The following is a 48966-nucleotide window of genomic DNA, read 5'->3' as shown; positions in this document are numbered from 1 at the left end:
GTCACGAGCGGAATCGTGCATCTGTTCGAGTTCTTGTTTCTTCTGTGGAGATAGCGTTACTTTCATAGTGGCGTAGCATGATCCTATTTTTACGGAAAATCAAGCACCTTCAATGATCACGGGTATAGCAAAGTTATGGCCAGTGATTCGATCGTAAGCTTGAGAGGCGCCTGTTGCGCCTAAGCATACAGCTAGCACTAAGCTTTTAAATAGTGGAGTTGGTTTCATAATTTTTTGCCCTTTTTATTTATCACTATAAAAAGCAATTAAAGATCAGGCAATGGCTTTGCGTTCGAGCGCGAAAAATCGCGATTGACTTCTAAAATAAGAAAAATAGCGGCTAACTTACCTAAAATCACTCCAATTTAATAAATAGCAGAACCATTTAAGCACTGCTGTGCAACTGTCGATGCTTCGCCGTGAGAGTGCCTATCCTCTTCTACAAACTGATCAACAAGAGGATCAACCAGGTTTTCTTGCTTTATGGTATCGAGGGCGTGTTGCAGCTTAGTGACCACCTCTGGCGATGTGTTTTTGTTAAGTGCCAAGTAATTACCCACTAAAGCAGGGTGCTTTAACTCAAATACCGGCGTTACTTGGTCTGGGCTCATACCTACATTCATCAATTGTGATGAAAGAGTGAGAGAGGAGCCAATAAGCAAATCATGCTTGCCTTGCTTAAACATTTTAAGCTCTTCGAACTTTTTTGAGTAAGTTAAAAATTGCTGGCCTTCAGTAAGGTTAAAATCAGCAAGAACGGTTTGATAAACATCACCACGAGATACGCCAATGGTGTAGTTTTGCAACGACTGTGTACTCGTTACTTTTATGTCGTTGCGGTTATTTAAACGGTATAAACATGAATGCCCAGATACCAAAGGGCCAACCCAGTAAAATTGAGTTTCTCGCTTTGCGGTGCGTGAAGTAGAAAAAATTCCAGCATTGGGTTGGGCGAGTGTTAGTGACATTGCGCGCTTCCAAGGCAATACACTAAACGTACAGCTCAACTTGGCTCTTTCGCACAAAGATTCCATGATTTTGGTGTTAATACCGGTGAGTTGATTGTGCTGCACAAAGTTATAGGGAGGGAATACTTCGGTGTATAAAGTCAATTGTTCAGCACTCGCCATGGCAGTGCTGGCAGTGAATAAACTCACTATTGTTAAATGCTTAAACATCGCTCTTAACTCCAGTTGTTGCAGGTTATTCTGGTTTAACAATTCGACTTAACTGCTTTTGCAGTGTATTTAAACAAAAAGGCTTAATGATAAAACCGTTCACTTTTGCTGTGATCATCTCGCTTACCGTTTGTTTACTGTCTTCGCAGGTTACCATCAATACAGGTAAATCACTTAGGACTGAGTTTTCGCGAATATGATTAAGCAAACATTTGCCATCCATTTTCGGCATATGCAAATCAGTAATCACCAGATCAAAGCTGTGTTTTTCGAGTAAATCAAACGCTTGAGCGCCATCAGTCGCCTCCGTTATATCCTTATATTCAAGCCTACGCAACATGTTTATCAACACATGGCGCATAAGTGGCATATCGTCAACGACCAGTATTTTCATCTAGATTACTATTAAGTTTTACAGTATTTAAAGCTTAGTTTGCTAACTCAATAACGCAATAAACCAGAAACTAAGAAAAAATATCGGCAACAAGCTGGCTAAGTCGTGCTATTTTAATATTGCTTAGCTGGCGGTAGTCAAAATAGGGGCAGACAATCACTTTATCTGATTTACTAATGGCAAATTCATCATCGAGCCAAGTTAATTGGCAATGTAAAAGCCCGTCATTTATAAGCTGTTTAGCATGGGTTCGCCCTGCAATTATATGTAACTGCTCTGGTTTGCCTAATATCGGTGGGCTAAACAGTAATGCGGTTTGGCTATGAGCTTGCAGCAGTTGATCATCGCGATAGCTCTGCCAATCAGGTGCTCTTTTAGCAAAATCATAATATTCACTTGGTAGTGCAAACAGCACTTTGCCATACACATTAAAAACTTTGCGCCAACCATTTCCACATGCTTGGTTTATTTCGTTGATCTGGCTGGGTTGCATTGCGTGCAAATGGTCAAGCTGTTGCCAAGCAGGCATCGGCGGGCGCTTTTCTATATAAACAGCGACTTTAAACGCCTCATCGCCAAAACCTTGCAGTGGCGCACTATTAACGACACTCATGATTTTTTAGCGAGGATTCGATCTAGGTTATTTGCAAAGTTTTGGCGGTCAGCTTGGCTTAACGGCGGTGGGCCACCGGCCATTTCAACGCCACTTGAGCGCATAGTTTCCATAAAATCACGAACATTTAAACGTGAGCGAATGTTTTCAGTCGTATACAACTCACCGCGTGGATTAAGCGCTTGTGCGCCTTTTTCGATAACTTCAGCAGCTAAAGGAATATCACCGGTGATCACCAAATCATTTGGCTCGATGCGCTTAACAATTTCGTTATCGGCAATATCAAACCCAGAAGATACCTGCAAACGGCTAATATACTTTGAAGGGGGTACTCGCATCGCATGGTTCGCCACTAATGTGGTGAAGGTTTGTGTGCGCTCTGCGGCACGAAATAATATTTCTTTAATAACGACGGGGCAGGCGTCTGCATCAACCCAAATCTTCATGCTGTTCTCAATAATTGATTTAAACCTTTAATAGTTTACCGTAATTGAACTTAATTAGTGCTATTAACGTATTAATTTATTTAATTTTAAAGGAGCAAAAGCGTGCAAACATCATTAAAGTTACTCGGGATTTTGTGCATCACTACCATTTTGTCTGCATGTACTGGCATGCCAGACGACATCAAACCCGTCGATAATTTTGAGTTAAACAAATACACAGGAACCTGGTACGAAATTGCACGTTTAGATCATTCATTTGAACGCGGACTTGAGGGGATTACCGCTGAATACTCAATTAACCCTGATGGCAGTGTAAAAGTTATCAATAAAGGTTACAGCGCCGAAGATAAAGAATGGCAGCAAGCTGAAGGTAAAGCGAAGTTTGCAGAGCAAAAAGACATAGGCCACTTAGAAGTTTCATTCTTTGGACCATTTTACAGCTCTTACGTGGTATTTGAATTAGATAAGCAAAATTATCAATACGCTTATATCACAGGTTATAACAAAGAGTATTTATGGTTTTTGTCGCGCACACCGACCGTGACAGAACAGCAAATGCAGGACTTTATAAACACAGCAAAAGAATATGGTTTTAAAACAGACGAGCTTATTTATGTTGACCATAATAGCTTGTAAAGGGGCTTTACAACTGTCTTTAAACTATCACTAATGTGCAACACAACTGTAATGGATGCTAGGCAAACTTAGCGTCGTTAAATTGAAGCAACATGTGATCCCCCAATTTAATCCCCTGCTTGGGTAGGCATTGCCTACCCATTTTTTTAAACAATTTGCTCCATTAAGCATTATTGCAAATTGGTATCAGATCAGTTTTTTACTAACTAAGCTAGAAAATCATCACCGAAAAGCCACTCAATAGCAAAACAGACATAGTTAATACGCTGACATGCTTTACCCATGAAACAGTAAAACTGTATAAAATCATGAGCATAAGTACACTTAAAGCCATATAACCGCAAAACAGCAATGCGCCGTACCCAGCATCTGACAGCACGCAAAGCACTAAACTTAGTAAAATACTGATCCAGCCGCTTAATAAAAAGCTATTTCGCTGTTTTTCGGTTAATTTCTTTTTGAATACATCACGGAAATGATTGAATTTTGCAAGTGCAAAACAATTAAACCCTAAAAAGCAGAGACTAAATTGCAGTAACTCCATCATCCTTGTTGCTCCTTTAACAGCCTGTTTTTATTTAATTTAGTCTTATTTGTAGCGGTTTTATGGCTAGGTATTTTTTTGCTTTGTAGTAAAAACAGCAGCCCAGCACAAATAAACGCACTATCAATACCGAATAAGGCCCACTGCTGAGTTAGTAAATACGTGATCCAATTACCATCTGTTGTCAACGCATTTACCACAGGTACTAATAAGCAAGCAGCTGCGTTAAGCCAAGCACTATAGCGCCAGTGGCGTTTTTCTCGGCCGATCACAGCGACAACTAACATCGCCAGCCAAGCTAAGAAAAACACGAGTATTTCTTTATCGGCACGCCCAGCTAACTCTAAAGGTAATAAACGATTGGCAATGAAGAACGCTGCGGTTGCAAGGGGTAAGCCCATCAGTGTGGCTAAATTTAGTGTCTCAACGAGCTTAAGTCCAAAGCTTGGTTTTTGGCCTGCTTTGAGTCTCTCGCGTAAGCGCTTAGCCCACATGATGCAGCCTGTAGCTATCATGGCACAGCCAGCTACGCCACAGAAAAAATACAACCAACGTAGCAGCGGCTCGGCTAAACGACCACTATGTAATGCTGTCATTGAGTCATAAAACTGCGCCGAAGCGCTCCAATCTTCGCCTGAACTCGCTTCAAGCTCACCTGTTACACCATTGAATAAGTAGCGTGGTCCGTTATCTACAACCTCTTTGCCGGTTGCCAAATAAACCACAATTTGTGAGGTCGCTGTATTGGCATTTCTTACAAACACATAGCTAATGTCAGCATTCGGTGACTTAGTATAAATCTGATCTAACACTTCTTTGATTGCCACCATAGGGCGCTGCTCTTCACTAGGCTTGGCACGTTTGTTAATAGGCAAAGCCTCATCAAACATTTGCCTTAAGCCATTTTCATATACGGTTTCGGCAGGGTAGGGGAACAGCATAAATATCAACGTGATAATTCCCGTGTAGGTGATCATGATATGAAATGGCAGTGCCAGCACTGACGAAACATTGTGTGCATCAAGCCAACTTCGGCTACCTTTGTTTGCTCTAAAGCTAAACATATCTTTAAAAATACGTTTGTGAATCACGATGCCAGTTATAAGCGCAACCAACATAAATAATGAAGCTAAACAAACAATTATCCGCGCAGTAAATACATCTATGTAATGTAAATCAAAGTGCAAACGATAGAAAAAATTCCCCCCCTTAGTATCCCGAGGCTCGGGCAATTGTTCTAAGGTATTAGGGTCTAGATACGTATAGTTGAAAGGCGCACGGCGCTGGCCGGGCTGTTTAGGCTCAGCAAACCCATAGCTTAATATAGGGTTACGCGGCTCAGGTAAGTTTATTCGCCAAGATAATGAATTAGGTGCCTGTTGCTGTAATTGCGCAAGCACATAATTAATTTGTTCGGCTTGAGACTGAACACGTTGCACTTGGTGCTTTACATGATGCGTTTCTGGCTCAGCCCAAATAGTAATTTCATCTTTGAAAAAGCTGATAGTGCCTGCAAAAAATATCAAGAATAATAACCAGCATACCAATAAGCCCACCCAGGTATGAAGCCATGTCATGGAGCGGAAAAAACTCTCTTTCATAGCCATCCCTTAATAAATGAAAGGGCCAGCAATTGCCCACTAGTAGTTAGTAAAATAGTGATCCAAACAGTCTTCAAAGACTTAACGGCAAACACCCAAATAAACACGCAACAGTAAAAAAATACCGAAAGAGTCGTGGTCAACAGCACGCTGTCGAGTTTATTAAGAGGTAGTAACACAGCTAATAATGAAATAAGTACACTGGTAAAAGCGTAACCCCCCATGATGGCTGCAACAAAACGCAAAAACACAGCGACACGATAAGAGAGGCTCACAGAGCGCTTTTTAGCTGTATTTTTAGGGCGATTGCCTGCCATTGCATCTAATGATTGAGAATGCATGATAATCCCTTAGAAAATAACACAAGAAGAAAAACCCGTATTATATCGCCAGCAAACAGAAAAGATAGTAGTTATCATTTGCATAAACGTATTAAATAATGAAACAGAACCAACTAAGTCGTTATGTTAGTAAAATAATGATCTGCTAGCTTTGTTCTGTGCAATATCATATGGTGTTAAGTAAATACAAAGGGAGTTGCAATGAAAACGATAGGCTTAATCGGAGGCATGAGTTGGGAGTCTACACAAAGTTACTACCAGCTTTTAAATCAAGGCATTAAAAATAAACTGGGGGGGCTGCACAGTGCCAAGATAGTGCTTGTCAGTCTCGATTTTGCCAGCATAGCAGCGCTACAACAGCAACAAGATTGGCCACAAATGGCCGAGATACTCATTAAAGCAGCCAAACAAGTTGAAGCTGCGGGCGCGGATTATTTATTAATTTGTACCAATACAATGCATAAACTAGCTGAGCAAGTACAAGCAGCCGTTGCAATTCCTTTGTTACACATCGCCGATGCAGTTGGTGAAAACCTGATCCAACATAACTTCAAAAAAGTGGCTTTGTTGGGTACCCAGTTCACTATGGAACAAGACTTTTACAAACAGCGTTTAGCAGATAAATTCGCAATAGACGTGTTAATCCCTGATGTTCAGGGGCGTGAAACAGTGCACCGCATCATTTATGATGAACTATGTAAAGGCATAATCAAGCCAGAATCCAAAGCTGAGTATTTAACTATTATTGATAAGCTAACTCAGCAAGGTGCAGAAGCGGTTATTCTTGGCTGCACAGAAATAGGATTACTAGTACAACAATCCGATACCTCAATACCATTACTTGATAGTACAGCAGTTCATTGCGCTATGGCGCTTGAGAATAGTTTAAAATAGGAGCAGATTATGTCGAATCACCATAGCTTAAATTATGTTGAATTTGCCGCCAAAGATTTAGCTGCAACAAAAGCATTTTTTCATCAGGTTTTTAAATGGCAATTTACCGATTATGGCTCTGAGTACACGGCTTTTAGCGCTGGATCAGCGGGTCTTGATGGCGGTTTTTATCAAGCGCCATTAACTAGCTTAACCAGTAATGGTGGCGCGCTACTAGTGCTTTATTCAAATAATATTAAAGACACTCAAGCGCAGGTAGAAAAACACGGCGGCACAATTATTAAGCCCTTGTTTGATTTTCCTGGAGGCTGTCGTTTTCACTTCATAGAGCCAAGTGGTAATGAGTTAGCTGTTTGGTCAAAACAAGCATAGATCATATTTTTACTAACTGATGAGTACTCAATCGTTATTACAACAAGTTAGTAAATGCGTGATCTGTGAACCGCATTTACCACTTGGGGCACGCCCTGTTATTCAATTTAACCCACAAGCTCGCATTTTAATTGCCGGTCAAGCCCCGGGGATTAAAGTACATGAAAGTGGCAAACCATTCGATGATGCAAGTGGCCAAAGGCTTCGCTCTTGGCTTGGTGTAACGAGCGATGAGTTTTACGATGACTGCAATTTTGCTATTTTACCGATGAGCTTTTGCTACCCAGGCAAAGGCAAGTCTGGCGATTTACCGCCAAGAAAAGAGTGCGCTGTAGCATGGCGCGAAAAACTTTTAGCGCAGCTCAATAATATTGAGCTCACCATTATCTTAGGTAAATACGCGCAGGCATATCATTTGCCTCACACTAAGCAGCTACCCTTAACTGAGTTAGTAAAATCGTGGCGTGAATATTGGCCAAGTTACTTGCCACTGCCCCACCCAAGCCCTCGCAATAATATCTGGCTGAAGAAAAATCCGTGGTTTGAGCAACAAGTATTGCCTGAGCTTGGTAATAAAATACGTACAATTTTAGCAAGGTAAAAAATGAAAAATACCTTTTTTGCTGAACACGGCTATTACCATGTAAAGGGCCTTTACACAGAGAGTGAGCTTAGCAAGGTAAGACCTATTCTCGATAAATTTCATCATCATTGGTTGCAAGAAAACCAAGGCTTTTATCAATCGAAAGGGATTATTAGCTCAGGATTGACTGGCGCCGCATGTTTAAGTACTGAGGAAAAGTGTACTCTTTTTGAATTTATCTGTGCCGATACATTATTAGAACAGGTTAAAGGCATTGTTGCTGTTCCTCAGTTTATGAATACTCAATTATTCTTTAATCCTTACAACCCCAAACAAGCAAACTATTGGCATCGCGATATGCAATATCACTTAGAGCTTGAAGCGCAAAAGGCCGCACTTTGCGGTCCTGAAGTATTGCATTGCCGCGTTGCTTTTGAAGATGAACTGGGCATAGAGCTAATACCGGCTAGTCATAAAAATTGGGATTCAGATGAAGAGTTAGCAGTTAGATTAGAGCAGCAGGGTGCTCGCAATAGTGACTCATTGACTCGCGGTAAACGTGTAGAACTCAAAAAAGGTGACTTACTTATATTTTCGGCAAATATGATCCATCGTGGCTTATATGGCATGAATCGTTTTGCCCTTGATATTATTTACTTTGAGCGGCACCCAAGTCTTAATGAGTTTGTACAAACTGGATTTTTACCAACTGCAGAACAAAAGCAGCAATTAAAAAACGCGATGGTATTTGAGTAAGCAAAAAAAAGCGGCTACTTAGCCGCTTTCTTTATTTTATTGTGCTGTTACTGCAACATTGCAAACAATTCTTTTAACTGCGGCATGTATTGCTTAACTAAGTTAACGTTACTTTCGCTTACATCCACTGTTGCAGTACTTGCTTTAACACCTTCTAAAGCACCCACCATTGAGCGAGTCCCCGCATCTGATGATGATGCCGTTAAGCTCTGTAAACCACTCATTGCTTGATTAACACGTTGCTTGTTCTCTTCTGACATTCCTGCTTTAAGGTTTTCTAAATACGCCATTGATACCTCTGAGCCAACAGTAACTAACTGTTCTGGCGTAAACCCGTATTGCTTGGTTAAAGCTTCAAACTCCGTATAAAGGTCATGCTCTTTAATGTGACCTAACGCATTCATAACTGACGAACTATCTGCATTTCCTAGCATACCACTTAGGTCAACAGTATTCAGTTCTGGCTGGTTTTGTGACCAGTTAACTACAGCAGGTAATGCTTTAATGTAACGCTGTAATTGGTTCTCAGTTATATCTTCAGCGAGACTTGAAAAACTCATTGCAAGTAAACTGATTGAAAAAAGTAGGGCTTTCATGTGGATCTCCTTTCGTTCATATTTGTCGCAACTAGCATGAATCAAAGGGCAATTATACTCAGCTAATTACAAATGTTACACTTGCATTTTTATCACAGCTAACTGAACCTGATGTTAATTATTTCTAATACTGTCACTATCGATGAATGGGAGCTCGACTTTAGCGCAATTCGCTCACAGGGTGCGGGCGGACAAAATGTCAATAAAGTTGCCAGTGCTATTCATTTACGGTTTGATATAAAACGCTCTAAGTTACCTGACTTTTATAAACAACGTTTACTTAATTTAAATGACTCTCGAATCACCAAAGAAGGCGTTATAGTCATTAAGTCGCAAACACATCGAACTCAAGAATTAAATAAAGAAGACGCACTTAATCGATTAAAAGAATTGATCATCAGTGCTACTCAAGTACAAAAAAAGCGAAGGGCTACAAAACCCACCAAAAGTTCTCAGCGGAAACGCATGGATAGCAAAACAAAAAGGGGACAAACAAAAGCATTAAGGAAAAACATCGATATATAACTTTATTGTTAACAAACCGCTCAAAAAGCAAACAAAACTGTAAAGAAGTGTAACGTGTTAACAAAGTTAATTGATGGTTAACTCCACTAATACTATAATATTCATACTATCTCACTTATTTGCAAGGAGCCGCTGATGGGTCTCAAAACACACATTGTTGCGTCGTTAATGATAACGCTGTCAGCGCTGCCAATCACCAGCCACGCTGTTGATTCTTGGCAAGCCGGAAGCGCTTACCCGCAAGGAAGTGAAACTTGCTACAATGAAATTCTTTACAAAGCTAGATGGTGGGCAACGCCAGGTGAAGAACCAGGTAGTTCACAATGGGGGGCATGGGTCGCTGATGTCGCTTCAAAAACATGTGTAGAGAGCGTCGTTAACAAACAAGAAAACCTACTAAAATCGTTACCGACTATTATTGAAAATAATCAGAAAAAAGAGAGCTCAAATTAGCTCTCTTTTTTAATGATTTACTAGTCAAATGTATGGTGACGAGTTACTTCAAAACGATTAAGTAAGTGATGCATTACATAGACCGCACAAAGACTTACTAAAATTGCCACTGACACCGACGAAAATCGATATAACGCGCTGTATACCAGATCTTGGCCCGGCCCTAATGATTGACCAAACAAAATGCCAAATGTGGTGATAATACCAAAACCAACACCCGGAATACCGCCAGCAATAATGTGATAACGACTAAAAATAAAAGTCAAAATCCATAAAATTAACGCCGGAAATATCAAAATATCGGTATGGTTATACAAAAATAACTGTGCCACTAACGCTAAGTTACATCCAATCAATGTACCTATCGCACGTTGCCATGCAGCCATACCTGCCGCTTTCCAGCATAACGAAAACAAAATCAGTACCGACGCTGCTTGAGCTGAGATTGAATCTTGTAAGTCAAATACCTGAAATACAACAAATGACAAGGTTGCTACGGTTGAACAAAGTAATACTTCATGACGCACACTTTCTTTTGCTTTTTCTGGCATAACCCGACCTTGGCGTGGTGCAACATCAGGAAATAAACCATGCATTAGCATCGAGAACACCACAGTAACCACAACAGCAACGGCATTGCTAATGATCAACGGATAAATACTTACCCCACCACCGGTGTAGGTCGAAAAATGCAATTGAATAGACAAACTCACCACCGTTGTGGCACCAAATAAAAAGTTAGCACCACGGCTCATTTGATAAAACAAAAAAGCAAATGCGATAAAGCTCATCATCGTCATAACAACAGGCAGGTGTGCAAATAGACCTTGCACAACTAGAACAAACAGTGCACTAAACACCGCGCCTGCGTAAAACTGACGAATAATATGCATGTTAAGCACAGGCACTAAGCCGAGCAATAACATAGGGTAAACTGTAAAAAAGATGCCATTAGGCCAGTTCATCAATTTTGCCAGTGCAAACCCTAATGCTGAGCCCGTGGCAATGCGAAGCGCTTGGCGCAAACCATTACCATCGAGTTGCAATACTGACATAACTTACCCTGCCTTAGTAAATAAAGTGCAGAACACTGATGAAGCGAATTTGCATGCTCGCAAACCAGCTGCCTATGCTTGAGTCAGGCAAAAGCTGAACAGTTGCACGCGCACCACTTGGAAATTTAGCTAACATCTGGTGTTCATCTAGTTGGATATGAATACGTTGGCGCTGTGCATCACGTACCCAACGATTACTACTTTCAGTAGCACTGAGCAAACCGTTTGCATTAAGCTGACCATCACTCACACCTGCTTCAAAGCTAATAATTTTGCCCGTAAACACTTTGCCCGGTAGCGCATCAAAGCTTACTTTTGCAGTGCTACCAATTTCTACATGAACCAAAGACTTTTCACGAAAATCTGCCACTAAATCAGCTTTATTAGCAACAATCGCCATTAGCGGCTGGCCCTTATTTGCATAGGTACCCGGTGTTACTTGTAGGTTGGCTGTTTTACCGTCGGTATCGGCTGTCACTGTAGTATACGACAGGTTTAGTTTCGCTTGCTCAAGCTGGTTTTGAGCATGGCGAAGCGCTAAATTGTCATCACCTATTTTACCGCGTGCTAATTTGGCCTCGCTAAGCTGGGCTTCAATTGCAGCTACATTGGCTTTGCTTGATTGATAGTTCGCATTGATTGTTTCGTACTCTTGCTCTGAAATAGAGCGCTTTTTCAATAACGACTCACCGCGCTCAAATAAAAGCGTTTGTTCATGCAGTTTTGCCTGTGCAGCCGCAAGCTGAGCTTCTATTGCCTTGACACTGCTATCTAAACGTTGGTTTTGTAGTTTCGCATCATCATAAGCGAGTTCTGCCTGCTGAACGGCAAGCTTAAAAGGCTCGTCGTTAATCTTAAACAAGGCTTGCTGCTTTTCAACTGCTTGATTGTTGGTGACTAATACGTCAGTCACGCGCCCACTTACTTGCGGGGTCACTTGCACAACAGGGTGATAAACACGGGCCTGCGGTGTGACAGGCATGTACAGATCAGCAATCACAAAATATAAAAATAAAACAATAAAACCCGCTAAAGAGATTTTTACGTAACGGGCAAATTTTTGGTCCGGTGTCATAAGGTTACTTATCTCCTGAATAATGACGGATACACTGACGAGCATTTTGCTCCATCTGAATTAAACCATGCGCCATCGTATCGAGTTGCTCTGTGGTTAAGTCAGCATAAAGGTGCTCTTTCACATCAGCGATAATCACCTGTAATGTGTCTAACAATTGTAGACCTTGCTGTGTGAAGTACAGACGTTTACTGCGTTTATCGTCTGCATCAGCTTTACGAGCAATAATCTCTTGTTGCTCAAGCTGCTTAATAGTGCGAGTTAACGATGGCATTTCAATGCCCAAGCTATTTGCCAACTCTTGTTGGGTGCAACCTTGGTTTAGATGAAACAGGTGCATCATCGCGGTCCAACGAGATTGAGTAAGCCCCAAAGGCTCGACCGCCAAGGTGACAGCATCGCGACATAAACGATGCACACGGCCCATACTGCCGCACAGTGTTAAATCAAGAGTTTCGTGAAAAGGGGGAGTGGAAGACATAATGTGCTCCATTTACTTAGCATGCTAACTATTTTAATGTAGTTAGCATGCTAAGTAAATGTTGATGCAATTAATAAAACAGATAGCTATGTTCGATAAAAGCGAACAGCCGTAAAAGTTATGCGAAGAACAATACTATTTTGCAATTAACTCTTTGATATGGCTTTCATAGAGGTCTAATTTATCAGCTACAAACCCTGTGTGTTGGAACCGTACTAAGCCCTCTTTATCGATTAAAAAGCTGCTCGGCATCCCTTTAAGTTGGTATTGTCTGCCAATAACAGCATCAGGGTCGTAAATAATAGTAAAGTTCACTGCAAACTCAGCTAAAAACGCATCGGCATCACTGCGCTCAACATCAATATTTACAGCAACTACTTTAAGCCCTTGCTGTTGATACTTGTTCTGCATCGCTATAAACCAGGGAAACGACCGTCGACATGGACTACACCAAGATGCCCAAAAATCGAGTAACACAACTTTCCCTTTATATTGGCTCAGTAGTTTAGACAATTGCTGCTGACTTGCAGTTAAAGGAGCAGTAGAAGATTGCTCTGCCATAGCAGCAGAGCCCGTTAATAAAAGAAGTGCAATTAAGATGTGTTTGATCATTGATAATTTAACAAGTTCGCAGGTGAATATTGGTCAGTGAGTACCTTGGTATCCGCGGGCCAATCTTGATTACCCTTAGTATAAAACAAATGTTCACGCAGTAACTGCAAATCAACATCGTAAGGGGTTAACTTATTTGCGAGTTTATTGGCGCGCTCGGCTAATTGTTGCTGGCTAGGCATAGTCTCGAAGCCTGCCAAAATAATGCGATTAGAGTTTTCATCGGTCACAACATTAACAAAGTCACCAAACACATCAAAGTAAGTTGCCGACTCATGCTGGTACAATTTACTCGATGAAAAAGTATTTGCTGCAACAATGCCGCCATCAGCCAGTATACTTTTTACTTCTGCAAAAAATTCCTTAGTGAGAAGGTGCTCAGGGATATAATCGCCATTAAAGGCATCAAGAATTATCCAATCGTACTTTTGCTTTTTCAGTGCAGCGCGTTTGATAAAAATACGCCCATCTTGCACTTTAGATGTCACATTATCGGTTTCTACAAAACTAAAATAATCACGGGCGACTTTTATTACTGCAGGGTCAATTTCGACATTTTCGATACTCGCTTCAGGATAAAGCTCATGTATAGTATTAGAGAGTGAGCCACCTCCCAAACCAATGATCAATACATTTTGCGGGTTATCAATAAATAGTAGGCTTGCAAAGGTCATTTTGGTGTAATTAAACACCAGCTTTTTAGGCTTACTTTCATACATACAACTTTGCGTACTTTTACGAGTTTTTTCGTTGAATTTTAAACACAGTAAGTCGCCAGACTTCTCAACTAAGATATTGCGATAAAGCGAGCGCTCTTTATGGATTACTTCAGCCAACCCGCTAAAGGGCAGCGCTATGAGCAAACAAGGTATTAAGACTCTAAACATACAGTACGCTCCTTTGTTTTTATTTGACTAACAGCTATTGCAAGCAAACCAAGCGCGCCTAATACCGCTGCAAAGGTTTTAATAATGTCGTTAACATCAAAAGCTAGCACCATATAAAAAGAGGTAATAATCGTGCCAAGAGCGCTTCCTAGGGTGCTCACAAAATACAAACCACCGGCAACCTGACCACTTTTTTCATGATCGGTAACCAATAATCGCACTGAATAAGGAGAGATCATGCCCAATATTGTTGTAGGGATAAAAAACAACGCCGTTGATGCCAGTAACGAGCCATAACGGCTGTCTTCAACATGAGTGAAAATAAAGGTCATAATTGGCTCAGAAAACAGTACAATTGGCACCACCATAATGCTCGCAACAAAGAAAATAAGACCGTATTTAGTTAACGAAGGATTGCGAGTAGAGAGCTTGCCGCCAAGCAAATAACCAATTGATAAGCTCAGCATAAATACAGTGATAATACTGCCCCATATATGCACACTGCTACCAAAGTAAGGCGCTAAAATTCGCCCACCTAAAAGCTCAATTCCCATAATACAAAAGCCGCTACTAAAGGCTAGAAAGTAGATAAGCGCATTGATTTTATTCATTAAACACCCGCTGATTTTGTTGTTATTTTACCCATCTTAACCTGATGCTGATAAGGATGCCATGACTGTTTTTTAAGCTGTAAAGGCCGTTTACAAAATGATAGCTAACGAAATAAATAGTAAAAAAGGCTAGGTTAAAGCACATATGCTCTGGTATTTTAACGGGAACAAATAAGCAAGGATAAATGCAATGGATCAGCAAGTAACACACATCAATATCGACAACCCTACGACCTTATTTGGCCTCAAAGTTCGCACTAGCAATATAAACGAATTGAGTGGCGAAGGTGCCAAAATTGCAGGCTTATGGCAGCAGTTTTACACAGACATAGCGCCCAAATTAGCGCCATCTAGCCAAGTTTATGGCGTGTACACTCATTATGAATCAGATGTCACAGGGGAGTTTGATGTATTTGCCTGTACTGACCTGCAAGTCACTTTGCCAGAGATAGAACAAACGACACTCGCCACAGGTAACTACCTTCACTTTAGCGGCAAAGGTGCAATGCCACAAACCGTTATCGATGTTTGGGGTCAAGTTTGGCAGTACTTTAGTAATGAACAGTGCCCGCATATTCGAGCATATAAAACTGACTTTGAGTTTTATAAAAGCAGTGAAGAAGTTGAAGTATTCATTTCGGTTGAATAACACTAAACACTATTTTTAGTGTAAAGCCCCATTACAAAATAAAGCCGCTTATTGCGGCTTTGTTGTTTGCTTAATTGGCGTATCTCAGCGCTAATTGTTCTGCTTTAGCATAAGCATTAGTCAAAGACCGTTGGTGTCTTTGGTCGTTAAATTCTTGATACTCACAGGCTATTTCATCAATATACTGAACCCCTAAATACTTACTCAAGGTTTTAATGTGCGGCACTAAGTGGCTCATACTCTCGCGTATACCACCGGCCTCAAAGCCAAACTCACCCGTTGAGGTAATAACCAGCAAACGTTTACCAGTTAACAGGGGTTGCAAAGGGAAATCCCCCCGCTGCAAGTCAAAATCAAACGTTTTATTGATCCTAACGATTTGATCAAACCATGCTTTTAATTGCGCAGGCATGCCATAGTTATACATAGGCGTTGATATCACTATGGTGTCAGCCTTAACCAACTCATTTATCAATTCATCAGATTCGGCCAGTACTTCTTTTTGCTCTAGCGTTAACTTGTTGGCTGGCGTAAACACAGCAGCAATCCAGGATTGGTTAATAAATGAAGGTGGATTAATCCCAACATCACGGTAAATATACTCAGCTATAGCATTGTTTTGCTGTAAATGATTTACAAATTGCTTAGCAATATTTTTAGAGATTGAGTCGTGGTTAGGATTTGCATTTTTAGCTGAACGCACACTAGCATCAATGTGTAGCAGAGTAGTCATAGTAAATACCTCATTAGTTAATGTGTTGGTATCATCATTAAATGAGGGCCATTTAACAAACGAGTTATAATTCACTATAAGTAAGTTATACTCATCTATAAATTTAGACGGGTTCAACTATGCATATATCATTACAAGCTTTAAAAGCCTTTGAGTCAGCTGCACGATTAGGTAGCTTTAAAGCAGCCGCCGCTGAACTTGCGATTACGCCTACAGCGGTATCGCACCACATTGCTAATCTAGAAAGTCGCTTGAATACTGATTTATTTCATCGCGAAGTGAGAAAGATTACCTTAACTGCATCAGGCGAGTACCTAAGCCAAAACACAACTAGCGGCTTTAAGCTTATTTTTGCGGCAATTGAACAATTGAGCCAAGCACATAACCAAGTACGCATCACCACAACATCATCTCTAGCAGCCCTAAGATTAATACCCGCTTTAGAAGAGCTAAATAACGAAAAACCGCATTTACAGCTTGATATATCAACCAGTGAAACTTTAGATAAGCAACTGCATACCTTGCCTGTTAGGCTAGGAAATAGTGAGGAAGTAAACAAAGCAGATATCATCAAATATGAGCGCTTTGATATGTTTGCGGCAAACGCGCAACAAAGCGCCCCTTGGCTTGATAAGCAGGTTACTTTATACACCAGCCAATGGAAAAATAATGCCCTACCAGCCCCACCATTAATGCAATGGCTCAAAGTAAATAACCTAAGTGATTCATGTTTCAAGGTAAACACATTCGATCAAGAACTGTTTGGTATAAATCAGGTGCTCGCCAATAAAGGCGTGGTTTTTTGCTCAAAAACCTTAGTGCAACCTTACCTAGATGCAGGGTTACTAACATCGTTTAATAGCCAAGATGTTGAATCAAAACTGTGTTACTACATTCCCGAAAAATCTCGCTTCGAAACAGCAACACATAACGTTGTGATTGAATGGCTTGAGCGGTTACTGAATTAATGATGTACAAATAACCATCATTTAAGTTACTGTGGTTTTGTAACTTTTAGTCACCAATAAGGATGTTGTTGTGTATAAATTACTCTTATCTACCTGCTTATCTCTCGCTGTTTTTTCTACTAGCGCAGCGAAAATTATCGACAATGAACGCGTCACAAAAGAAACAGACTGCTTCACAGGCATCTTTGCTGACTATGATTCGTGGCACCAATTTATAGCGCAAAAGAATAAACGCAAAGCTAAAAACGAAGAAGCATACTTAAAGCGCATAAAAGCCTTTGAAGAAATCTTTCCACGAAGTATGTTCGATAACTTTAAAGCGAATTTAACCTGCCATATTTTTAAATATCAGGTCGATAATGTTGAGGTGCTTGGATATATCATCAAACCTAAAGTCACCAAGAATAAGCTCCCAGTAATAATTTATAACCGCGGCGGTAACGGTAATTTTGGCAATGTTTATTTTGCTGCAATGATGCGCAATTTATTTCCTTTAGCGGAGCAAGGCTTTGTGGTTATCGGCAGCCAATACCGCGGTACATTAACTAAAAATGATGATTTAGATGAGTTTGGTGGCAAAGATGTTAATGACGTACTTGCGCTTATTGATTTTATTACGCACATAGCAAGTGCAGATGAAAACCGTATTGGCATGCTAGGAGCGAGCCGAGGCGGCATGCAAACCCACCTTGCGATGCAACACACCAACAAGATTAAAGCCATTGCAACCATTGCGGGGCCGACCGATTTAGTCAAAGAGCTTACGTTTAGACCTAACATGGAAAAAAACGTGTATGTGCGTCGTATCCCCAATTATAAAGAGAACAAACAAGCAGAGCTTGAAGCACGCTCTGTTATGAACTGGGTTGATAAGCTATCGCCTAAAGTGCCCATATTACTTATTCATGGCAGTGACGATAAACGAGTATCGGTCGAGAACTCAATTCAATTTGCCAAAGCGCTAGAAGCGCATCATATACCCCATAAACTCGTGGTGTATGACGGTGACAACCACTTTTTAATGAACCATAAAGAACAACTGGAAACAGAGCTAGTTGATTGGTTTAACAGCTATTTGTAACTTTGTTTTGAAACTAAAAAGGGCCAAACAAGGCCCTTTTCATTACACACTTCGCTCGATAATCCAATAGCTCGCAGCCGCCATTGCCAGCACAGATAATGTAATTCGAATAGCACTATAAAAATAAGTTCTGGCAAGCATTGCTAGCACGGGTACAACGCAAATAACGATCAGCAACTGCACAGTTTCAATACCCAGATTAAATGCCACCAATGCGACGATAATGGCCTGAGTATCAAACCCCATATGGCTCATTTCAATCGCGAATGCTTGACCATGGATAAGCCCAAAAATAAATGCTATCCACATAGCTGACTGCGAAAAAATCGGCCTAATTGCATTTAACGCCGAAACTAAAATAGACGCCGCAACCAAAATCTCAATTGGCTTTGCAGGAAATGAAATATACCCAAGCGTCGTCAGGGCTAGCGTTAATGAGTGTCCGAGTGTAAAGAAGGTGACAATTTTAGCTACCGACATAACACATTGGCGCACAGGTGCCACTGATTGCCAGCGCTTATTGGCACTAACTAGAGGAGCGGGCAAAATTAAACAAAGTAAAAATAGCAAGTGATCTATACCGGCTGCAATATGGCTCATACCATTTACAAACATCAGCTTAAACTGAGACCATGCAGTGATTTTTTCAGGCTCTATAAATAAGGTTTCGCGCTGATAGCGGATCAGCCCTATGGTTGCTATGTCTTGACTTGCTTTAAGTACTTCATGCATATCGTTGCGATACGAAACATAAATTTTGTGAGTAACAACTCGGTGTAAAATGGCATTGTAATGCAAAGAAAAACCACTGGTATCAAAATTATCTGGTTTGATAAATTGCATCTTCATTACCATAAACAGTACGTTATCAAATTCATGGATAGCAAAATCATCAACCTTTTGTGCTGTTAACGGCTGAGAATTTTGTGTTGTGATACTTACATGTGTTTGCATGTAGTCTTGTAAAGCCGAGAAATTAACCTGCTTTAGGTCATCACTTTGTGAAGGAAATAGGCTTTCATCAGCTAAACGTAATTGATCGAGGGGTAAATAAATTTCGAGTTCAATCTGTGGTTTATGCGTATCAATAAACACAGAACTCGTTGAAGCAGAATGGGCAAAGGCTTTGGTACAGAAGAGGCTGACCAAAAAGGTCAGCCCAAATAGGAGATTAATTACTGCTTTCATGGCTTATAAATTATTACCATAATCCCAGCTCTTATCCCTGAACATTGTATGGTAGTGAGTTTCATCACTGATAATAATCCCATTTTGACACGCCACCTCAATCCAAAGGTTAGGGCCATCAATACGCATATAAGTCCCGGCAACATCCACATCAACACCAGCCGATTCAGTGCCAGCCCAGGCAATGTAGGTATCTGCATAAGCAGAACTCGTTACATAGCTTAGCGTTAAGTTTTCAACCACTTCTTCAGGGTAGTCGTTGATCCACTGCTCGATTGCTGCGGTAACCAGTGCTTGTTGATCCTGCGTTAAACTTGAAACAAGGATCCCTTTGCGATTATCCCCTGTAGGGTAATCAGTTGGTAACGTACCACTCCCGTTATCTGGGCCTACTAATACATCTGAATAGCTTTCACCGCTTAAGTAAGCCTCAGCAAGCTCAGATTCACTTAACGAATCAAACATAGCAACGAGGGCATCACCTTCATCCGCAAGCGGGGCATAGCTTGCCGAGTCTAGTTCAAAGCTGACTTTAGGTTCAGTACCAATATGGTTTGGCACAGGGTAACCATCGCCATTTAAGTAAGTAATGTTATAAGCTAAGTGGTGACCACCTAACTGCAACATCCAGTCGCCGCTCACATCTGGGTCGCCAAAAAACGCTAGATAATATTTACCAGATGAGTAAGCAGAACCACCACCTAGCTCATTCAAATAGTCATCCGCAGCAATAACACCTAAGAAATCTTGGTAGCCATCATCACTCAGCGCCGCTTTCGCAACCATCATCGCTGCTTCAAGTGATTCATCGTCTAATGCCCCAAGTTCAATACCATTACGACTTACATTGCCCGTCGGTAAGTTTGACCACACAGTCCTTGCTTCAGAGTCTGAATAATCAAGCTGTAAATCAGCAAGTTCATCTTCATCTAATGTGTCGATTAATGCATTTGCAGCACACACGAGTGACTCTAGGCTGGTATCGAGCTCACAGTCACCTAGACTGATATCGCTGAAGTCACTGACACTAATTGAACCTGAGCTACTTGAAGAGCCACTGTTGTCAGTACCGCTGTTATCAGTACCACTGCTATCGCTAGTCGATGAATCTGTATCTGATGACGACGATGAGTCACTGTCACCACAGGCCGCTAAGTTTGCCAATAACGCAAGCACTGCCAGTGATTGCCATACCTTTTTACTTAATTTCATAACCAAATTCCCTACATGAATTATTGCTTAAAAAATTACCATAGAGGCAAGGTTGAAAAGTGTAGAAAATATGTAGATCACCAAATGAATTATGGAATTTTATTCACGAAACAAGCCTATTTAGTGAAGGTCAAAAAGTAACTTCGCACTTTAAAATTAGGTATACGTCATCAGCAATTTCGGTTATCTGCTTAGCTTTATCACTCTGAGCTACTCACCCAATTTATAATTAACAACAGCGCTAAGACAGCAGAAACAAGTTGCCAAAAGAGCACGGGATTACGTTCAAGTAGTGGCAGCTTTCTATTATATGCTGGATTTGGGTTATGCATATCAAACAAAAACTCAGATAAACTTAGATAGCGTTTTTGCATATCAGGTTTACAGGCTTTGTTGATTGCGGCATCAACCCATACTGGGATCTGTAAATTATTATGCAGCAAAGATTTATATTGGAGTCGATGTAGCTCTTTCAGATTAGACACTTTAGCAACTGAAGTATCATAAGGATAGGTTCCGCTGAGTGCATGATAAGTCATCACAGCTAATGCAAACATATCACTGCTCAGTTCGGGCCAATACCCCAAAAAGTATTCTGGTGCGCTATATAACATGTCGCCCGGTATGTGCAAAACATCATCACTTTTACTAAATTGCTGACCATGTAAACTGGCTGAGCCTAAATCCAATAAGGTTAAATTGTCGTGTTGATCAATCATGATATTTTCGGGCCGAATATCTTGATGCAAAATACCTTTGCTATGCAATGCGCCTAACGCTGAGACAAGTTGCGTTAGCCATGCTCTTACTTGCTGTAAATTTGCATTACCATTATCGTTTAACCATTGCCTTAACGTTATTCCTTGCACTCGCTCTGTCAGTGTGTAAAAGACATGCCGTGTAGTCTCAGAGTGCCCTCTTTTAACAACGCGAGGGTGGTCAACTTTGGCAATTAACCACTCTTCTTTTGCTAGCTCATCTAAGTAATACAGCTCAGTTTGCAAGGATAAAGAGGGAACTTTCATCACCGCAGTGGCACCAGTGATCGTGTTGTGAACTTCAAATAAAGAACTTCTGTCGCTTTTGTGAAGCTGATTAATAAGTTTAAAATTATCAACGACATCACCGACACTCAAGGCATCAGGCAAAGGTAAAAAACCATCAGAAGTGTATTCAACCGTTTCTCTGGGATCGGCGGCACGTTGTTTAATCGCGACAATACTCAGGTTGTCATCGCTTGCGTTAGCCAAAGCAAGTTCAGCAGCCTTTTGACATGCATGTTGCAATTGCTGTTCACTCTCACAATTGGCAAATAAGCCCAATAATTGCTCAGTTGATACAAACTCAGTAATACCATCCGTAGCCAAAATAAAGCAATCACCTATGACTAGGTCGATTTGCTGAACATCTAACTGTAAGTTTGAACGTATACCCAATGCATTACTTAAATATTGCTGCCCATATTCATCAGCTGCGCGATGCTGTTGGCTAAAATGGCAAATCTTACTGTTTCTAATTCTGAATATACTTGAATCGCCACAATTAAATAAATTGGCTTTCTTATTGGCTAAAATTACCCCTGCGAAAGTGCAGACAAACCCTTGATCAAAGTTATCTTGATATTGGCTATGTTGGGTTTTTGCCAGTAATTGAAGGTTAATCACTTCAAGTACTTTTGTGCCAGCTCTGGCTGCAGACCATACATCACTGGTACGTAAATATTCATCACAGAAAAGCATCACAGCCAAGTCACTTGCATGCTGACTGACTTGGCTGCTACTTATGCCGTCTGCAACAGCAGCTACAGCCCCTTTTGAGCGAGACTCTGTTAATGCGGGGATAGTGCATTTAACACTATCCTGATTAACCGCTTTGTTCCCGCGAGATGTATAAAACCCTGCTATTACATCGGCTGTCATAGTTAATGCGTCTTTGTTGTTTTTGTACATTGATTGCATTAATTACTTAGCAATTACATTGTCACCAATAGGTGCTGCAGTTGTCGCTAACTTGCGCTTTGGTTTTGTACGATAGTGCGTTGTGTACAAAGTAAGCCCAGTAAATGCTAGACCACCTACCAAGTTTCCAAGCGCAGTTGGAATTTCATTCCAAATTAAATAATCAACAACAGAGAAATCACCACCCATGATCAAGCTAAATGGGAACAAAAACATGTTTACAACCGAATGTTCAAACGCCATAAAAAAGAACAGCATAATAGGCATCCACATAGCAATCACTTTACCGCTAACATGTGTTGACACCATAGCACCCACAACACCCATAGATACCATCCAGTTACATAGCATGCCACGGATGAAAATGGTCATCCATCCTTCAAAACCGTATTTAGCATAACCTAATGTACGCGCTTCACCGATACTAGCAACCTTAGCTGCAATAGCCCCACCATCGGTATTAAAGCCCATGGTAAATACAAACGCCATCATGACAGCAACAGTCAGAGCGCCAGCAAAGTTGCCAACAAAAACTAATCCCCAGTTTCGCAAAATTTGTGGCCAAGTAACGCCTGGCCGACGAGCAAGCCAAGCTAATGGTGTTAACATGAACACACCGGTTAATAGATCAAACCCCATTAAATAAAGCATACAAAAGCCTACAGGGAACAGTACCGCGCCGAGCAGAAATACACCGGTTTGCACTGCAACTGTGATCGCAAATACAGCAGCTAAGGCTAAAATAGCTCCAGCCATATAAGCACGAATTAGCGTATCTCGCGTGGACATATATATTTTTGATTCGCCCGCATCCACCATTTTTGTAACGAAGTCACTTGGTAATAAATAAGCCATGTTATTCACCTTTCATTGTTAATCTTTAATCTGTTTCACAGTTAAAATGACCATCTTTCAGGCAAAAAAAAACGCCCGCACCGACTCTTACTTTTAAGAGCAGGTTGCGGACGCCATTGTCCTTTGCATTTCCAATTGTCACAGCCTATTCAACTGTTCATAATTTATTAAACAAGTTATATGCCAAAAATAACCAAAAAATAAAACTAAATCCTTTCAATAGTTTAACTTTTTCACTTTTGCTTTCACCAAATCAAAAATTAACATTTGCTTTACTTTGGCGCATTGCACGCATCACTTTGGGGCGAAACCCCGAACTAATAAAAAAGGGCAGAACTAATTTGAGCAATAAATCATGATTTCGCTTTTGTTAAAAATTTCTGTAAACCCCATTTACAGTGGCACAACGCAGATAATATTCGAGCAAAACTGATTTTACCTTGCTTAAAAATGACTATTAATTTTTAGGGAATAATAATTGCTTGATGGTATCTATTCAATATTAGTAATAAGAACCTATGCCGACATCTTCAACCTGTACCAAACGCTTTTTACTCGCAGCAAAATATGCCGAGCTGAATAGCCTAAAGGCGTTAGCTTCAAACTGTAAAATAGTTATAGCTGCGACACAGATGATCCATCAGCTGCAAAGAGAGCGCGGAACAACGAATGTTTATCTAGGGTCAAAAGGTGTCGCCTATAAAACAAATTTACCTGTGCAATTTAAGAATAGCTCAGAGGCAGAGGAGCAACTGCTCGATTTACTTATTTCAAAGTTCTTAAATAGTGATTCAATTCACACCCAAACAAGACTATTAACGTCAATTACTTTAGCTTCTCAAGGGCTTGAGCAATTACCAAAATTAAGAAAGCAGATTCAGAAACTACAGGTTACACCACTTAAATCGACCGATGCCTATTGCCGATTAATCGGAAAAATAATAAATCTAATTTTTGAAGCCGCCGATGTATCAAGTGATGCGTCAATAACCAAACTTTTAGTTGCACTGTTTAACTTCATTCAAGGTAAAGAGCTTGCAGGGCAGGAGCGTGCTTTAGGAGCCATTGGGTTTTCGCAACAAAAACACGAGCCTAATATATTATCGAAAATGCATGAACTTGAAAGCGCACAACACGACGTATTTGAGCGGTTTTTAGAGTTTTCGGTTAGCCAAGAACAAGCAGCCTGGCAAGCGATACAACTCTCTGAACTAACTAATGACATTAATAAACTCAGAGCTATGTTCAAAGCGGTGTCTGATCTTCCCTCAAATAGTTACACACCCGAGCTTGGTGAAGTCTGGTATGAAGTTGCAACTAAACGAATAGATGCCCTTCAAAATATCGAAACTATGCTGACCACTAGGCTAATGGAGCAAGTTCAAGTAAGGATTAAAGAAGCTGAAGCGAAAATATCTAATCACAACCTATTGATGGAAAAAATCAGCGATGACAATGCAACTGACCCGGGTTTTAACATGCTCTTTGATCGTCGCTTCTCAGGGCTGCATGGCGTAGAAATAAATGCTGATGAGCAGCAACATGATGTTCAGTCTGTACATAAATCGTTTTACGATTTAATTTGTGAGCAAGCAAACCATATTAACCAAATGAGTGCAGAACTAGAAAATGTAAAACGCGCATTGCATGAGCAAAAGGTGATAGGCAGAGCAAAAATGTTATTAATGCAAAGCTCTAATGTGGGTGAGCATCAAGCACATCAACTGCTCCAAAAAGCGGCAATGTCACAAAACCAATCATTAATAGACGTTGCAAACAGCATTGTTGCCAAAGTTTCAAAAGCTTAGCAACAAATAGTCGCACTAAAAAGATAGCAAGCGTTTAATTATCCTCAGATGCTATTAATTAACTTAACCATTTAGATAAGCAAATTAACTAAAGCCAAAGAACGAACAAAGGGGTAGTTCAAACTCGTTTTTGGACAGAAATGAGTTAGATTCGACAGACGACTCTATGCCAAAAGCGGACGGTGGTAACGCCGCCATAAACGGTGCGAGCTTGCGAGCGTCCGGCGACCGAAGGGAGCGAAATTAATGGCCTTGTTAGGCGTACTACCTACCCCAGTCATGCAAGCTTCCACCAGAATCTATCCAGACTCCATCGCCCAAATAAGCAGGACCTCCACTCCCATCCGAACACGCATCGTATATATCTAACATTTCATTCCTAGAAGCTTTCCTTTCCTTGGCTTTTTGCTTCAATTCTTCCGTTCTTTTGTCCGTAGAACCCTGAGAGACAAAATAACGATCTAAGTCTTCTTCGTTGTTTTGAAAACTATTCGCGAAACGAAGCACACCTTCTAATAAATTAAAGGTGGTGTGAGCCAGAGAATGTCGCACTACTCTTCCATCACCGAGGGAACCTTCATAATAGCTATATGGTTTTACTGGGTTCTCATCAACTTTGGGAATTATCTGAATATCTATGCCATTTTTTCTTGTGAAAATATACGAAATGCTGTTTTTATTAACACAAGCAAGAACCGCTCTATACATTTTTTGGCGAGATTTTATTGGAACCCAGCCCGAAGCTTTCAGCGATTTAGTAAATGCGTCTTGTGTTGATGTACCTACGTGCAGCGGGGAGCCTTTAGGAAGGTTAATATTTCCCGCCTCATCTAGTGAAGCTTCTTCTCTTCTGCATTCTATTCTTCCATTACAATCCCAGTTCAAGTATTGAAGTTGAGAAATAGCAGCTATTCTTAATTTGCCATCTGTTCTCCGCACCACAACCTCATCACCGACGCTCAAATCTGTACGAAAACACTGAACAGGGAAATCCTTTCCAGATTCAGAATAGGAAACAAATGCGATTATATAGCTCATATCATTACCCCATTATTCCTACGGTGGCTCGTCATTACGCCTAACGCCCGGCTCACCGAGCAAATTTTTGGTGGCGGCTCTTTGCATAAAAGGTGACAGCTGAATTTGTCCGGTGCAGCCGTTTGTTAGGGCTAACCTCGTTTCACCCCAGTTATCACGACATCCTCCGCTTCGTCCTTACCTGATACTTGTTGCCTAGATCGAGAGAGCAAAGACTCTGCATCAGTTTCGGAAAGGCTTACATGTGGCGGATGTGTGTGCTTTATCTGAAATACATACTTAAGATAAAGCGCAAAGAAAAAGAGCGATATCACCAAAGTGATTGCTCCAACTATGGATGAACTGATTGAGATCTTCCCGGCCATTTCAGCTTCGACAGTTGTACTGAGAGAGGCTATATCACCAACAGACAAGGCGTAGTGAAGCTGCATGAATGAGAATATGATGCCGCACACGACCAATGCTAAAACCACAAACGTAATTATCCAATTAGCCAGTATTTGCTGGCCAAATACCCGCTTCGGGTACTGAAAACGCCACTTCAAGTGCGCAATATATGCTTGCTCTAGCTGTTGCCACTCGGGCGTTTGGAGCTCTTCCTCTTTTTTGGTCTTTCGTAGTTCTGTCCATTCTTTGAGAAGCTCCAAGGCAGCCGCAGATCCAGGTACTGCTGTTTCTATTATTATACTCATCTTTCTCCCTTCGATGCCCTAACGCCTAAATCAGGTGCGCTGTAGGCGTTACCTGAATTTACTTGTTATATCATTGCCTAAATAGATTTATCCCAACCTTTGTATACAAGTCGGTTTCGGCAATATTGTTCGCAAAAGCTTGTTTTATGGAATCATGCTCATGAATATCAAATCTATCTTCTACATAGGTAGGATTTAACGCAATATTCTCTACATGATTGAAAATCATGTTTGATAGCCCAACTTTTATATGATCTATATCGCCTTCGAACAGCTTTACAATTGCACTCTTGAATTCGGAATTGTTCTTTGAAAAAGAAAATACTACATGAGTACATCCATTCTCAGGAAAAATATTTAGCGAAACGCTTTTTGATTCAGCAATGGCTTGAGTTTCGTTATTAGCTAGCCTGATTATTACTTTCTGATCTAGGATTTGATTGCCATCATGATCGAAATACGGGATAAAGTTGGAGCAACAAGCTATAGGATATTCTGAACTGAATTGATAATATCTGTGTTCAATCTCGGGATCACATTCTTTTTGTATTACGCTCTTTAAATGATTGGATAGAAGACGAAGCTCTGAAATATTCAGCTCTACACTTTTTAGTCTGATTCTCAATTGTTCATTCTTATAGCCTTCAATCATTCCTTCTTTAATGAAGTCAGGAACAACTGTTTTTCCCTCAAGGATAGCTGGGAGAATTGCCTGAAAATGTGGGGGGAAATCATTTTCTTTCAATTTATCACCCAGCAAGTTTTTCATTAGCTGACAAGATTCAAGATTGGCATGAAGTTCTTTTGTGACCGCTCGATAGGCATAAATATTCATCTGCTCATCTGTACCATCAAAAGGTTTATCTTCAATAGGCTGAAATATTTTCTTGTCATGTTCACCACAGAACCCGCTAAATGTACTAAACTTCTTAATTCCCTCTTTTTTGAAAACTGGTTCTAATCCTGTCATATCATCACTTGGTTCTAGCCCCAAATAATAGACACGTCCAGACTCAGCAATGGAAGATAAAATTTTTCCACGCTGGATAGAATGTGCAGCAATAATTTTATTAGAACATTCGCTATTTCCATCATCTCCCCATAGGCATAACTTTACCGCAGCTTCTTTCCTATTCTTAGTCAGAGTTTTATTAAACTCGATCTGGTCTTTATTCATTAATTCTTACTCGATATTTGATATAACAATTTAATATCGACTCAACGGGTCGTTTTTCTACCATTGGCTGGGTCGTTTATCTGATTGAACCAGTTTTATCATACATCTTAACCTATTGCTAAGTAATCATTTTTAGCAATACAACCAATCTGTGTATATACAAAGTTAAAATTTCAAAGGTATGATGATGAAAACACGCTCTCCATTTTTAAGCTCAATCGTAGATTACATGCAAACCAAACAATACTCTTTGCGGTCTGTTGACACCTACTTAAAATGAATTGCTGGGTTTGTTAATTATCACGACAAGCGGCACCCTACATCTATGGGGATAACGAGGTTCAGAAATATTTAGACTATTTGGCTTTGAAGAAAAATGTATCTCCTAAAACCCAAGCTACGACTGGGTCTAGTGTTAGTGAACGTCTGCTATGGGGAAAGGGGGCTTTAGTAAAATACTAAGCGCGAGTGTCCGTAAATTGCTCTTTTAAGGCGTTCACCTAAACACGCTTTGGGGCATAAACGAGTTCACCCTTAATGAATGATAAACTCGTAGATACAAAGGTCAGGTTCGTTTGCTATTTAACTCTAACGTGAACCTCACAGAAGGCGCTAACATCACTATGAATGAGCCTATTAACCCTGTTATAAAAGGCTTACGCGCCTTTTATTTTTAAACAGCTGGGTGATTGTGTTTCTTCGACAAAGTAATTCGCTTGTAACAATGTTAAATCTACACGCTGACGGTAGTTAACAACATCACCCACAATCACTAAAGCAGGGCCAACAAAGTCCTTTAAGTCTCGCTCAGCATCAATACTTGCTAAGGTTCGGCAACAGAGTTGTTGATCAGTTAAGCTACCTTTATCTACCACAGCAATTGGCAAATCAGGGCTCATTTTATGTTTAATCAATTGTTTAGCAATACTATCAACACGGGTTAAGCCCATATAAAATACTAATGTTTGTTTTGATGCGACTAGCTGTGACCAATTTGCTTGTTGCGCGTCATCTTTACAATGCGCAGTCACGAATTGCACAGCTTGTGAACATCGTCTGTCGGTCAGTGGGATCCCCGTATAAGCAGCGCAAGCACTCGCAGCTGTCACGCCTGGGACTATTGCAAAGGGAATATCATGCTCTGCTAATGCGTGAGTTTCTTCCGACAATCGACCAAAAATAGATGGGTCGCCCCCTTTTAAGCGAACAACTGTTTTATTTTCAAGTGCTTTAGCCACCAAAAGTTGGCAAATTTGCGCTTGTGACATGCTATGGCAGCCTTGTCTCTTGCCAACAAAAATAACCTCTACATGAGCAGGAAAATACTGCTGAATTTCGCTATTTACTAACCAATCAACTAATACCACATCTGCGTGTTGCAGAATTCTATGCGCCTTGAGTGTCAGTAGTTCAGGGTCGCCAGAACCTGCACCTATTAAATAAACTTGACCATTTTTCGAAGCACTGCGTTTAAATGGTTTGGTGTGCGTATTTGAAATAGCTAATTTCAATTTATGCAGCCATTCATTTTGTACATTTAATACAGTTTTAAATGCAGTATTGGTGAAGTTAACCATTTGAGAAACCATCATTATTCTCCTAGATGCATCGAAACGTTGATTACAACAACACTTCAATTTTACTGCCATTAATACGTGCGTCGTAAACAGGTAAGGTGATCGTGTCATCGTCTAAACAACGACCATCATTCAGCACATATCGCTGTTTATAGAGAGGCGATGCAACAAAAATTTGCTCATCTGCGCAGCCAATTAAGCCCCGATACAACACATTAGCTTTTCCTATTGGATCAAAGTTTCCTAGCGCATAGACCTGCTTTTTCTCGTTTGCTTCTTGAACGTAGAACAGTGCGATTTGTTGCTCTTGTTTGTGTGTATCACTCACCAATGCACACACACCTGAATCCAATACAAGGTCAGTTACTTCACAGATAGTTTGCCAGTTTTGATTACTATTACTCATATCGTTTTCCTATACCGTTTCAAGTTTTTCTTCAGCTCTCGCAGGGCGGATCTGACCCCGTTCTTCAACAAATTGAATGTTGATATCCTGTTTGTCACTATTCACAAATTGACGGAAGCGTTTTAAAGATGCAGGATTCTCGAGGGTTGTTTTCCACTCACATTGATACGTATCAACAACGCGTGCCATCTGCTCTTCTAGCTCATCAGCAATGGCTAACTCATCCGCTATGACCACTTTTTTAAGGTAGTCTAAGCCACCTTCCATATTTTCCATCCACACTGAGGTACGTTGCAGACGATCTGCTGTTTTAACGTAAAACATTAATATGCGATCGATGTATTTAACCAAAGTCGTACTGTCTAAATCGGTAGCAAACAAATCAGCATGACGAGGCTTCATCCCTCCATTACCACAAACATAAAGATTCCAGCCCTTTTCTGTTGCGATAACACCAATGTCTTTACTTTGTGCTTCAGCACATTCGCGGGTACAGCCTGAAACGGCAAATTTGATTTTATGTGGGGCTCGAAGGCCTTTATAGCGATTTTCTAAGTCGATAGCCATGGTTACACTATCTTGTTGACCATAACGACACCAGGTGCTGCCAACACACGATTTAACGGTTCTGAGGGATTTACCATAGGCATGCCCAGTTTCAAGGCCCGCATCGATAAGTTGCTGCCAAATGAGTGGTAGCTGATCAACACGCGCGCCAAATAAATCAATGCGTTGACCACCTGTTATCTTTGTATATAGACCAAATTGTTTAGCGACTTGACCAATCGCAATAAGCTTATCAGCGGTAATTTCACCTCCTGGAACCCTTGGAACAACAGAGTAAGTGCCGTCTTTTTGCATATTGGCAAGGAAGGTGTCATTGGTGTCTTGAAGCGCGACATGCTGCGGGTTAAGCACATATTCGTTCCAAACTGAGGCCAAAATAGAACCGACAGCTGGCTTACAAATTTCACAGCCTTTCCCTTTTCCGTACTGCGCTAATAACTCAGTAAAGCTTTTAATTTCTTGAACCTTAATAATATCGAAAAGCGCTTGGCGGCTATAAGCAAAGTGTTCGCAAATATCCGTGTTGATTACCACTCCACGCGCAGCAAGCTCACTATCTACAACATTCTTTAATAAGCTTGCGCAGCCACCACAACCAGAAGCTGCTTTAGTGCATGATTTAACAGCTGAAACAGTTGTTGAACCGGTGTCGATTGCGGCAATAATATCGCCCTTGGTCACATTCAAGCATGAGCAAATAGTTGCGGTTTCGGGAAGGGCATCAGCGCCTAAACTTGGTTTCTCTCCTGCAGAAGGAAGAATAAGTGATTCAGGGCTTTTTGGCAGCTCAATGCCATTAAGCATATATTGCAACAAGCTATCGTAGTCAGATGTATCGCCAATGAGTACAGCGCCCAACAATTTAGATTCATCATGACTAACCACCATTTTTTTATACATACCAAGCGGCTGATTTTCATATGTGTAAGTTAAACAGCCAGAAGTTCGACCATGGGCATCACCAATAGACCCCACATCCACTCCCATTAACTTCAACTTTGTGCTCATATCTGCGCCAGTGAATCGCTCTGAAGACTCATCGCCCGCAATTATATGGTTCGCCACAACCCGAGCCATAGTGTAACCAGGCGCAACAAGACCGAAGATGAAATTGTTCCAAAGTGCGCACTCACCAATTGCATAGATATTTTCACCGCTTGTTTGGCATAGGTCATTAACAACAATGCCTCCGCGTTCACCAACCTCTAAGCCAAACTCTTTGGCTAAATTATCGTATGGGCGAATACCTGCGGAGAATAGAATAAGATCGGTTTCAAGCACTTCGCCATCACTAAAACAAAGCTGATATCGACACTCTTTTCCCGCTTTTATTTCTTGTGTTGCTTTTGATGTATGAACCTGAACCCCAAGCTGTTCAATTTTATCTTTCAGTAATTTTCCGCCGCCAGCATCAATTTGCACCGCCATCAACTGAGGGGCAAACTCAACCACATGCGTTTCTAAGCCAAGCTGCTTTAAGGCATTAGCAGCTTCGAGACCAAGTAACCCGCCACCAATTACAACCCCCACTTTACTCACCTTCGCCGAGGCTGAAATGGCATCTAAGTCATCGATGGTACGATAAACAAGACTATGCTCTTGATCTTTACCCGGAATAGGGGGAACAAAAGGATATGAGCCTGTTGCCAGCACTAATTTGTCATAGTTATAAACAACACCGGCGGCAGTTGTAACGGTTTGCAGTTCGCGATTAATATGAGTGACTTTTGCATCTAAAAAGAAATTAATCCCCCATTGCTGATAAACCATTTCGCTGGTCATGGCTAAATCATCTGCAGTTTTTCCTGCAAAATACTCAGATAAATGGACACGGTCATAAGCAAGTCGGCTTTCACCACTAAGAACGGTTATTTCAACGGCCTTAGCTTCACTATTTAGGTTGTGTAATTGCTCAACAAAGTGATGCCCAACCATCCCGTTACCAACAACAACTATTTTTTTCGGTGTAGACATAAAATTTTCCTCAATCATTTAGCGTGCAAAACGTTAAAATTTTGCACCCACCCATACCCAAAGCTTATTTGTATCGACTTTCGCAAACGCCTCATCACCAGCCATATAAGCGGCATACTTCACTCCAAGGCTGTATTGTTTATTAAATGATTTGCTATAAACGACATCGAATTCAGAACCTAAATCATCATCTCCTGCGAGAGATTCATCCGCAGAGTATGTGTGGTAAACAAGGCTCCATTTACCGCTGAATGCGTTACCCGATAGGCTGGCATAAAGATCTTGCAAACCCGCAGCGGGTGTCGCTAAAAACTGATCGGCCCAGCCATTAAATTTGTGTAAGGTTGCCAGAGGAGTTTGAAAGGCTTGCTCACCCTTATCAGAGCCTAGCGATTCGTAACCAAGCTTGTAGGTGATATCACGATAAGTAACACTGCTCTCAAGGAGTAAATACTGGGTATCGTAGCTATTTGCACCACTGTCATTACTTTGTAGCGCATACTCTGCAGAATACGAAACGGGCAGCTCAGCAACGTTTTTTTTGCCAACTAAGCGAACACCATAGGTATCTAAGGAGTTATCAGTGTTATTGTCGACCTCGAGTAAGTAGCCATAAGCTATTAACTTACCGAAATCGGTTTTTAATGATGCATTGAAAAGATGATCTTTAGAGTCGAGATCTTTTTCATCTGCGAAGATTCTATTGCGTTTGTTTATATATGCATAACTGGCATTAATAGCGTCTTTTTCATAGCGCGCACTAAAGGCATCAAAGGTTTGTTTATCTTGACGCCAGCCAACATGCCCAACAAAACGATGGTTGTCGAGAGTAATGACTTGTCGGCCTAACTTGGCTGAAAATTGCTCGGTATTATAGGCAAGGTAAAGTTGGTCAATTTCCGTTGATTCAGGATCGGCTACTACAGAATACTCTGTGCCATCACCAATTCCATTATTATAATCATCGATAACAGCCAGCGTATTCTCAAGTTCAATGAAAGCAGAAACCCCTGCGAACGTTTTAGTTTTGAAATTCCCTAAACTGCGAAGTGTTAGTGCTGATGCATCTTTCAATGCATTGTCTTGATCAACCGACTCATAGCGTAAGCGAAAGTCAGCATTCAAAGTACCTAACTCAGTTTCAACAGCTGCAAAAGCTTGATTTGCAGCGATAAGGGTTAAAATTGACAACGTAACTCTAGTTAATTTCATGGTTTATTACTCTTATTATTCCTAGTTGATTTGCAAGCCGTCACATCAGACGCCACCTTAAATTTCCCAAACAATATTGAATTGCTCGCCATTCATGCCATGCAGAAATTTCGAGCAAAAAAAAACCCACTCGATAACAGAATGCACGTTCTGTCATCGAGTGGGCTTCTTTGCCGTAGTGCTATTTAGGTAAAACTAAACAGCCGGATTTTGTAGTTGCAGTTATCTAATACACATTATGTGCCAAAAATTTTCCTCATTAAAAATCAGCAACATAAAAAACATTAGCTTTTTATTAGCCACTTTTTTCACCATAACAGTGCATACAGCTCACAAAAATAGGGCGCAACCGATTTCTTGTATCAGGCTGTATTTTACTTGTAACGGGGGTTTACAGTTTGCATAAAAAAACCGCAGCTTAACGTCTAAGCTGCGGTTTTTAACTAAAGCATATTTACTTATTGAGTAGATGCTTTTCGAAGAAGTTAGCCATCATAGTGTGATAGTGCAGGGTAGTGCCATCACCTTCACGTAGACTGTGAGAACGGTTCGGGTAAGAGAAAAACTCGAACTGTTTATTGTGCTTAACTAATTCGTTAATTAAACGCTCTGAACCTTGGTAGTGTACATTATCATCTCCGGTACCGTGGATCAGTAGCAACTTACCTTGCAGGTCTTTTGCAAAGGTGATCGGAGAGGTGTTGTCGTAACTTTCAGGATCGGTATTTGGGTTACCCGCATAGCGCTCTTGATAGATGGTATCGTACAAGCGAATATCAGGCACTGGTGCTGAAGCAATACCCACTTTATATTTATCACCATGGCGGAATAACAAATTAAGCGTTGAACTACCGCCACCTGAGTGACCCCATACACCAACACGGTCGGTATCAATGACATCCCAACGTTTTGCCATTGCATCAAGGGCGTCAACTTGGTCACGCACGGTAATAGAGCCTATTTTTTTGTAGATAGACTTACGCCAATCTCTGCCTTTTGGTGCGCGCGTGCCGCGGTTATCAACTGAGGCAACAATAAAGCCTTGCTGAGTTAAATACGACTTGTATAAGTAACTGTCGCCTTCCCAGCGGTCTTGAACTGTTGAGCCCCATGGCTCACCGTAAACATAAAATACGATTGGGTATTTTTTGCTTTTATCCATATTAGCTGGGAACATGATGTAGCCATCAAGCTCAACACCATCACGGGCATTAACTTTAAAGAACTCGTGAGTCGGTAATTGTTCAGTCGCTAATTTCTCTTTTAATACTTTGTTCTCAACTAAGGTTTTCACATTACTGTGATCGCTTACTTTGATGATCTCTTTCATTGGTGGAGTGCCAAACTTAGAGAAGGTATGCATCGCCCAAGAGGTATCTTTAGACATGTAATAGCTGTTTGAACCATCAAATGACTCAGGCGTTACGCGCACCGGTTTAGAGCTGCCATCAAGCGAGGTACGGAATAAATAACGCTGGCCTGGATCATCCGGTGATGCAGTAAAGTACATAACGTTTTTATCTTCGTTGAGCGCTAGCATATCAATGATGTCGTACTCGCCCGGTGTTAAATCAACAACCGTTTTACCATCGCGAGATACACGGTATAGATGACGCCAACCATCACGCTCACTGTGCCAAATAAAGAACTTACCGTCTTTTGACCAGTTTGCTTTATAAAACCACTCAATAAAGGCATCGTCTTTATCTTCAAGAATTTTAGTCAGCTGTTGTTTTTGCCAGTCGAATAACCAAACCTTGTTGTGGCTTTGCGGGCGGTTAAGATCTTGGATCATCAAAGATTCACCAGTACCTGCCCAGCTAATTCGTGGGATATAACGATCGCGATTATCGCCACCTAGTTCAGCCCAACGGGTTTTCTTGTCGCTAAGACTAACCACACCCACTTTAACCGCAGAGTTCATCTCGCCGGCTTTTGGATACGGGAATTCTTTCAGGGTAGGGTAGAGATCATCGGTGTTATTGATCATGGTGAAGTATTTCACGCCACTGGTATCAAGCTGCCAATAGGCAATTGATTTGTTGTCTGGACTCCATCGGAAACCATCACGAATGGTAAATTCTTCTTCGTATACCCAGTCAAAATTACCATTAACAATGGTGTCGTTACCGTCAGTGGTTAAAGCAGTCACAGCCTTGCTGCCGACTTTTTCCATGTAGATGTTGTTATCACGCACGTAAGCTACTTTTGAGCTATCTGGTGAGAACTTTGCAAACATCAGCTTTTTCGCTTCGATGTTTTCACCACCTAACTGATACAGCGAATCAGTTTCGAGGTTTAATAGCCAAAAATCACCACGGCTACGTGAGCGCCACACTTGCTCGCCATTGGTAAAAACCATCAGCCATTTACCATCTTTAGACCATTGATAGCTTTCAACAGTGAGTGGCTCTTTCTCACCTTTTGGAATTAATTTTTCGTAGCTAACAAGTACCTTACGACCCGTGCCATCGGCGTTATAAAACACAATATCATTGCCTTTTACGCCGTGCTCGTCGTCTTTAGCTTTATCGTCTTGGCTGTTTTTATCGCTTTCGCGCTCTTCAAGTACCGTATAACCAGTACCATCATCGAGCCACGTAAAATAGGTGCTACGCTCAGCTTTAAAGTCTTTTTCTTTATAAATTTGTTCAAGCGAGAGCGGATTAGCCGTTGCGTTCACTGTTGCTGATGGCGTGCTTACTTGCTCTGTACTTGAGCATGCTTGCAAACCTAAAGCCGCAACCACAGCAAACGCAAGGGTTGATGTTTTTATTAAGTTCATTTTGTTGTTCCTAGGTTTTAACTTACCTAGCGTACCAAAATAAACTTATAAAATCTGAGCCTTTATCGTGTTATCTGGGGGGTTGAACTTAAACTCAATCGTCCCACAAGAACATACTGGCTTGCTTGTTGGCAATACGTAGTTCGTAGATACCACTACAAGGGCGCATCGCCGCACCATAGCAAACATGTAATGGCAATAAGTGCTCTTCACGAGGATGACTAAAACGCGCCGCAGGGGCCATTTGCCATTCTAATAACTTAGCTTGTCGCTGTTGTTCACTCAGCTCAGTATTGCCACATACATCAACTAACCATTGCTCAAAAGCGATATTTTGCGCTTTAATTTCAGCAGTTTCTGGCGTGAAAAATGCGCGCATATTATGAAAAGTAAAGCCAGAACCAATGATCAATAAATTATCGTAATCAAGCTGTTGTAAAGCCTCACCTATCGCTAGGTGTAAGCTTGGCTCAAGGCTTGGATGTAACGACAATTGCACACAAGGTATATCTGCTTCTGGATACATAATCTTCAAAGGCACATACATACCGTGATCAAAGCCACGAGATGAGTTTAATGTGCTATCGATATTAGCCTTTGCCAATGCTTGATGTACTTTTTCGGCAAGGGCTGGTTCGCCAGGGCTTGGGTACTCAATACTGTAGGCAGGCTCAGGAAAACCATAGTAATCATAAATTAGCTCAGGAGCAGCGCTCGAAGTGATGCTAATAGGGTTTGCTTCCCAGTGCGCACTCACCATCAAAATAGCAGACGGCTTTTTAATTTTTGCAGCAATAGACTGCAAACAAGTGACCATATCAGCATGACTTGGATCGCCAAGCAATGGCATAGGACCGCCGCCATGTGAAACAAAGAAAACGCGTGGCTTTTGCATAAATGTGCTCCTTAAATACGCTTATCTCTATAGTGCACGCACAGAGGTACAATAACCAGCCACAAAAACGCACAACTAGGGTGTGAATTTACACACCACTAGTTTGTAAGTACTAACTTAAATGCCAAGCAACGTTCATGGCGGGGACTTGCCCTCTTAAGCCACCTTCTAGAGGCTCTTTGCACAGTAATGTTAGTTGATAAAAAGCATCGTAGTGCTGATGTAGCTCATCGGCGACTACACTAAACGGTGGACCCGAAAACTCACTTTGCTGATACTCAAATACCACCACTAACTGCGTTGCTCTATTGGTTAATTCAAGTAAATGCTGGGTATAGCGAATGCGCATGGGCTTTGGCAGCGCGACTAAAGCGGCACGGTCATAAACCGCGTTGATAGTGCCAAGTTCATTCGCGGTAAGCGCAAAAATATCACCTACCCAAACGGTTAGATTTGCGCCTTGGTAACGTAATAGTTCGCCATGTTGGCTAATTTCGGGTTCTAGCTTTAACTCATCAAATAACTGCTTAATGGCTATCTCACTAAGTTCTGCCCCAACAACACGCATACCTTGCGCTAGCAAATAATGAATGTCGTGAGTTTTTCCGCACAGTGGCACAAAAACAGTATCGCCTTGCTGTAAATTTAAGTTAGTAAAATACTGATCTAGATAACGATTAACGTCTCCCTCGTGAAAACCTATTTCGTTATTTTCCCAACGTTGATGCCAATGCGTTGCGTCCATTAGTTGCTCCTAAAATGTTTCAATAAAAACATGATAACTAATTACAAAAGTGATAAAAATAGCAAGATAAACAAACAATGATTGCATAAATGAGAACATGATTGACGATATCGCTCTATTCATACAGATTGTTAAACAAGGTGGCCTGAGTAGCGCAGCTGAAAGTTTGTCGCTACCTACCGCGACAGTATCAAGACGCTTACAACGACTTGAGCAACGCCTAGGGGAGCAGCTATTAAACCGCTCAGCAAGGCAATGCACGTTAACGCAAGCAGGGGAGGTGTATTTTCAAAGTTATGTTGAATTAATTGAGCAATTTGAACAAACCCATCGCCAGCTTAATGAGCAAAAAGCACAATTGTCAGGAAAGCTTAAAGTTTTAGCACCTCTGAATATTAGTCATGGTTTCTTAAAACCAATGTGGCTCGCATTTACTAAACAGTACCCCGATATTCAACTTGAGCTGCTGCTTAATAATCAACTTGAGGATCTGAGTAAAAGCCAAGCTGATATAGCGATAAGAGTAGGGCCACAGGCAGATTCTATGCTTCATCAAAAAAAGTTAGGCAGTGTTGATACTTTATTTGTAAGCACTAAAGCATACCTTGATTCGGCACCTGCCTTAGAAGAGCCAGCTGATTTAAAACAGCATAGGTTAATTGGCACCACACTAAGAAGTAAATGGCAGTTGACCAATATACAAACGAATGCAACTTATAACCATATGTGCCGATTTGCGAGCACTTTTAACGACACTGGATTTGTAAAATACTTAGTTTGTGATGAGCAAGGTATCGCTTTGTTACCTCGGTTTGAGGTAATAGATGAATTAAAATCTCAGCAACTAGTTCAAGTATTGCCACACTGGCGAGGCGAAAACCGCGATATTTATGCTATTTGGCCAAGCGCACGTTTACTGAGTAAAAAGGCTGCCTGTTTAAAACAGTTTATAACCGACTACATTGCTGAAAAATTATAAAGTCTGCCATTGATACTCCATCTGTTTAGCAGTCAACAAGGCGTGTTCGTAGCTAATAAACTCAGCGACTAACGCTAGGCTCATATCAATGCCAGCAGAAATACCACCTGAGCTGGTAAACTTACCATCAGTGACCCAACGAGTATCTGCAATCACATTGAGATCAGAAAACATAGCAGCCAGCTCAGGTTGATCTTGCCAATGTGTCGTGACATTTTTATCACTTAAAAGCCCCGTTTTAGCAAGCAAAAACGCCCCGGTACAAACACTCGCAATACGCTTGGTGTTAGTGGCTGTGTTTTTTAACCAAGCAATAACCTCTGCTTTTTCTAGCTCTCGTGTATGGTCGCCACCAACCACAACAAGTAGATCTAGCAAAGGGCAGTCAGCAAAGCTGTAATGGGGGTTTACACTATAACCACCGCGGGCAAGTACAGGCCTATCATTTTCAGCAATTAAACTCAATTGCCAGTCATTATCCGCTAGACGCTTGGCAGTACTAAATACCTCAAATGGGCCTGAGAAATCGAGTACTTCAGCATCATCATAAATGTAAATTCCAATATTCATACAATTGTTCCTAATAACTGGATTTATTTCTCAAGCAAAAAATCGTACTATGCGATTTTCGCAGTCCGTTAATAACATATTATTAAACTGAGCGCGGTATAGAAACAAAACTTTAAGGCATTGTTAATGCGTTTATTATTATTACTGACAGTATTGCTTGTTGGCTGTAAAACAACAGAGCATGCAGTGAATGAAATCAGTGAGATATCGCCGGGCACAATTTACTACAAAGGCGAAACTTCCAAAAAAAGTGTCGAAGAGTTTGAAAAACTATTAGTTAGTAGCCGTAACCAAATAGATACCTTAGTGATCAATAGTGAAGGCGGCGACGTTATGGCCGGCCTACATTTAGGTGGCTTAGTGCATGAGTATCAACTCAATGTTGTGGTACGCGAGCTTTGTGCATCGTCTTGCGCTAATTATGTACTTACCGCTAGTCCACATGTGCTTGTTGAAGAGCAAGCCGTTATAGGCTGGCATGGCGGCTCATTACAGCCACTATACGTGCCTATGGAACAGCCTCCTGAAGTTGCTAGCTATATTGCAAAATGGCAAACCGCAGAGCGACAATTTTTCGATATCATCAATGTTGAACAAGCCGTTACTATCATAGGGATGATGCCAGGTATTACCGAGAAACGTGATTCAGCTATGTATAGTTATGATGCCCAAACTCTAAAACGTTTAGGGTTACATATAGAGTTTGCAGGTGCGCAAACGGGGATGTCAGCAAGTGGTGAAAAAGTAGCGCAAGTATTCGAACTTGAGGAGTCTGTTCTTAACCACTTTTTAATGCTCAACGATATTGTTTCAGCAGAACTAATTAACTAATACCGATCTGCTTAATTAAGCGAATTGGTATAACAAAAAAGCCAACATCATGTTGGCTTTTTTTTATCTCATTTAATCTAACTCTAATTGGGCTTTTTCAACACTTTCCGCGGGTAATTCTTTTTGAACAGAAACCCCTAATTCTTTGAACTCAGAGGCTTGCTTAATTAAGTTTCCTTTACCACGGTACAGCTGAGAAAACGCTTTATCGTAGCTTTCTTTGGCGCGGTCTAATTGCTTACCAACCCCTTCCATACTGGTTAGGAAACCATTGAGCTTGTTGTAAAAACGCTCTGCTCGGGCGGCTAGCTCTTTTGAGTATTTAGTTTGCTCTTCAAAACGCCAAAGTTGTTTTACGATGTTCAAACTGGTTAATAACGTCGTTGGTGTTGCAACTAAAATGTTTTTTTCGATTGCTTGCTGATAAATATCACTTTGGTATTTAAGTGCTTCAACAAAAGCCGACTCTATCGGTACAAACATGATCACCACTTCAGGTGAGTTAATACCGGGTAGCCTATCGTAGGCTTTGCTTGCTAACTCGTTAATACGTGATTGCACCGCCGCTACATGCTCTTTAAGCGCTTGCTGTGCTTCAAGCTCGGTATCGGCGTTTACATAGCGTGTATACGCGTTTAAAGAGGTTTTAGCATCAATAACTAAATGGCGTTGCTGGGGTAAATACACCACAACATCTGGGCGTAGACGACCATCTTCAGTGTTAAACGACACTTCACGTTGATAATCTACACCTGCACGCAGCCCAGCGCTGTCGAGTACATTTTCAAGCATTAACTCTCCCCAATTACCTTGGGTTTTCTTTTGTCCTTGTAGTGCTGTACTCAGCCTATCTGCTTGCTCAGTAATAGCTTGGCTTTTAGCCTGTAAATGCAATAACTCTGTTTTTAGCGCAGCACGTTGTTTAAGATCTTCAACGTGGATCAATTCCATCTTATCGCGGAAGCCTTTTAGCTCACCTTGAACCGGTTTTAATAGTTGTTCGATGCTTTCTTGGTTTAGAGTTTTAAAACGCTGAGACTTCTCTTCAAGGATTTGGTTAGCGAGGTTTTCAAACTCTTTTTTGAGTTGCTCTTTGCTCTCTTTGATATGACTAAGCTGCTCTTTAAAGTGCAGCTCTTTTTGCTCTATCGTGCTGCGTAAGGTACTTAATTCAACATCTCGCTGATTAAGAGCCGCTTTAGTCTCAGTGAGTTCGGCTTCAACTCTACGCCAAAATTGGTTGTATTGTTGCGCTTGTTTTTCTTGTTCTACAAAACGGGTTTTAAAATGTTGCGATTCATCACGCTGTTCAGCGTAATCTTGCTGTAACTGTGAAAGCGAAAGTTGGCTTTCTTGCAGTTGCAGCTGCTTTTGCTCTAAATTGCTTTGCTGGATTTGATAGCTATTTTGCAGCTCGGTTAACTGATTTTTTAAGCGACTTTTTTGCAAGGCAAAAATAACACCACTTGCAACTGCACCTACAGCACCACCAAGTACCACACTTTGCCAATTAATCTGTGCAATTAGCTCTGTAATCATAACGAAAACTCAATAACTTGAAGACACATCATCATAACGAATTAGTACTCGGCAGAGTAGGGGAGCAGGCATAAAAAAAGCCAGCTCAAGGTGAGCTGGCTCTAACATTACTAAAATTTAGTAACCAAATGGGAAATCAACATAATGCTTATGTAAACTGCAATTTAACAACAAGCATAATAATAGACGCCCTAAAATTTGATTAGTTCAAAAAAACTTTCAAAAAATTTAATTTTTTATCAAAGCAAGCATTTGATCTTCATCAAACTGAGTAAAACTCATTGATTTTTCGGTAAATAATGCATCGACAAGGGCTTGCTTATGCTGCTGCATTTTAAATACTTTTTGTTCAATTGAGTTGGCCATAATTAATTTATAAACAAACACAGGGTTAGTTTGGCCAATTCGATAGGCTCTATCTGTTGCTTGTTTTTCTACGGCAGGGTTCCACCAAGGATCAAAGTGAATCACTGTATCGGCCTGAGTTAAGTTCAAACCGGTTCCTCCGGCCTTTAAACTAATTAAGAATACAGAGGTATCACCCTGGGTAAACTCAGCAATTACTTTATCGCGATGGCGCGTTTGACCTGTGAGCATACTAAAGCTGATACCCAATTCATTTAATCGTTCAGCAATGACATCAAGCGCCATGGTAAATTGACTAAATATAATCACCTTACGACCTTCACTGAGCATAATTGGTAAATGCTTAGACAACCAATCAAGCTTGGCGCTGCCAGCTTGAGAGCTTGGATCAATCAGTTTTGGATGACAACAAATCTGCCGTAATTTTAATAACGCATCTAAAAACGCAAGTTTACTCTTTTGCACGCCTTGCTGAGCAAATAAATCGACAAGCTTTTGCTCTAGAGATTCTGTAATTCCTGTATAGAGTTCTTTTTGTTTTGCCTCAAACTCAAACTCTTTAATTAGCTCAGTTTTTTCTGGTAGCTCTTGAGTAACCTGTGCTTTAGTGCGGCGTAAGATGAATGGCATGATCAAAGACTTCAATTCATCAGCACGCTGTACATCATTATCACGCTCAATCGGCGTCTGGAAATAATCTTTGTAATGAGCTTGTGAGCCAAGTAAAGAAGGCATGGCAAAATCAAGTAAGGACTTAAGCTCAAAGAGGTTGTTTTCGATAGGTGTGCCACTTAAACATAACTTAAAGTCAGCATTAAGCCGTTTAACTAAGCGCGAAACCTGCGCAGCATCATTTTTAATGTATTGCGCTTCATCAAGAATAATATTTTCAAAATACAGCGGTGAATAAAAAGCGATATCACGTTTAAGTAAAGGGTAGGTCGTTAAAATACAATCTGCCTGTGATAACTGCTGCAATTGCTCGCTGCGAGCAGCACCAAACACGGTAGTAATTTTAAGATGGCTGGCAAACTTATTAATTTCACTTTGCCAGTTTCCAACCAAACTGGTAGGGCAAATAATTAAAGTTGGCCCTGCCTGAGGTAATTGCTTTGCGTTTGCCAAAAAGGCAATAACTTGAAGGGTTTTGCCTAGCCCCATGTCATCAGCTAAAATCCCACCTAGTTGGTGTCGTTTTAAAAAGTTGAGCCAATCAACACCGTGTTGCTGATATTCTCTTAACTGCACTCCCTTGTTTAATCCTTGAATATCGGACTTTTTAATTAACTGTTGCGAATGACTTAATTCCGCTAAATAGGCATCAAGCGTATCATCAACAATATTCACTTTAATGGCTGTCTGCTCTATTAATTGTGGTAAAAATGACAGCGGCATTAAAATTTCATCACGTGTTTTTATGTGTTCAAAACGTTCACGGTATTCATTTAGTTGCGCTATGGCAGCTTTATTAATAACAGCGAAACGCTTGCCTACATTAAAATAGAAGAACTGCTCACTTTGCCTGTTAAGCGATTGAAAGTTTTTATCATCAGTAGTGAAAAGCTGCTGCGTCTTAACACCAGAGATCACTATTTTACTAACTATTTGGTGACCTTTGCCGCGCTGTACTTGAAGTGAAAGTTGCTTTAAAGCTTTACCTACATTTAGATCGTCGTTAATTTTCCAACAGCGTTTTGACAAGTTTGGAATAATTTCAAACTTTAACCAGTGTTCATGTATAACTGATTGTTTATTAAATATAAAATCAGTTTGTAAAGCCCCTTTACAAAGCTCAAAACCAAGGTTAATTAATTCATTTACAACGGTATTCTCGAATGATTGATTAATTATCTCTGCTGGAGCTTGGCTTAAATCATACAAAGAACGTTGGTAATTAAACTTAAGTGATAACCGAATAGTTCCTTCATCATTATTTAAGCTAATGACTGGAAAAACACTACGCGCATTACAAATTTTATTCTCTTTGTACGCATGAGGGATTACCCCTTCACCAAAATTATCACTGAGCTGCTGATAGACTCGATCAAAGTTTTCACTATGTATTGCAGGCATATTTGCTAGTAAGGCAATTTCATCAGCAGTTAAAGGTGTTCTGATGCGACCGACTTTTAGCTTATCAGGGTCAAGGTAAGTAGGCGGTGTTGTTTTTAATAATAACCAATTATCTTGACCTGCGAGTGTCATGCTCAATGAGGTTAGATCTTTATTTTGTTTCCAATCAAACTCTAGAGCTTGCATGGTATCTGCTTTAATAGCTTGGCGAGAACGACCTAAAAATAAACGCTGTGTGGCAATAAGTTGTTGCAAGGCCGCAAAACCCCATTGACCTTTAAGCTCTAACTTACCAAGGGCATTTTGCGAACGGATCCAACTATAAAGTCGAAAGTCAGACTCTAGTAAATCTGTTGGTGTAACAAAGCTATTTAATTGTTGTTCAGTAAGATTGCGGCCAAGGGTATAATTATGCTCGGGATCGAAATTAGCTATTTTAGGCGTTAATGTTACAACCGATTTTTCAACATCTAAAACAAAAAGTAGAACTTGTTTGGCTGTATCATTCGATGCTTGCTTTAATGTTTTAAGCTCACTAAACCAATCATTAATAATATAATCTTCGCCATAGTTGCCTGAATGTTCAATTTTTAACTTAAGTAAAACTGCAGCGATGTGGCGGCATTTTGTTTTTGAACCACATGTACAGTGTGAATCAACCGAAAAACCAGTTGGTAATTTACTGATCTCAATATGCTGGGTAAATGTATTTCCTTCATTACCAAACATAGATGCATCAATAACACTAAAATCACTATTGTGTTCTAACCAGTTGATTTGACCGTTCTGATGATACTCTTTAGCTTTACTTAACACATGCGGCTTAAATAGCTGTTTGATGAATCGTTCAGAAAGAGGAAACTGGGTTTCTTGCTCTTGTTTGATTTCCTCAAAGATAGCTAATAAGTCATTTTTGGATAAGTTAGCAGACATAAAGTTTTTGGCAGTAAAAACAAAAAATAATTCTGCCAGTATATGATCTATCGGCGATGAGCTAAAGCACTAATAAGCCATTTTGGACTGGTTGGAGCTGATAAGTTGGTAAAAAAGTGTTTTATAAAACAGCAATTCGATTTAAAACACAAAAAGCTGATTTAACAAACAGCAATCGCACAAGTTATGAACAACTTATAAACAACGAAGGGGCTTTACAGATCACTTTTTTACTAAGATATGTAAGGAAAACCAAAAAAGAGCTGTAAAGGGGTTATAAGTTAGTAAAATAGTGATCTGAGAGGGTAGGATCTTATGATTATTGCCAAATGAGATCATTATTTTACTAACTAAATAGGAGAACAGATCACGCTTTTACTAACATAAAAAGCGTGATAGATCGTTATTTTACTAACTAATTAAAGCTATTTAATAGCTTTGTTAATTGCTCTAAGCGTTTGTCAGTCATAACTTTATTATCTATTTTCACAGATAGATCACCGCTTTTAATATTGCGCTGTACAACAACAAATTCACTATCAAGTATTGCTTCACGGCGACTGGCCGATACTGGCTCTGCCGTTAAACGTTTAGTGATAGCTAAAGCGCGTTTGTCATCGCTGCTAATAGTCGCAAGCTCAGCATCAGAACTGATTTCGTCAACAAGCTGAGTAAACGCTTGCTCGTCTCGCTCTTTAGCTGCTATGAGCTTTTTAGCGACCTCACGACCTACGTGATTTGCAGTAGGGTAAAGGCTTAAAACTGTTGCTGGAAGATTCTCATAAGCTTTGATTGCATCAGCAATTGCAGTGTGAGACACGCCTTCAATAGCAGCAATTTCACGATAAGAGCCTTTTTTACCTTCAGCAATAAGCTCATCACGGGTCTGTTGATATGCTTGACCAAGCTCCCATAAACTCGGGGCAATGTATTGATCTGAAGAAACGGCAAGAATTTTTGCATCTTGATCTGTAAAGTCTGCAGAGCTTAATACTAAGTAATCAGAATTACTTAAAATACAGGCTTTACGACGACGTGAGCCTGCTAATACAAGCATTTCGTCACCTTTATCCCAACATAGGGCAGGGTGCTGGTTACGGCCGTCTTCAGCAATTGCAGGCAGAATATCGGCAACTGACTTTTCGTTTAGAAGTGATTGTACTCGGCGGTTTTTACCATATACCTTTGTTTTAGCTTCAATTTCAGAGCTAGGGATCACTTTACATACCAACGTAATTTGACGGGTAGGATCACTAGGAGCAGGCATACTGATAACATCACCGGCAGATGCTTTTTCAAGCAATGCATCTAAACTGCTACTTTCAATAGAGGTTGAAAAAGGATCTAAGCTGGTATCATTTTTACGTTTTTTAGCCATCTTTATTATTAACCTTACTTAGCTGTATTTAGTGTTGATTGAGTTGATTGCCAGTTAGATCTGATCAACATTTCAAGTTCATCAACCACATCTTTGATATTTTCTTGAGCACGTAATAGTGACTCGCGACTTGCTAAGCTGTCAGAAGTCTTTTGATCAAAAATGGTATTAAATGATGATGAGCTGGCTGTTATAGCAGAACTATGATTTATAGGGTAACTCATTACTTGACGACCGAACGCACTACGTACATCTTTTACGATATCACGCTGTGAGTGATTGCCTTTCACATAGTTAGTAACTAAGAACTGCATAAAATCCCATCCCTCGTGACCAAGGGCTGCAACTGTATGGTATATCTCACCTAATCGTTTTAAATATTTATTGTTGGCATCAAAGTCTACTGCTTCTGGATGAACAGGAATAAGCATTGATGTAGAAGCCATTAATGCATTATAAAACATAAAGTTAAGAGAAGGAGCTGTGTCAATTAGAATGATATCAAATTGATCTTTTACCGGCTCAATAACTTTCTCTAATAACTTGTGGTAATGACGTGTTTTATCGTAGCTTGAGCTGTCTTTTAGTAAAGTAGCCGTTTCATGCTCAAAATAAAAATCATCCATACCTGAAGGTAAGATACGGATATTAGGAATATGAGTAGGTAGAAATGCACTTGTTACTAATTCATCCCAGGTTTCATTATCTTCAAGTTCAATACAATCACGCATTAAGTCACCTACAGTGATTGGATCTGGTTCACTTGGTGGGAAAAAGCTTGAAGATGAACCTTGTGGGTCAAGGTCAATGATACCAATGCGATAACGTTTAATATTGGTGGTAGCCAGAGCTGCGGCTATATTAACCATACTAGTTGTTTTACCACATCCACCCTTTAGTGAATTAATAACAATAACTTGTAATTTATCATCTAGAGTTCGGTGATCTGGCTTGATATCCATGATATCTGCCATAGCAAAAATATTGACTAACGTATAAGCATAATGACCATTTGCGCCACGTTTGATATTCAATTCATCAAAGTCACCATTGTCATGGCGTCTTTTAAGGGTGCGATTATTACAACCTAGTAGATCAGCAGCGGCTTTTTGAGTGTAAGTGCGAAGTTCTTTTTCTTCAGACTTAAGATGGGCACGGTAATGTTGAATACGTCCTTCTAGCGATTTTTCAGCAACTTCTGCTGTCGCTTTTAGTAACCTATAAGTGGCTAGCGCATTATTATTGATAGACATACTTTCTTCCTCAAAGTTATGCTTTAAGTATAATGTCCATTCAAATTGCTGTAAACAAGTATTTAAGGCGACATGCCTTTTATTAATAAGACATTTAATAAAAATTTGTAACTTTACTTATGCTAAGTATAAATAAGTAAGTTTAATATCGGTTAAATATATAGGTATATAAGGTTAAGATGCTAAAATAGTGTAATATCTAGCTGATTTAATTGAATATTTCATAAAATAGCAGATCATAGTTTTACTTGGTTAAGATCAGATCTCTTATTACTCACAGATCAGCTTATTACTAAGTAAAAAATGGGCTTTTTAGTTATGCACAGCTTAATCACTAAATTACTCACAATTATGTCTGTGTAGATCAAAATTTTACTAACTAAATTAGAAAGTTATACACTGGTACCCAGGTAAATTTAAGCATTTAGTTAGTACGGATCTGATCTATAGTTGGTACAGATCAGATCTATGCTAACTTAAACTTGGTTTATCCACATGCGATTTAAAAAATAGAGATTTATGTCGTGTAAATAAGCCTTAAAAAGTAGATTCACCGGACATAAATTGAACTGAGTTAGTAAAATCGCCACCTATGAACTATAACTTAGTAAAAATCTGATCTGAAAATTAGCAATTACGAGAGAGTTAGTATAAATCTGATCCTAAGAAATTAATTGAGATCGGATCAAGTTTTTACTAACTTAAACATTTAACTTTTTAAGTTTTATGTGTTGTTATTAACTGTCGAAGAAAAATTGGAAATAAGAACAATGAGCCGAAAGGTCAACATCTCGGTAGATAACTTACCCGACACATTACGCGGGCAGATCCACGGGGTGGAAAGTGCAATAGATAATGAAAGTCTAGCACT

Annotated in this window: 49 protein-coding genes (1 of these 49 only partly in view); 14 read left to right on the top strand and 35 right to left on the bottom strand. The window is 40.4% G+C overall.

Translation table 11 applies throughout. The features are described 5' to 3' along the window. Positions 1-99: 99 nt before the first annotated feature. From L1267_RS23610 to L1267_RS02145, 5 genes are all read right to left on the bottom strand, one after another. Positions 100-228: a hypothetical protein gene (locus tag L1267_RS23610; protein WP_268842553.1), complete on the bottom strand. Its 129-nt coding sequence runs from the start codon at positions 226-228 to the stop codon at positions 100-102. Between the two features lie 137 nt (positions 229-365). Then, the gene (locus tag L1267_RS02160) at positions 366-1178 is read right to left on the bottom strand and encodes a substrate-binding periplasmic protein (RefSeq protein WP_235382010.1); all 813 of its coding nucleotides are present in this window, start codon (positions 1176-1178) and stop codon (positions 366-368) included. Positions 1179-1203: 25 nt separating this feature from the next. Further along, entirely contained in the window at positions 1204-1572 is a 369-nt protein-coding gene (locus L1267_RS02155; protein ID WP_235382009.1) for a response regulator, read from the bottom strand. 70 nt (positions 1573-1642) lie between these two features. After that, positions 1643-2185, bottom strand: coding sequence for a DUF6942 family protein (locus L1267_RS02150; protein WP_235382008.1), 543 nt, complete (start codon positions 2183-2185; stop codon positions 1643-1645). Next, a complete protein-coding gene (locus L1267_RS02145; protein ID WP_054563136.1) occupies positions 2182-2631 on the bottom strand; it encodes a YaiI/YqxD family protein in 450 nt (149 codons plus the stop codon). The genes L1267_RS02150 and L1267_RS02145 overlap by 4 nt, the downstream gene beginning before the upstream one ends. A 168-nt stretch (positions 2632-2799) precedes the next feature. On the opposite strand from L1267_RS02145, the gene L1267_RS02140 reads away from it, so the two are divergent. After that, positions 2800-3267 (top strand): lipocalin family protein, encoded by a 468-nt coding sequence (locus L1267_RS02140; protein ID WP_235382014.1) that lies wholly within the window; start codon positions 2800-2802, stop codon positions 3265-3267. A gap of 211 nt (positions 3268-3478) precedes the next feature. Here the strand turns inward: L1267_RS02140 and L1267_RS02135 are convergent, their stop codons facing one another. From L1267_RS02135 to L1267_RS02125, 3 genes are read right to left on the bottom strand one after another with little or no spacing between them, the layout of a single operon-like run. Beyond that, positions 3479-3814, bottom strand: coding sequence for a DUF3325 domain-containing protein (locus tag L1267_RS02135; protein WP_119852774.1), 336 nt, complete (start codon positions 3812-3814; stop codon positions 3479-3481). Then, positions 3811-5412, bottom strand: coding sequence for a PepSY-associated TM helix domain-containing protein (locus L1267_RS02130; RefSeq protein ID WP_235382007.1), 1602 nt, complete (start codon positions 5410-5412; stop codon positions 3811-3813). Before L1267_RS02130 ends, L1267_RS02135 begins: the two co-directional genes overlap by 4 nt. Next, positions 5409-5753 carry a hypothetical protein gene (locus L1267_RS02125; protein WP_235382006.1) on the bottom strand — a complete coding sequence of 115 codons (345 nt, stop codon included), beginning with the start codon at positions 5751-5753 and terminating at the stop codon, positions 5409-5411. Before L1267_RS02125 ends, L1267_RS02130 begins: the two co-directional genes overlap by 4 nt. Before the next feature lie 201 nt (positions 5754-5954). Here L1267_RS02125 and L1267_RS02120 point away from each other — a divergent pair, with 201 nt between their 5' ends. Genes L1267_RS02120 through L1267_RS02105 form a run of 4 tightly spaced genes read left to right on the top strand, consistent with a single transcriptional unit; the run spans position 5955 to position 8358 of the window. Beyond that, positions 5955-6647 (top strand): aspartate/glutamate racemase family protein, encoded by a 693-nt coding sequence (locus L1267_RS02120; protein WP_235382005.1) that lies wholly within the window; start codon positions 5955-5957, stop codon positions 6645-6647. A 9-nt stretch (positions 6648-6656) separates the two neighbouring features. Next, positions 6657-7019: a VOC family protein gene (locus L1267_RS02115; RefSeq protein WP_235382004.1), complete on the top strand. Its 363-nt coding sequence runs from the start codon at positions 6657-6659 to the stop codon at positions 7017-7019. A 19-nt stretch (positions 7020-7038) separates the two neighbouring features. Beyond that, positions 7039-7620, top strand: coding sequence for a uracil-DNA glycosylase family protein (locus L1267_RS02110; RefSeq protein WP_235382003.1), 582 nt, complete (start codon positions 7039-7041; stop codon positions 7618-7620). Between the two features lie 3 nt (positions 7621-7623). Next, positions 7624-8358 carry a phytanoyl-CoA dioxygenase family protein gene (locus L1267_RS02105; protein ID WP_235382002.1) on the top strand — a complete coding sequence of 245 codons (735 nt, stop codon included), beginning with the start codon at positions 7624-7626 and terminating at the stop codon, positions 8356-8358. 47 nt (positions 8359-8405) lie between these two features. Here L1267_RS02105 and L1267_RS02100 read toward each other — a convergent pair whose 3' ends face one another. Beyond that, on the bottom strand, positions 8406-8954 hold the full coding sequence (locus L1267_RS02100; RefSeq protein ID WP_235382001.1) for a short-chain dehydrogenase: 549 nt from the start codon (positions 8952-8954) through the stop codon (positions 8406-8408). 111 nt (positions 8955-9065) lie between these two features. On the opposite strand from L1267_RS02100, the gene arfB reads away from it, so the two are divergent. Then, positions 9066-9479, top strand: coding sequence for an alternative ribosome rescue aminoacyl-tRNA hydrolase ArfB (gene arfB, locus L1267_RS02095; RefSeq protein WP_135926652.1), 414 nt, complete (start codon positions 9066-9068; stop codon positions 9477-9479). 135 nt (positions 9480-9614) lie between these two features. Beyond that, positions 9615-9932, top strand: a complete 318-nt coding sequence (locus tag L1267_RS02090) for a hypothetical protein (RefSeq protein WP_135926651.1) — start codon at positions 9615-9617, stop codon at positions 9930-9932. Between the two features lie 20 nt (positions 9933-9952). Here L1267_RS02090 and L1267_RS02085 read toward each other — a convergent pair whose 3' ends face one another. From L1267_RS02085 to L1267_RS02060, 6 genes are all read right to left on the bottom strand, one after another. Continuing rightward, positions 9953-10987 carry a DUF2955 domain-containing protein gene (locus tag L1267_RS02085; RefSeq protein WP_135926650.1) on the bottom strand — a complete coding sequence of 345 codons (1035 nt, stop codon included), beginning with the start codon at positions 10985-10987 and terminating at the stop codon, positions 9953-9955. 13 nt (positions 10988-11000) lie between these two features. Beyond that, positions 11001-12062, bottom strand: coding sequence for an HlyD family secretion protein (locus L1267_RS02080; protein WP_135926649.1), 1062 nt, complete (start codon positions 12060-12062; stop codon positions 11001-11003). 4 nt (positions 12063-12066) lie between these two features. Beyond that, a complete protein-coding gene (locus L1267_RS02075; protein WP_135926648.1) occupies positions 12067-12543 on the bottom strand; it encodes a MarR family winged helix-turn-helix transcriptional regulator in 477 nt (158 codons plus the stop codon). 135 nt (positions 12544-12678) lie between these two features. After that, complete coding sequence (locus tag L1267_RS02070) at positions 12679-13155, bottom strand: TlpA disulfide reductase family protein (RefSeq protein ID WP_235382000.1); 477 nt, start codon at positions 13153-13155, stop codon at positions 12679-12681. Further along, positions 13152-14042, bottom strand: coding sequence for a spermidine synthase (locus tag L1267_RS02065; protein WP_235381999.1), 891 nt, complete (start codon positions 14040-14042; stop codon positions 13152-13154). The genes L1267_RS02070 and L1267_RS02065 overlap by 4 nt, the downstream gene beginning before the upstream one ends. Next, positions 14027-14653, bottom strand: coding sequence for a fused MFS/spermidine synthase (locus L1267_RS02060; RefSeq protein ID WP_235381998.1), 627 nt, complete (start codon positions 14651-14653; stop codon positions 14027-14029). Before L1267_RS02060 ends, L1267_RS02065 begins: the two co-directional genes overlap by 16 nt. 190 nt (positions 14654-14843) lie before the next feature. Between L1267_RS02060 and L1267_RS02055 the strand changes: the two genes are divergently transcribed. Continuing rightward, positions 14844-15302, top strand: coding sequence for a GyrI-like domain-containing protein (locus L1267_RS02055; protein WP_235381997.1), 459 nt, complete (start codon positions 14844-14846; stop codon positions 15300-15302). A 70-nt stretch (positions 15303-15372) separates the two neighbouring features. Here the strand turns inward: L1267_RS02055 and L1267_RS02050 are convergent, their stop codons facing one another. After that, complete coding sequence (locus L1267_RS02050) at positions 15373-16035, bottom strand: FMN-dependent NADH-azoreductase (RefSeq protein ID WP_199526139.1); 663 nt, start codon at positions 16033-16035, stop codon at positions 15373-15375. A gap of 119 nt (positions 16036-16154) precedes the next feature. On the opposite strand from L1267_RS02050, the gene L1267_RS02045 reads away from it, so the two are divergent. Both L1267_RS02045 and L1267_RS02040 read left to right on the top strand, forming a co-directional pair. Next, positions 16155-17003, top strand: coding sequence for a LysR family transcriptional regulator (locus L1267_RS02045; RefSeq protein ID WP_235381996.1), 849 nt, complete (start codon positions 16155-16157; stop codon positions 17001-17003). 70 nt (positions 17004-17073) lie between these two features. Further along, the gene (locus tag L1267_RS02040; protein WP_235381995.1) at positions 17074-18084 is read left to right on the top strand and encodes an alpha/beta hydrolase family protein; all 1011 of its coding nucleotides are present in this window, start codon (positions 17074-17076) and stop codon (positions 18082-18084) included. Positions 18085-18126: 42 nt separating this feature from the next. Here L1267_RS02040 and L1267_RS23720 read toward each other — a convergent pair whose 3' ends face one another. The 4 genes from L1267_RS23720 to L1267_RS02020 form a co-directional block, all read right to left on the bottom strand. Then, a complete protein-coding gene (locus tag L1267_RS23720) occupies positions 18127-19179 on the bottom strand; it encodes a HupE/UreJ family protein (RefSeq protein ID WP_188728559.1) in 1053 nt (350 codons plus the stop codon). A gap of 96 nt (positions 19180-19275) precedes the next feature. Continuing rightward, a complete protein-coding gene (locus L1267_RS02030; protein ID WP_235381994.1) occupies positions 19276-20484 on the bottom strand; it encodes a DUF3500 domain-containing protein in 1209 nt (402 codons plus the stop codon). A 200-nt stretch (positions 20485-20684) separates the two neighbouring features. Then, entirely contained in the window at positions 20685-22433 is a 1749-nt protein-coding gene (locus tag L1267_RS02025; protein ID WP_235381993.1) for a bifunctional protein-serine/threonine kinase/phosphatase, read from the bottom strand. A gap of 12 nt (positions 22434-22445) precedes the next feature. Beyond that, positions 22446-23297 carry a formate/nitrite transporter family protein gene (locus tag L1267_RS02020; protein WP_235381992.1) on the bottom strand — a complete coding sequence of 284 codons (852 nt, stop codon included), beginning with the start codon at positions 23295-23297 and terminating at the stop codon, positions 22446-22448. 518 nt (positions 23298-23815) lie between these two features. Between L1267_RS02020 and L1267_RS02015 the strand changes: the two genes are divergently transcribed. Then, complete coding sequence (locus tag L1267_RS02015) at positions 23816-25105, top strand: nitrate- and nitrite sensing domain-containing protein (protein WP_235381991.1); 1290 nt, start codon at positions 23816-23818, stop codon at positions 25103-25105. A 264-nt stretch (positions 25106-25369) separates the two neighbouring features. On the opposite strand, the gene L1267_RS02010 is transcribed toward L1267_RS02015, so the two are convergent. From L1267_RS02010 to tmpT, 10 genes are all read right to left on the bottom strand, one after another. Next, positions 25370-26143 (bottom strand): hypothetical protein, encoded by a 774-nt coding sequence (locus L1267_RS02010; RefSeq protein WP_235381990.1) that lies wholly within the window; start codon positions 26141-26143, stop codon positions 25370-25372. Positions 26144-26274: 131 nt separating this feature from the next. Continuing rightward, positions 26275-26835 (bottom strand): hypothetical protein, encoded by a 561-nt coding sequence (locus L1267_RS02005; protein ID WP_235381989.1) that lies wholly within the window; start codon positions 26833-26835, stop codon positions 26275-26277. Between the two features lie 70 nt (positions 26836-26905). After that, positions 26906-28012: a hypothetical protein gene (locus L1267_RS02000; protein WP_235381988.1), complete on the bottom strand. Its 1107-nt coding sequence runs from the start codon at positions 28010-28012 to the stop codon at positions 26906-26908. 656 nt (positions 28013-28668) lie between these two features. Beyond that, positions 28669-29604, bottom strand: coding sequence for a uroporphyrinogen-III C-methyltransferase (gene cobA, locus L1267_RS01995; RefSeq protein WP_235381987.1), 936 nt, complete (start codon positions 29602-29604; stop codon positions 28669-28671). A 28-nt stretch (positions 29605-29632) separates the two neighbouring features. After that, positions 29633-29995, bottom strand: coding sequence for a nitrite reductase small subunit NirD (gene nirD / locus L1267_RS01990; RefSeq protein ID WP_105180563.1), 363 nt, complete (start codon positions 29993-29995; stop codon positions 29633-29635). 9 nt (positions 29996-30004) lie between these two features. Further along, positions 30005-32536, bottom strand: a complete 2532-nt coding sequence (nirB, locus tag L1267_RS01985; protein WP_235381986.1) for a nitrite reductase large subunit NirB — start codon at positions 32534-32536, stop codon at positions 30005-30007. A gap of 33 nt (positions 32537-32569) precedes the next feature. After that, positions 32570-33748 carry an alginate export family protein gene (locus L1267_RS01980; RefSeq protein ID WP_235381985.1) on the bottom strand — a complete coding sequence of 393 codons (1179 nt, stop codon included), beginning with the start codon at positions 33746-33748 and terminating at the stop codon, positions 32570-32572. 454 nt (positions 33749-34202) lie between these two features. Further along, the gene (locus L1267_RS01975; protein ID WP_235381984.1) at positions 34203-36533 is read right to left on the bottom strand and encodes a S9 family peptidase; all 2331 of its coding nucleotides are present in this window, start codon (positions 36531-36533) and stop codon (positions 34203-34205) included. A 94-nt stretch (positions 36534-36627) separates the two neighbouring features. Further along, positions 36628-37428: a DODA-type extradiol aromatic ring-opening family dioxygenase gene (locus L1267_RS01970; RefSeq protein WP_235381983.1), complete on the bottom strand. Its 801-nt coding sequence runs from the start codon at positions 37426-37428 to the stop codon at positions 36628-36630. 112 nt (positions 37429-37540) lie between these two features. Continuing rightward, a complete protein-coding gene (gene tmpT, locus L1267_RS01965; RefSeq protein ID WP_235381982.1) occupies positions 37541-38173 on the bottom strand; it encodes a thiopurine S-methyltransferase in 633 nt (210 codons plus the stop codon). A 97-nt stretch (positions 38174-38270) separates the two neighbouring features. On the opposite strand from tmpT, the gene L1267_RS01960 reads away from it, so the two are divergent. Beyond that, positions 38271-39152: a LysR family transcriptional regulator gene (locus L1267_RS01960; RefSeq protein WP_235381981.1), complete on the top strand. Its 882-nt coding sequence runs from the start codon at positions 38271-38273 to the stop codon at positions 39150-39152. On the opposite strand, the gene L1267_RS01955 is transcribed toward L1267_RS01960, so the two are convergent. Beyond that, positions 39147-39722, bottom strand: coding sequence for a DJ-1/PfpI family protein (locus L1267_RS01955; protein WP_235381980.1), 576 nt, complete (start codon positions 39720-39722; stop codon positions 39147-39149). The two genes, L1267_RS01960 and L1267_RS01955, sit on opposite strands and share 6 nt — an antisense overlap. 126 nt (positions 39723-39848) lie before the next feature. Here L1267_RS01955 and L1267_RS01950 point away from each other — a divergent pair, with 126 nt between their 5' ends. Beyond that, positions 39849-40553, top strand: coding sequence for a hypothetical protein (locus L1267_RS01950; RefSeq protein WP_135926635.1), 705 nt, complete (start codon positions 39849-39851; stop codon positions 40551-40553). A 72-nt stretch (positions 40554-40625) separates the two neighbouring features. Here L1267_RS01950 and rmuC read toward each other — a convergent pair whose 3' ends face one another. The 4 genes from rmuC to L1267_RS01930 all read right to left on the bottom strand — a co-directional run bounded on the left by rmuC (position 40626) and on the right by L1267_RS01930 (position 48095). Next, positions 40626-42092 (bottom strand): DNA recombination protein RmuC, encoded by a 1467-nt coding sequence (gene rmuC, locus L1267_RS01945; RefSeq protein WP_235381979.1) that lies wholly within the window; start codon positions 42090-42092, stop codon positions 40626-40628. Between the two features lie 228 nt (positions 42093-42320). Beyond that, on the bottom strand, positions 42321-45464 hold the full coding sequence (locus L1267_RS01940; RefSeq protein ID WP_235381978.1) for a DEAD/DEAH box helicase: 3144 nt from the start codon (positions 45462-45464) through the stop codon (positions 42321-42323). Between the two features lie 415 nt (positions 45465-45879). Beyond that, the gene (locus L1267_RS01935; RefSeq protein ID WP_235381977.1) at positions 45880-46842 is read right to left on the bottom strand and encodes a transcriptional regulator; all 963 of its coding nucleotides are present in this window, start codon (positions 46840-46842) and stop codon (positions 45880-45882) included. 14 nt (positions 46843-46856) lie between these two features. After that, positions 46857-48095 (bottom strand): AAA family ATPase, encoded by a 1239-nt coding sequence (locus L1267_RS01930; RefSeq protein WP_135926631.1) that lies wholly within the window; start codon positions 48093-48095, stop codon positions 46857-46859. A gap of 770 nt (positions 48096-48865) precedes the next feature. On the opposite strand from L1267_RS01930, the gene L1267_RS01925 reads away from it, so the two are divergent. Continuing rightward, on the top strand, positions 48866-48966 hold the beginning of the coding sequence (locus L1267_RS01925) for a hypothetical protein (protein WP_063703764.1). It continues 1114 nt past the right edge of the window; the window shows 101 of its 1215 coding nt (coding positions 1-101); its start codon is at positions 48866-48868; the stop codon falls past the right edge of the window.

The organism is Pseudoalteromonas sp. OFAV1, from assembly GCF_021532595.1.
GTDB classification, from domain to species: Bacteria; Pseudomonadota; Gammaproteobacteria; order Enterobacterales; family Alteromonadaceae; genus Pseudoalteromonas; species Pseudoalteromonas lipolytica_C.
Note: the sequence above shows the minus strand (reverse complement) of the source record. Positions and strands in the feature narration are given on the sequence as shown.

What these genes read in the sequence shown, in the direction of transcription:
- L1267_RS02075 (WP_135926648.1), bottom strand. Translation starts at nt 12,543, where the DNA reads ATGTCTTCCACTCCCCCTTTTCACGAAACTCTTGATTTAACACTGTGC.
- L1267_RS02065 (WP_235381999.1), bottom strand. Translation starts at nt 14,042, where the DNA reads ATGTTTAGAGTCTTAATACCTTGTTTGCTCATAGCGCTGCCCTTTAGC.
- L1267_RS02050 (WP_199526139.1), bottom strand. Translation starts at nt 16,035, where the DNA reads ATGACTACTCTGCTACACATTGATGCTAGTGTGCGTTCAGCTAAAAAT.
- L1267_RS01975 (WP_235381984.1), bottom strand. Translation starts at nt 36,533, where the DNA reads ATGAACTTAATAAAAACATCAACCCTTGCGTTTGCTGTGGTTGCGGCT.
- L1267_RS02030 (WP_235381994.1), bottom strand. Translation starts at nt 20,484, where the DNA reads ATGAAATTAAGTAAAAAGGTATGGCAATCACTGGCAGTGCTTGCGTTA.
- L1267_RS23610 (WP_268842553.1), bottom strand. Translation starts at nt 228, where the DNA reads ATGAAACCAACTCCACTATTTAAAAGCTTAGTGCTAGCTGTATGCTTA.
- L1267_RS02150 (WP_235382008.1), bottom strand. Translation starts at nt 2,185, where the DNA reads ATGAGTGTCGTTAATAGTGCGCCACTGCAAGGTTTTGGCGATGAGGCG.
- L1267_RS01980 (WP_235381985.1), bottom strand. Translation starts at nt 33,748, where the DNA reads ATGAAATTAACTAGAGTTACGTTGTCAATTTTAACCCTTATCGCTGCA.
- L1267_RS02120 (WP_235382005.1), top strand. Translation starts at nt 5,955, where the DNA reads ATGAAAACGATAGGCTTAATCGGAGGCATGAGTTGGGAGTCTACACAA.
- L1267_RS02080 (WP_135926649.1), bottom strand. Translation starts at nt 12,062, where the DNA reads ATGACACCGGACCAAAAATTTGCCCGTTACGTAAAAATCTCTTTAGCG.
- L1267_RS02000 (WP_235381988.1), bottom strand. Translation starts at nt 28,012, where the DNA reads ATGAATAAAGACCAGATCGAGTTTAATAAAACTCTGACTAAGAATAGG.
- L1267_RS01930 (WP_135926631.1), bottom strand. Translation starts at nt 48,095, where the DNA reads ATGTCTATCAATAATAATGCGCTAGCCACTTATAGGTTACTAAAAGCG.
- rmuC (WP_235381979.1), bottom strand. Translation starts at nt 42,092, where the DNA reads ATGATTACAGAGCTAATTGCACAGATTAATTGGCAAAGTGTGGTACTT.
- L1267_RS02015 (WP_235381991.1), top strand. Translation starts at nt 23,816, where the DNA reads ATGCCGACATCTTCAACCTGTACCAAACGCTTTTTACTCGCAGCAAAA.
- L1267_RS02090 (WP_135926651.1), top strand. Translation starts at nt 9,615, where the DNA reads ATGGGTCTCAAAACACACATTGTTGCGTCGTTAATGATAACGCTGTCA.
- arfB (WP_135926652.1), top strand. Translation starts at nt 9,066, where the DNA reads ATGTTAATTATTTCTAATACTGTCACTATCGATGAATGGGAGCTCGAC.
- L1267_RS02105 (WP_235382002.1), top strand. Translation starts at nt 7,624, where the DNA reads ATGAAAAATACCTTTTTTGCTGAACACGGCTATTACCATGTAAAGGGC.
- tmpT (WP_235381982.1), bottom strand. Translation starts at nt 38,173, where the DNA reads ATGGACGCAACGCATTGGCATCAACGTTGGGAAAATAACGAAATAGGT.
- L1267_RS02060 (WP_235381998.1), bottom strand. Translation starts at nt 14,653, where the DNA reads ATGAATAAAATCAATGCGCTTATCTACTTTCTAGCCTTTAGTAGCGGC.
- L1267_RS01940 (WP_235381978.1), bottom strand. Translation starts at nt 45,464, where the DNA reads ATGTCTGCTAACTTATCCAAAAATGACTTATTAGCTATCTTTGAGGAA.
- L1267_RS02140 (WP_235382014.1), top strand. Translation starts at nt 2,800, where the DNA reads ATGCCAGACGACATCAAACCCGTCGATAATTTTGAGTTAAACAAATAC.
- L1267_RS02155 (WP_235382009.1), bottom strand. Translation starts at nt 1,572, where the DNA reads ATGAAAATACTGGTCGTTGACGATATGCCACTTATGCGCCATGTGTTG.
- L1267_RS02100 (WP_235382001.1), bottom strand. Translation starts at nt 8,954, where the DNA reads ATGAAAGCCCTACTTTTTTCAATCAGTTTACTTGCAATGAGTTTTTCA.
- L1267_RS01950 (WP_135926635.1), top strand. Translation starts at nt 39,849, where the DNA reads ATGCGTTTATTATTATTACTGACAGTATTGCTTGTTGGCTGTAAAACA.
- L1267_RS02045 (WP_235381996.1), top strand. Translation starts at nt 16,155, where the DNA reads ATGCATATATCATTACAAGCTTTAAAAGCCTTTGAGTCAGCTGCACGA.
- L1267_RS02005 (WP_235381989.1), bottom strand. Translation starts at nt 26,835, where the DNA reads ATGAGTATAATAATAGAAACAGCAGTACCTGGATCTGCGGCTGCCTTG.
- L1267_RS01960 (WP_235381981.1), top strand. Translation starts at nt 38,271, where the DNA reads ATGATTGACGATATCGCTCTATTCATACAGATTGTTAAACAAGGTGGC.
- L1267_RS02160 (WP_235382010.1), bottom strand. Translation starts at nt 1,178, where the DNA reads ATGTTTAAGCATTTAACAATAGTGAGTTTATTCACTGCCAGCACTGCC.
- L1267_RS02115 (WP_235382004.1), top strand. Translation starts at nt 6,657, where the DNA reads ATGTCGAATCACCATAGCTTAAATTATGTTGAATTTGCCGCCAAAGAT.
- L1267_RS01970 (WP_235381983.1), bottom strand. Translation starts at nt 37,428, where the DNA reads ATGCAAAAGCCACGCGTTTTCTTTGTTTCACATGGCGGCGGTCCTATG.
- L1267_RS02010 (WP_235381990.1), bottom strand. Translation starts at nt 26,143, where the DNA reads ATGAGCTATATAATCGCATTTGTTTCCTATTCTGAATCTGGAAAGGAT.
- L1267_RS02085 (WP_135926650.1), bottom strand. Translation starts at nt 10,987, where the DNA reads ATGTCAGTATTGCAACTCGATGGTAATGGTTTGCGCCAAGCGCTTCGC.
- L1267_RS02020 (WP_235381992.1), bottom strand. Translation starts at nt 23,297, where the DNA reads ATGGCTTATTTATTACCAAGTGACTTCGTTACAAAAATGGTGGATGCG.
- L1267_RS02055 (WP_235381997.1), top strand. Translation starts at nt 14,844, where the DNA reads ATGGATCAGCAAGTAACACACATCAATATCGACAACCCTACGACCTTA.
- nirD (WP_105180563.1), bottom strand. Translation starts at nt 29,995, where the DNA reads ATGAGTAATAGTAATCAAAACTGGCAAACTATCTGTGAAGTAACTGAC.
- L1267_RS02025 (WP_235381993.1), bottom strand. Translation starts at nt 22,433, where the DNA reads ATGTACAAAAACAACAAAGACGCATTAACTATGACAGCCGATGTAATA.
- cobA (WP_235381987.1), bottom strand. Translation starts at nt 29,604, where the DNA reads ATGATGGTTTCTCAAATGGTTAACTTCACCAATACTGCATTTAAAACT.
- L1267_RS02110 (WP_235382003.1), top strand. Translation starts at nt 7,039, where the DNA reads ATGAGTACTCAATCGTTATTACAACAAGTTAGTAAATGCGTGATCTGT.
- nirB (WP_235381986.1), bottom strand. Translation starts at nt 32,536, where the DNA reads ATGTCTACACCGAAAAAAATAGTTGTTGTTGGTAACGGGATGGTTGGG.
- L1267_RS02130 (WP_235382007.1), bottom strand. Translation starts at nt 5,412, where the DNA reads ATGAAAGAGAGTTTTTTCCGCTCCATGACATGGCTTCATACCTGGGTG.
- L1267_RS02070 (WP_235382000.1), bottom strand. Translation starts at nt 13,155, where the DNA reads ATGATCAAACACATCTTAATTGCACTTCTTTTATTAACGGGCTCTGCT.
- L1267_RS02125 (WP_235382006.1), bottom strand. Translation starts at nt 5,753, where the DNA reads ATGCATTCTCAATCATTAGATGCAATGGCAGGCAATCGCCCTAAAAAT.
- L1267_RS01935 (WP_235381977.1), bottom strand. Translation starts at nt 46,842, where the DNA reads ATGGCTAAAAAACGTAAAAATGATACCAGCTTAGATCCTTTTTCAACC.
- L1267_RS01955 (WP_235381980.1), bottom strand. Translation starts at nt 39,722, where the DNA reads ATGAATATTGGAATTTACATTTATGATGATGCTGAAGTACTCGATTTC.
- L1267_RS02135 (WP_119852774.1), bottom strand. Translation starts at nt 3,814, where the DNA reads ATGATGGAGTTACTGCAATTTAGTCTCTGCTTTTTAGGGTTTAATTGT.
- L1267_RS02145 (WP_054563136.1), bottom strand. Translation starts at nt 2,631, where the DNA reads ATGAAGATTTGGGTTGATGCAGACGCCTGCCCCGTCGTTATTAAAGAA.